At 68.4% G+C, this 54863-nt stretch carries 54 protein-coding genes (1 of these 54 running past the window's edge); 14 read left to right on the forward strand and 40 right to left on the reverse strand.

Annotation, left to right across the window (positions count from 1 at the left end; all coding sequences use genetic code 11):
* Window positions 1-48: 48 nt before the first annotated feature.
* Genes AC07ZS_RS11880 through AC07ZS_RS11895 form a run of 4 tightly spaced genes read right to left on the reverse strand, consistent with a single transcriptional unit; the run spans window position 49 to window position 3750 of the window.
* Window positions 49-819 carry an HAD family hydrolase gene (locus AC07ZS_RS11880; RefSeq protein WP_494798807.1) on the reverse strand — a complete coding sequence of 257 codons (771 nt, stop codon included), beginning with the start codon at window positions 817-819 and terminating at the stop codon, window positions 49-51.
* Entirely contained in the window at window positions 812-1783 is a 972-nt protein-coding gene (cbbX, locus tag AC07ZS_RS11885) for a CbbX protein (protein ID WP_494798808.1), read from the reverse strand. Before cbbX ends, AC07ZS_RS11880 begins: the two co-directional genes overlap by 8 nt.
* A gap of 20 nt (window positions 1784-1803) precedes the next feature.
* The gene (locus tag AC07ZS_RS11890) at window positions 1804-2253 is read right to left on the reverse strand and encodes a ribulose bisphosphate carboxylase small subunit (RefSeq protein WP_494798809.1); all 450 of its coding nucleotides are present in this window, start codon (window positions 2251-2253) and stop codon (window positions 1804-1806) included.
* 27 nt (window positions 2254-2280) lie between these two features.
* Complete coding sequence (locus tag AC07ZS_RS11895; RefSeq protein ID WP_444687748.1) at window positions 2281-3750, reverse strand: form I ribulose bisphosphate carboxylase large subunit; 1470 nt, start codon at window positions 3748-3750, stop codon at window positions 2281-2283.
* Window positions 3751-3855: 105 nt separating this feature from the next.
* Between AC07ZS_RS11895 and AC07ZS_RS11900 the strand changes: the two genes are divergently transcribed.
* Window positions 3856-4809, forward strand: a complete 954-nt coding sequence (locus tag AC07ZS_RS11900) for a LysR family transcriptional regulator (RefSeq protein ID WP_494798810.1) — start codon at window positions 3856-3858, stop codon at window positions 4807-4809.
* A 10-nt stretch (window positions 4810-4819) separates the two neighbouring features.
* Here AC07ZS_RS11900 and AC07ZS_RS11905 read toward each other — a convergent pair whose 3' ends face one another.
* Window positions 4820-5926: a DUF2325 domain-containing protein gene (locus AC07ZS_RS11905; RefSeq protein WP_494798811.1), complete on the reverse strand. Its 1107-nt coding sequence runs from the start codon at window positions 5924-5926 to the stop codon at window positions 4820-4822.
* A gap of 237 nt (window positions 5927-6163) precedes the next feature.
* On the opposite strand from AC07ZS_RS11905, the gene AC07ZS_RS11910 reads away from it, so the two are divergent.
* Together AC07ZS_RS11910 and AC07ZS_RS11915 are read left to right on the forward strand one after the other, a co-directional pair.
* The gene (locus tag AC07ZS_RS11910; RefSeq protein ID WP_494798812.1) at window positions 6164-6397 is read left to right on the forward strand and encodes a hypothetical protein; all 234 of its coding nucleotides are present in this window, start codon (window positions 6164-6166) and stop codon (window positions 6395-6397) included.
* Between the two features lie 164 nt (window positions 6398-6561).
* Window positions 6562-6759 carry a hypothetical protein gene (locus tag AC07ZS_RS11915; protein WP_494798813.1) on the forward strand — a complete coding sequence of 66 codons (198 nt, stop codon included), beginning with the start codon at window positions 6562-6564 and terminating at the stop codon, window positions 6757-6759.
* Between the two features lie 4 nt (window positions 6760-6763).
* On the opposite strand, the gene AC07ZS_RS11920 is transcribed toward AC07ZS_RS11915, so the two are convergent.
* Together AC07ZS_RS11920 and AC07ZS_RS11925 are read right to left on the reverse strand one after the other, a co-directional pair.
* Window positions 6764-7258 carry a GFA family protein gene (locus AC07ZS_RS11920; RefSeq protein WP_494798814.1) on the reverse strand — a complete coding sequence of 165 codons (495 nt, stop codon included), beginning with the start codon at window positions 7256-7258 and terminating at the stop codon, window positions 6764-6766.
* 80 nt (window positions 7259-7338) lie between these two features.
* Entirely contained in the window at window positions 7339-7581 is a 243-nt protein-coding gene (locus AC07ZS_RS11925; RefSeq protein ID WP_494798815.1) for a glutaredoxin domain-containing protein, read from the reverse strand.
* A 175-nt stretch (window positions 7582-7756) separates the two neighbouring features.
* Between AC07ZS_RS11925 and AC07ZS_RS11930 the strand changes: the two genes are divergently transcribed.
* The gene (locus AC07ZS_RS11930) at window positions 7757-8194 is read left to right on the forward strand and encodes a hypothetical protein (protein ID WP_494798816.1); all 438 of its coding nucleotides are present in this window, start codon (window positions 7757-7759) and stop codon (window positions 8192-8194) included.
* Window positions 8191-9294, forward strand: a complete 1104-nt coding sequence (locus tag AC07ZS_RS11935; protein WP_494798817.1) for an OmpA family protein — start codon at window positions 8191-8193, stop codon at window positions 9292-9294. The genes AC07ZS_RS11930 and AC07ZS_RS11935 overlap by 4 nt, the downstream gene beginning before the upstream one ends.
* Window positions 9295-9303: 9 nt before the next feature.
* Here AC07ZS_RS11935 and AC07ZS_RS11940 read toward each other — a convergent pair whose 3' ends face one another.
* The 5 genes from AC07ZS_RS11940 to AC07ZS_RS11960 form a co-directional block, all read right to left on the reverse strand.
* Window positions 9304-10278: a Bug family tripartite tricarboxylate transporter substrate binding protein gene (locus AC07ZS_RS11940; protein ID WP_494798818.1), complete on the reverse strand. Its 975-nt coding sequence runs from the start codon at window positions 10276-10278 to the stop codon at window positions 9304-9306.
* Window positions 10279-10311: 33 nt separating this feature from the next.
* The gene (locus tag AC07ZS_RS11945) at window positions 10312-11328 is read right to left on the reverse strand and encodes an amidohydrolase family protein (RefSeq protein WP_494798819.1); all 1017 of its coding nucleotides are present in this window, start codon (window positions 11326-11328) and stop codon (window positions 10312-10314) included.
* 96 nt (window positions 11329-11424) lie between these two features.
* Complete coding sequence (locus AC07ZS_RS11950) at window positions 11425-12069, reverse strand: TetR/AcrR family transcriptional regulator (protein WP_494798820.1); 645 nt, start codon at window positions 12067-12069, stop codon at window positions 11425-11427.
* Window positions 12070-12154: 85 nt separating this feature from the next.
* A complete protein-coding gene (locus AC07ZS_RS11955; RefSeq protein WP_494798821.1) occupies window positions 12155-12706 on the reverse strand; it encodes a DUF6622 family protein in 552 nt (183 codons plus the stop codon).
* A gap of 180 nt (window positions 12707-12886) precedes the next feature.
* On the reverse strand, window positions 12887-13795 hold the full coding sequence (locus tag AC07ZS_RS11960; RefSeq protein WP_494798822.1) for a LysR family transcriptional regulator: 909 nt from the start codon (window positions 13793-13795) through the stop codon (window positions 12887-12889).
* 85 nt (window positions 13796-13880) lie between these two features.
* On the opposite strand from AC07ZS_RS11960, the gene AC07ZS_RS11965 reads away from it, so the two are divergent.
* The 4 genes from AC07ZS_RS11965 to AC07ZS_RS11980 are packed head-to-tail and all read left to right on the forward strand — an operon-like array spanning window position 13881 to window position 17836.
* On the forward strand, window positions 13881-14858 hold the full coding sequence (locus AC07ZS_RS11965) for a tripartite tricarboxylate transporter substrate binding protein (RefSeq protein ID WP_494798823.1): 978 nt from the start codon (window positions 13881-13883) through the stop codon (window positions 14856-14858).
* Window positions 14859-14890: 32 nt separating this feature from the next.
* Window positions 14891-15889: a Bug family tripartite tricarboxylate transporter substrate binding protein gene (locus tag AC07ZS_RS11970; RefSeq protein ID WP_494798824.1), complete on the forward strand. Its 999-nt coding sequence runs from the start codon at window positions 14891-14893 to the stop codon at window positions 15887-15889.
* Window positions 15890-15917: 28 nt separating this feature from the next.
* Window positions 15918-16979, forward strand: coding sequence for an isocitrate/isopropylmalate dehydrogenase family protein (locus tag AC07ZS_RS11975; protein ID WP_494798825.1), 1062 nt, complete (start codon window positions 15918-15920; stop codon window positions 16977-16979).
* A complete protein-coding gene (locus AC07ZS_RS11980; protein ID WP_494798826.1) occupies window positions 16976-17836 on the forward strand; it encodes an amidohydrolase family protein in 861 nt (286 codons plus the stop codon). Before AC07ZS_RS11975 ends, AC07ZS_RS11980 begins: the two co-directional genes overlap by 4 nt.
* Before the next feature lie 15 nt (window positions 17837-17851).
* Here AC07ZS_RS11980 and AC07ZS_RS11985 read toward each other — a convergent pair whose 3' ends face one another.
* The 6 genes from AC07ZS_RS11985 to AC07ZS_RS12010 are packed head-to-tail and all read right to left on the reverse strand — an operon-like array spanning window position 17852 to window position 24931.
* Window positions 17852-18826, reverse strand: coding sequence for a Bug family tripartite tricarboxylate transporter substrate binding protein (locus tag AC07ZS_RS11985; protein WP_494798827.1), 975 nt, complete (start codon window positions 18824-18826; stop codon window positions 17852-17854).
* A gap of 23 nt (window positions 18827-18849) precedes the next feature.
* On the reverse strand, window positions 18850-19872 hold the full coding sequence (locus AC07ZS_RS11990) for a CobW family GTP-binding protein (RefSeq protein ID WP_494798828.1): 1023 nt from the start codon (window positions 19870-19872) through the stop codon (window positions 18850-18852).
* A complete protein-coding gene (locus tag AC07ZS_RS11995) occupies window positions 19869-20252 on the reverse strand; it encodes a hypothetical protein (RefSeq protein WP_494798829.1) in 384 nt (127 codons plus the stop codon). Before AC07ZS_RS11995 ends, AC07ZS_RS11990 begins: the two co-directional genes overlap by 4 nt.
* A gap of 1 nt (window position 20253) precedes the next feature.
* On the reverse strand, window positions 20254-21993 hold the full coding sequence (locus tag AC07ZS_RS12000) for a hydantoinase B/oxoprolinase family protein (protein WP_494798830.1): 1740 nt from the start codon (window positions 21991-21993) through the stop codon (window positions 20254-20256).
* A complete protein-coding gene (locus AC07ZS_RS12005) occupies window positions 21990-24086 on the reverse strand; it encodes a hydantoinase/oxoprolinase family protein (protein ID WP_494798831.1) in 2097 nt (698 codons plus the stop codon). The genes AC07ZS_RS12000 and AC07ZS_RS12005 overlap by 4 nt, the downstream gene beginning before the upstream one ends.
* Window positions 24083-24931 (reverse strand): fumarylacetoacetate hydrolase family protein, encoded by an 849-nt coding sequence (locus AC07ZS_RS12010; protein ID WP_494798832.1) that lies wholly within the window; start codon window positions 24929-24931, stop codon window positions 24083-24085. Before AC07ZS_RS12010 ends, AC07ZS_RS12005 begins: the two co-directional genes overlap by 4 nt.
* 121 nt (window positions 24932-25052) lie before the next feature.
* Here AC07ZS_RS12010 and AC07ZS_RS12015 point away from each other — a divergent pair, with 121 nt between their 5' ends.
* Window positions 25053-25988: a LysR family transcriptional regulator gene (locus tag AC07ZS_RS12015; RefSeq protein ID WP_494798833.1), complete on the forward strand. Its 936-nt coding sequence runs from the start codon at window positions 25053-25055 to the stop codon at window positions 25986-25988.
* Here AC07ZS_RS12015 and phnY read toward each other — a convergent pair.
* From phnY to phnD, 6 genes are read right to left on the reverse strand one after another with little or no spacing between them, the layout of a single operon-like run.
* Complete coding sequence (phnY, locus tag AC07ZS_RS12020; protein ID WP_494798834.1) at window positions 25972-27426, reverse strand: phosphonoacetaldehyde dehydrogenase; 1455 nt, start codon at window positions 27424-27426, stop codon at window positions 25972-25974. The genes AC07ZS_RS12015 and phnY overlap by 17 nt on opposite strands.
* Complete coding sequence (gene psrA, locus AC07ZS_RS12025; protein ID WP_494798835.1) at window positions 27423-28523, reverse strand: iron-containing alcohol dehydrogenase PsrA; 1101 nt, start codon at window positions 28521-28523, stop codon at window positions 27423-27425. Before psrA ends, phnY begins: the two co-directional genes overlap by 4 nt.
* 9 nt (window positions 28524-28532) lie before the next feature.
* Entirely contained in the window at window positions 28533-29783 is a 1251-nt protein-coding gene (phnA, locus tag AC07ZS_RS12030; protein ID WP_494798836.1) for a phosphonoacetate hydrolase, read from the reverse strand.
* Window positions 29783-30601, reverse strand: coding sequence for a phosphonate ABC transporter, permease protein PhnE (gene phnE / locus AC07ZS_RS12035; protein ID WP_494798837.1), 819 nt, complete (start codon window positions 30599-30601; stop codon window positions 29783-29785). The genes phnA and phnE overlap by 1 nt, the downstream gene beginning before the upstream one ends.
* Window positions 30598-31428 (reverse strand): phosphonate ABC transporter ATP-binding protein, encoded by an 831-nt coding sequence (gene phnC / locus AC07ZS_RS12040; protein WP_494798838.1) that lies wholly within the window; start codon window positions 31426-31428, stop codon window positions 30598-30600. Before phnC ends, phnE begins: the two co-directional genes overlap by 4 nt.
* Window positions 31425-32291, reverse strand: coding sequence for a phosphonate ABC transporter substrate-binding protein (gene phnD / locus AC07ZS_RS12045; protein WP_494798884.1), 867 nt, complete (start codon window positions 32289-32291; stop codon window positions 31425-31427). The genes phnC and phnD overlap by 4 nt, the downstream gene beginning before the upstream one ends.
* Before the next feature lie 231 nt (window positions 32292-32522).
* Here phnD and AC07ZS_RS12050 point away from each other — a divergent pair, with 231 nt between their 5' ends.
* Window positions 32523-33428 (forward strand): LysR substrate-binding domain-containing protein, encoded by a 906-nt coding sequence (locus AC07ZS_RS12050; RefSeq protein ID WP_494798839.1) that lies wholly within the window; start codon window positions 32523-32525, stop codon window positions 33426-33428.
* A 7-nt stretch (window positions 33429-33435) separates the two neighbouring features.
* Here AC07ZS_RS12050 and AC07ZS_RS12055 read toward each other — a convergent pair whose 3' ends face one another.
* Together AC07ZS_RS12055 and AC07ZS_RS12060 are read right to left on the reverse strand one after the other, a co-directional pair.
* Window positions 33436-34455, reverse strand: coding sequence for a zinc-binding alcohol dehydrogenase family protein (locus AC07ZS_RS12055; RefSeq protein WP_494798840.1), 1020 nt, complete (start codon window positions 34453-34455; stop codon window positions 33436-33438).
* Between the two features lie 36 nt (window positions 34456-34491).
* The gene (locus tag AC07ZS_RS12060; RefSeq protein WP_494798841.1) at window positions 34492-35583 is read right to left on the reverse strand and encodes an alkene reductase; all 1092 of its coding nucleotides are present in this window, start codon (window positions 35581-35583) and stop codon (window positions 34492-34494) included.
* 103 nt (window positions 35584-35686) lie between these two features.
* On the opposite strand from AC07ZS_RS12060, the gene AC07ZS_RS12065 reads away from it, so the two are divergent.
* Window positions 35687-36604, forward strand: coding sequence for a LysR family transcriptional regulator (locus tag AC07ZS_RS12065; protein WP_494798842.1), 918 nt, complete (start codon window positions 35687-35689; stop codon window positions 36602-36604).
* Here the strand turns inward: AC07ZS_RS12065 and AC07ZS_RS12070 are convergent.
* Genes AC07ZS_RS12070 through AC07ZS_RS12080 form a run of 3 tightly spaced genes read right to left on the reverse strand, consistent with a single transcriptional unit; the run spans window position 36589 to window position 40113 of the window.
* Window positions 36589-38142 carry an AMP-binding protein gene (locus tag AC07ZS_RS12070; protein WP_494798843.1) on the reverse strand — a complete coding sequence of 518 codons (1554 nt, stop codon included), beginning with the start codon at window positions 38140-38142 and terminating at the stop codon, window positions 36589-36591. The genes AC07ZS_RS12065 and AC07ZS_RS12070 overlap by 16 nt on opposite strands.
* Window positions 38143-38155: 13 nt before the next feature.
* Entirely contained in the window at window positions 38156-39292 is a 1137-nt protein-coding gene (locus tag AC07ZS_RS12075) for a DUF5938 domain-containing protein (protein WP_494798844.1), read from the reverse strand.
* 14 nt (window positions 39293-39306) lie between these two features.
* Window positions 39307-40113, reverse strand: a complete 807-nt coding sequence (locus AC07ZS_RS12080) for an SDR family NAD(P)-dependent oxidoreductase (protein ID WP_494798845.1) — start codon at window positions 40111-40113, stop codon at window positions 39307-39309.
* Between the two features lie 142 nt (window positions 40114-40255).
* Here AC07ZS_RS12080 and AC07ZS_RS12085 point away from each other — a divergent pair, with 142 nt between their 5' ends.
* On the forward strand, window positions 40256-40918 hold the full coding sequence (locus AC07ZS_RS12085) for a TetR/AcrR family transcriptional regulator (protein WP_494798846.1): 663 nt from the start codon (window positions 40256-40258) through the stop codon (window positions 40916-40918).
* Here AC07ZS_RS12085 and AC07ZS_RS12090 read toward each other — a convergent pair.
* The 11 genes from AC07ZS_RS12090 to AC07ZS_RS12140 form a co-directional block, all read right to left on the reverse strand.
* Window positions 40915-42381, reverse strand: coding sequence for an FAD-dependent oxidoreductase (locus AC07ZS_RS12090; protein ID WP_494798847.1), 1467 nt, complete (start codon window positions 42379-42381; stop codon window positions 40915-40917). The two genes, AC07ZS_RS12085 and AC07ZS_RS12090, sit on opposite strands and share 4 nt — an antisense overlap.
* 2 nt (window positions 42382-42383) lie before the next feature.
* Window positions 42384-43358 (reverse strand): Bug family tripartite tricarboxylate transporter substrate binding protein, encoded by a 975-nt coding sequence (locus AC07ZS_RS12095; protein ID WP_494798848.1) that lies wholly within the window; start codon window positions 43356-43358, stop codon window positions 42384-42386.
* Window positions 43359-43384: 26 nt separating this feature from the next.
* Entirely contained in the window at window positions 43385-44359 is a 975-nt protein-coding gene (locus AC07ZS_RS12100; RefSeq protein ID WP_494798849.1) for a Bug family tripartite tricarboxylate transporter substrate binding protein, read from the reverse strand.
* On the reverse strand, window positions 44356-45261 hold the full coding sequence (locus AC07ZS_RS12105; RefSeq protein WP_494798850.1) for a sugar ABC transporter substrate-binding protein: 906 nt from the start codon (window positions 45259-45261) through the stop codon (window positions 44356-44358). The genes AC07ZS_RS12100 and AC07ZS_RS12105 overlap by 4 nt, the downstream gene beginning before the upstream one ends.
* Window positions 45261-45983 (reverse strand): SDR family oxidoreductase, encoded by a 723-nt coding sequence (locus AC07ZS_RS12110; protein ID WP_494798851.1) that lies wholly within the window; start codon window positions 45981-45983, stop codon window positions 45261-45263. The genes AC07ZS_RS12105 and AC07ZS_RS12110 overlap by 1 nt, the downstream gene beginning before the upstream one ends.
* Window positions 45984-46009: 26 nt before the next feature.
* Window positions 46010-47788, reverse strand: coding sequence for a thiamine pyrophosphate-binding protein (locus tag AC07ZS_RS12115; protein WP_494798852.1), 1779 nt, complete (start codon window positions 47786-47788; stop codon window positions 46010-46012).
* A 30-nt stretch (window positions 47789-47818) separates the two neighbouring features.
* On the reverse strand, window positions 47819-49279 hold the full coding sequence (locus AC07ZS_RS12120) for an aldehyde dehydrogenase family protein (RefSeq protein WP_494798853.1): 1461 nt from the start codon (window positions 49277-49279) through the stop codon (window positions 47819-47821).
* The gene (locus AC07ZS_RS12125) at window positions 49279-49668 is read right to left on the reverse strand and encodes a cupin domain-containing protein (RefSeq protein ID WP_494798854.1); all 390 of its coding nucleotides are present in this window, start codon (window positions 49666-49668) and stop codon (window positions 49279-49281) included. The genes AC07ZS_RS12120 and AC07ZS_RS12125 overlap by 1 nt, the downstream gene beginning before the upstream one ends.
* A gap of 22 nt (window positions 49669-49690) precedes the next feature.
* Window positions 49691-52225 carry a branched-chain amino acid ABC transporter ATP-binding protein/permease gene (locus AC07ZS_RS12130; RefSeq protein WP_494798855.1) on the reverse strand — a complete coding sequence of 845 codons (2535 nt, stop codon included), beginning with the start codon at window positions 52223-52225 and terminating at the stop codon, window positions 49691-49693.
* Window positions 52226-52236: 11 nt separating this feature from the next.
* Window positions 52237-53112 (reverse strand): branched-chain amino acid ABC transporter permease, encoded by an 876-nt coding sequence (locus AC07ZS_RS12135; protein ID WP_494798856.1) that lies wholly within the window; start codon window positions 53110-53112, stop codon window positions 52237-52239.
* Window positions 53113-53177: 65 nt separating this feature from the next.
* Window positions 53178-54440 (reverse strand): ABC transporter substrate-binding protein, encoded by a 1263-nt coding sequence (locus tag AC07ZS_RS12140; RefSeq protein ID WP_494798857.1) that lies wholly within the window; start codon window positions 54438-54440, stop codon window positions 53178-53180.
* A 153-nt stretch (window positions 54441-54593) separates the two neighbouring features.
* On the opposite strand from AC07ZS_RS12140, the gene AC07ZS_RS12145 reads away from it, so the two are divergent.
* Window positions 54594-54863, forward strand: the 5' end (the start) of a protein-coding gene (locus AC07ZS_RS12145; protein ID WP_297396734.1) for a LysR substrate-binding domain-containing protein. 666 nt of this gene lie beyond the right edge of the window; 270 of the gene's 936 nt are visible here — the first part of the coding sequence; it begins with the start codon at window positions 54594-54596; its stop codon lies off the right edge, out of view.

Genomic DNA, 54863 nt, shown 5'->3' on the forward strand with positions numbered 1-54863 from the left:
GGGCGGGACATCGTGGGGCGACGCTGTGTTTTGAAAAGAAAGGGGGGCTCAGGCCGACTCGAACAGCGTGGTGCCGGCGTGCCAGCGCCGCAGCGCGTCCACGGTGACCCAGCGCTGCTCCATGCCGGCCACGCCGCTGGGCAGCAGCTGGTTCACGTCGCCCAGGTGGGGCAGCACGAGCAGGGCGTCGTCGAAGCGGTGGTCAGCGGTGTGCACGGTGGGCGTGACCAGGGTCTGCAGGCCGGCGGCGGTGGCCGCGCGCAGGCCGTTGGCCGAGTCCTCGAAGGCCAGGCAGGCGCTGGCCGGCAGTCCCAGCGTGGCCAGCACCTGCTGGTACACCTGCGGGTCGGGTTTCTTGCGCGGCGCAGTGGCCGCGTCGCCGATGGCGGCGAAGTGGCGCTTCCAGTCCGGGCCCAGCGGGGTGCGCAACAGGGCGTCGATGTTGGCCGGCGTGGTGGTGGTGGCGATGGCCAGGCGCAGTCCGCTGGCCAGCGCCTCGCGCATGAGCCGCAGCACGCCCGGGCGCAGTGCGAGCTGGCCGCCGCTCACGCGGCTTTCATAGAGGCGCGTCTTGATGGCGTGCACGCGCTCGATGGTGGCTTGCGCGGCCTTGCCGCCGGCCACGTCGGGCTCGACCATGCGCCAGTGGTGGGCGATGCGCTCCTTGCCGCCCGAGACCTGCAGCAGGCGGATGTAGGTGGCGTCGTCCCAGTGCCAGTCCAGGCGCACTTCGGCGAAGGCGTCGTTGAAGGCGGCGCGGTGCGCGGCCTCGGTGTCGGCCAGGGTTCCGTCCACATCGAAGATGAGGGCTTCAAGCATGGCCGGCCCCTTCGGCGTCGCTGAACAGCCGGCTGGCCAGGATGTCGGGCGCCTGCAGCGTGGTGAGTTCTTCGGCGGTGAGCTCGCGCTGCGGCTGCGCGAACAGGCGGCTGGCCTGGCGCAGGCGCGCGCGGTCCAGCGCATTGCGCACGCTGCGCGCGTTGGCGAAGTGCGGCTGCTGCAGGCGCAGGCCCAGGTAGCGCTCGAAGGCCTCGGCGGCCTCGGGGCTGAAGCGGTAGTTCTGCTCGGCCAGCATCTGGCGCGAGATCTGCATCAGCTCGCCGGCGCTGTAGTCGGGAAAAGTGAGGTGGTGCGCGATGCGCGAGCGCATGCCGGGGTTGGACTGGAAGAAGGTGTTCATGCGGTCCTCGTAGCCGGCGAGGATCACCACCAGGTCGTCGCGGTGGTTCTCCATCACCTGCAGCAGGATCTCGATGGCTTCCTGGCCGTAGTCGCGCTCGTTCTCGGGGCGGTAGAGGTAGTAGGCCTCGTCGATGAACAGCACGCCGCCCATGGCCTTCTTGAGCACCTCGCGCGTCTTGGGCGCGGTGTGGCCGATGTACTGGCCCACCAGGTCGTCGCGCGTGACGGCCACCAGGTGGCCCTTGCGCACATAGCCCAGACGGTGAAGGATCTGCGCCATGCGCAGGGCCACCGTGGTCTTGCCGGTGCCGGGGTTGCCCGAGAAGCACATGTGCAGGCTGGGCGGCTGCGAGGGCAGGCCCAGGCCGGTGCGCAGCTTGTCGATGACGAGCAGCGCGGCGATGTCGCGCACCCGCGCCTTGACGGGCGCCAGGCCCACGAGCTCGTCGTCCAGCTCCTGCAGCACGGCCTCGACCTGCGTGTCGGCCAGCACGGCACCGACCGAGCGCGCGGGCGGTGTGGCCACCGGTGCCGCCGCGGTGGTCACGGTGGCATCGGTGGACAGCGGCGGCGGCGTGCTGCCGGGGATGAGGTACGACATGGCGGCGCGCTCCCCGGTGCTCAGGCGGCGGTGTCGCGGTAGCGTTCACCTTCGGGCTGCACCGCGCCGTAGCCGCGCGTGGTGTAGCGCAGGCTGCGGCCGTTGACCTCCTGGCGCTCCAGCATGAAGCCGGGCTCGCTGGCCGGGCGGTTGACGATGAAGCTCATCGCGATGGTCTCGACGTTGCGCGTCGAGTCGAAGGCCATCATGCGGATGTAGTGGCGCGGGAAGGCTTTTCGGCAGGCCTGCAGCTCCTGCAGCACACCGGCGGCGTCGTGCAGGTCGAACATGGGGTTGCCGTACATCGACCAGTAGGTGTTGCGCGGGTGCGGGTCGTCGGTGTATTCCACGCTCCAGGCGTAGCCGCGCTTGAGGCCGTATTCGATCTGCGCGGTGATCTCCGGGTCCGTGAGGTCGGGCAGGAAGCTGAACTGGCCTTGCGTGATGCGGCCGGTGGCGTTGGTCATCATGGTGTGCGGTCCTCGAAGTGAATGGGTTCAGGCCATCGCGGGCGTAGCCACGTAATCGCTGGAATCGGTGCTCTGGTAGTTGAAGCTGATCTCGCCCCAGGTATCGAGCGCGGCCTTGAGCGGGCTGCAGTGCTGCGCGGCCTGCTTCAGGATGGAAGGGCCTTCCTGCAGCAGGTCGCGCCCTTCGTTGCGTGCCTTCACCATGGCTTCGAGCGCCACGCGGTTGGCCACCGCGCCGGCCTGGATGCCCATGGGGTGGCCGATGGTGCCGCCGCCGAACTGCAACACCACGTCGTCGCCGAAGAGCTCGATCAGCTGGTGCATCTGGCCGGCGTGGATGCCGCCCGAGGCCACGGGCATGACCTTCTTGAGGTCGGCCCAGTCCTGGTCGAAGTAGAGGCCGCGCGGCAGATCGGTCTTGGTGTAGCTGTCGCGGCAGACGTTGTAGTAGCCCTGCACGGTGAGCGGGTCGCCTTCGAGCTTGCCGACGGCGGTGCCGGTGTGCAGGTGGTCGCAGCCCGCCAGGCGCAGCCACTTGGCGATCACGCGGAAGCTCACGCCGTGGTTCTTCTGCCGCGTGTAGGTGCCGTGGCCCGCACGGTGCATGTGCATGATCATGTCGTTCTTGCGGCACCAGTTCGCCATGCTCTGGATGGCGGTGTAGCCGATCACCAGGTCCACCATCACGATCACCGAGCCCAGCTCTTTCGCGAACTCGGCGCGCTCGTACATGTCTTCCATGGTGGCGGCGGTCACGTTCAGGTAGCTGCCCTTGACTTCACCGGTCTCGGCGCTGGCCTTGTTGACCGCGTCCATCACGAACAGGAAACGGTCGCGCCAGTGCATGAAGGGTTGCGAGTTGATGTTCTCGTCGTCCTTCATGAAGTCCAGCCCGCCCTTGAGGCCTTCGTAGACCACGCGGCCGTAGTTGCGGCCCGACAGGCCCAGCTTGGGCTTGGTGGTGGCGCCCAGCAGCGGGCGGCCGAATTTGTCGAGCCGCTCGCGCTCGACCACCAGGCCGGTGGGCGGGCCCTTGAAGGTCTTCACGTAGGCCACGGGAATGCGGATGTCTTCCAGCCGCGCGGCCTTCAGCGGCTTGAAGCTGAAGACGTTGCCGATCAGGCTCGCCGTCATGTTGGCGATGGAGCCTTCCTCGAACAGGATCAGGTCGTAGGCCACCCAGGCGAAGTACTCGCCCGGGCGGTTGGGCACGGGCTGGACCTTGTAGGCCTTGGCGCGGTAGCTGTCGCAGGCGGTGAGGCGGTCGGTCCACACCACCGTCCAGGTGGCGGTGCTCGACTCGCCGGCCACGGCGGCCGCGGCTTCCTCGGGGTCCACGCCGTCCTGCGGCGTGATGCGGAACAGGCACAGCGTGTCCGTGTCCTTGGGCACGTAGTCGGGCATCCAGTAGCCCATCTGCTTGTACTTGAGCACGCCCGCGCTGTAGCGCTTCTTGGCGTCGGTGATCTCGGTTGAACCAGTGGGGGCGTTGCTCATCGGTGGCTCCAAAAGTGGGGTTTGTCTGGGGTGGAGCGGACTGTAGATTTCGGTCTGAATAAAGTAAATTCACGATTTCTTGCAAGTCAATTAAGGAATTACTGAATGAAGAACGCCACCTTCCGGCAGTTGCGCGTGTTCAGCGAGGTGGCGCGCCACCTCAGCTTTGCGCGGGCGGCGCAGGTGCTGCACCTCACGCCGCCGGCGGTGACGATGCAGGTCAAGGAACTGGAAGGGCACGTGGGCATGCCGCTGTTCGAGCGCAACGGCCGCAAGGTGGCGCTGACCACCGTGGGCGAGTACATGCTGGTCTACGCGAGGAAGGTGCTGGCGACGCTGAAGGACGCGGAGGACGCGGCCGCGCGGCTGCAGAAGCTGGAGACCGGCACGCTGGTGATCGGCATGGTGAGCACGGCCAAGTACTTCCTGCCGCACCTGCTGGCCGAGTTCCGGCGCGAGCACGGCAGCATCGACATCCGCCTGGCGGTGAGCAACCGCGAGCAGCTGGTGAAGATGCTGCACGCCAACGAGGTGGACATCGCGATCATGGGCCGCCCGCCCAAGGAGCTGGCCACGCGCGCCGAGCCCTTCGCCGCGCACCCGCACGTGTTCGTGGCGCCGGTGGACCACCCGCTGGCGCGCGCGGGCCATGTGCCGGCGGCGCTGCTGCGGGAATACGACTTCATCGTGCGCGAACAGGGCTCGGGCACGCGCGCGGCGCTGGAGAAATTTCTGGCCGACGAGCACGTGGAGCTGCGCGTGATCATGGAGATGGCGAGCAACGAAACCATCAAGCAGGCCGTGATGGCCGGCATGGGCCTGAGTTTTCTGTCGCTGCACACCATCGGCCTGGAGCTGAGCAACCAGCTGATGACCGTGCTGGACGTGGAGGGCGCGCCGGTGGTGCGCGCCTGGAACGTGGTGCACACGCAGTCCAAGCTGCTGTCACCGGCGGCGGAGGCGTTTCGCTACTTCGTGCTGGAGCGGGGGGAGGCGTATCTGGCGGAGAGTTTTCCGGCGCACTTTGTCGGGCCGGACAAGTCAGAGGCGAAGAACTGACAAGCCGCCCTCATCCGTGCCGCAGGCAGAGCCCGTTGACCGGCAGCGGCAAGCGCGGCATGGCCAGGGTGGTGCACAGGCCGGCGGCAAAGCTGGCGATGCTGGCGGTGCGCAGCGGCACATAGTCCAGCCCGTTGTGCCGGCAGGCGCGCTGCAGCGCCACGGCGGATTCGCGGTCGACGCAGTCCAGCGGTGCGACGACAAGGTCGGCCCAGGCGAGTTCGTCGGACAGCCGTTCGTTAGTCGGGGCAACGACGCCGCCTTCATGGCGCCGGTACTCGCCGCCGTGCCGCTCCACCAGCGCGCGGATGGCCGGGTTGGCGCTGGGCCGGCCGCCCACGTAGAGCAGCTTGCGGCCGCGGATGAGCGGGCCCAGCGGCGAGGCGTCGGCGCCCTCGCCTTTCACCCAGCCCCGCAGCTGTTCTTCCACGACGGACAGCTCGCGCCCGAGTTCGCCGAGCTGGACTTTGAGCTGGATCGTCTCCTGCTCCAGGCGCAGCGCGTTGGCCTCCGCGGCCAACGCCGTGACTTCGGCCTGCTCCCGGCGGCCGACCTGGAACATGAGGGCCGAAGACAGCGATTCGGCGCGCTCTTTCGCGTCCTTCGCGGCTTCGAGCAGCGTGGCGCTCATGCGCCACGATTCGTCGATGGCCGCCACCTGCGTGCGCAAGGCACCGATTTCAGCGGCGTCGCGCCCGCGCTGGGCACCGGCGGCGCTCGTGAGCTGCTCGATGTCGCGCGAGATCAGCGACCTCAGCCGGGGCGCGCTCCGGCCGTCGGTGACCAGGGCCCAGCAGGCGCCCCCGATGTCCCCCGCGCGGGTGGCCGCGTCCCACAGAGCCAGAAGCTCGGCCTCGGTCTGCGCACGGGACGACTGCCCGACCGCCTCCCGGTGCAGCTCGTCCAGCGTGGCCTGCAGCGCGCGGGCCAGGCCGGTGTGCAGCGAAGCCAGCCGCGCGGCTTCGCTGCGCAGCCCGTGGTCTGACGGGCCGAACACGTCGGTGAAGGGCGCCATGAGCCGGCGCAGACCTGGCGCAGGCAGGCAGGTGCGCAGCACCAGGCCCTGCAGGTGCGGACCGAGACAGACCCAGTGGATGCGGGGCACGGCTGAAGACAAGGGCGGCATACGGCGGTCACTTTCGATATATACGCAAGAATATAGCGAAACTGTCACCAACGCGCTGGCGCTTGCCGCTCGCCGCTTCTCATGGCCTCGCGTGAAAATTGCCACAACTCCTACAAAGCGATCGCGCTGCACGTCATATGCTTGCCACGCAACGGTGGCAGCATGTGCGAAAGAAGTTTCAAGTGCATGCGACCCATCCCTTGTTCCATTGCTTCTGGGAGTGCTTTCGTGTTTATCTACAAGATTTTTGGTGAACAACCCGGCTTTGCCGAAGGGCTGATCTTCAACAGCTGCGTGAAGAACCTGCAGAACCAGCCCGACCTGTGGCTCGACGAGTGCCCGTACCTGTACCCGCGTTCCTCTTCCCGGCTGCCCCAGGGCCTGCGCGTGGTGCAGCTCGGGACGGTCGAAGACCGCAACCCTCAACAACCCAGCCCCCCGCGCTGGATGCTCGCCGCCTGAGCCCGTCAGGCCGCCTGCCCCTCCCCCGCCGGAGGGGCTTGGCCGTGTGGGACATCTCCTACACGCGCATTTTTCGTCTTCCTACACGGCCACCCTGCATTCGATTCCACACTCGCCTCTTGCTGTCACACGGTGCGTTCCCCGTTGATCCAAGGAGAATGGCGATGAAAGAATTTTTCAAGCTGTGCGTGATCCTGGTGGCCGGCATGGCGGCCATCGCCTCTCTCCTTCATCTGGCCGTGGCCCTGGGCCAGGACCAGTCGCCCTGGGACGCGCTGATCTACCTGGGCATTTCCACCGGGGCACTGGGCTTGATGGGCCTGCTGGACATGGAGAAGCGGATCGAGCAGCTCGGCGCCTGAAGGCTCAGCCGGCGGGGTCTTCCCGCCGATGCCGTTGGTGCCATTCCTTGAGCGAGAAGTCGGGATACCCGTCAAACCGCTGGTCGCCCTTGCGGCCTTCCACGCGCACCCACTCGGCCTTGGAGCCCAGCATGATGTGCACGTTCGCGGGCGGCTCGGGCAAGGGTGTGTCGATGGCGCCGGCGTGCGGATGCACCAGCGTCGGCCAGCTCGGGTCGTACAGCCAGAGCGCGGTGCCGCACACGCCGCAGAAGTGGCGCTGGCCGGTGCTGTGCCGCACCTCGCCGTCGCCTTCGGCGATGGTGGCCTGGTAGACGCGCAAGTGGCGCTTGCCTTTCACCTTCAGCGTGCGGTGGTCGGCACCGAGGTTGATCGCGTAGCCACCGGTGCCCGCCGTCTTGCGGCAAATAGAGCAATAGCAGCGCATGAAGGGCACGGGCTCGGCCGATTCGACCGAGAAGTGCACGCGGCCACAATGGCAGGAGCCTTCGAGCTTCATGGCGTTCTCCTTGCAAACCACCATTGGGCGTGCCCGACACCGCGAAGGCGGTCGGACAACGCCTGATCGGGACAGGCGGGTTACCGCGCGAGCTGCGCCAGCGCCGCCTGCAGGCCCTGCAGGCCGCCCACGCGCTGGTCGTTGATGAAGATCTGGGGCATCTGCCGCACCGAGGGCCCGCACTTTTCGTAGAAGGCCAGGCGTTCGGCCTCGTCGTCGATCTTGATCTCCTCGTAGTCGAGCGAGCGGGACTTGAGCAGCATCTTGGCCGACTCGCATTGCGGGCAGGCGGACTTGGAGTAGACGGTGATTTTGAGTGACATGGATCGGAGTTTATGCGCCCGATGAAGGCCCTTGACGCCGCCGGGACGGTGCGCGAGGGGCGGGCAACCGGGGATTGAAGCAGCGCCGATCTTCAGCTACTGTGCCAAGAGCTTCACGGGCGGGGGTGCGATCATGGCGATGACAGTCGTTCCGAATCCTGACGGGTCTTACACCGTGGAATGCGACGGTGCCAAGGTGGTCGTGGGTGGGCGAGACGCCCCTGCGGCACCGCCGCCCCAGCCCCCTTATGTCTGGCCCGAGCCCGACGACAACGACGACGGCGTGGTGCTCTACCTGCACGTGGGACGCCGGCGGCCACCCCGGTCCAGCGTGTTCGGTGAGCCGACCCCGCTGGTGTTGCCGCAGTACGTCAGGCCACCCGCCTGGCTCGACGAAGCCCTTCCCGGCGCCCGCATGAACGTGCGCGTCGCCCGGGACGACCGGCTGGAACTGGAGTTCCAGGTGCCTGCCGGCCAGGCCTTCGACGTGGCCCAGCTCAGGGCGGTGGCCCGGGCGATGCGGGCGCCTGACCAGCGCGTGCGCATGCACATCTACGTGGAGACGGCCGCCCCGGCGCCCCTGGACTACTCCCCACAGAACGAGGCCTTATGAGCCAGACCGCCGACACGGCCAAGCCCGACTTCTCGTCGGCGGCCACGACGCTGCGCGAGACGGTGAAATGGCTGGCCGCGGCCTTCGCGGCCACCGCCGCGCTGGTCATCGGCAGCAGCCCCCTGAGCGGCCTGGGCAAGATCGCCCCCTTCAGTGGCCGCTGGCTGCTGGCGATCGCGCTGCTGGTCATCGGCTTCGCGCTGATCTGTTGGGCCCTATGGCTCGCGCTGCGCATCCTCAAGCCGGACGCGCTGTACCGCTCCGGCCTGCTGGGCACGCACGACAACCTGCTGAGCAAGACCGAGCTGGACGAACTCCAGGCTGTGCGCAAGCACATCAATGCACACGGCGCCGACCTGCTGCCGCCCAACTACCCCACGCTGGGCAAGCTGGCGGCCAATCTGGCGCAGATCGAGAGCCAGCTCGACCAGTTGCAAGGGAACCCGCCGTCGATCGCCGACCCGGTGCTGCGGGCGCAGGAGATCCTCAAGGGCAAGAGCGCGCGCGCGAAGAACTGGGCGGCCGTCGCCAAGGTGCTGCCCCTGGCGCAATACCTGCGCGTGCAGCACCGCTTCGAGAAGGAGCAGCCCTGGATGGCGGGGCTCAGCGGGCTGGCTTTGCTGATGTTGCTGGGCTTCGCGATCGCGTCCACGGCACCCGACAAGAAGGACGACCCGACAGACCACGTCATCCACATCCAGAACCACTGCGGCCAAGCCTGCGGCGGTCAGCCCCCGGTGCCGCCACCGCTGCCGCAGCTACCGGCGGTGCTGTTCGAGCCCGACAGGGCCGTCGTCTCAAAAGAAGGCCTCGCGGCCATCGAGCTGGCGCGCAATGCGCTGCGCGAGAACCCCCGCACCCTGTTGCTGCTGCAGGCGCACACCGACACCATGGCCTCGCGCAGCCACAACGACCGCCTGGCGCACCAGCGCGCGCTCGCGGTGCTCGGGCTGCTGACGTCGCAGGGCGGCGTCGCGCCCGAACGCTTGATGGTGTCCTACCTGACGGAGACCGCGTTGCCGCGCGTGACGCCCGACCAGAAACCCGAGCAGGCCAACCGCAGCGTGCGGCTGGTGTGGCTGGAGGACACGCGGCGCTGAGTGCGGGGCTCAGTCGATCTGGATCTTCGCGTCGCGCACGATGCGCGCGTAGGTCGCGATCTCCTTGGTGATGTAGGGCGCGAACTGCGCCGGGCCCATGGGCGCGGCGATGAAGCCCTGCGCGCCCAGGCGCTCGGTCACCAGCGCCGAGCGCATGGCCTTGGCACTTTCTTCCGTGAGGCGCTTGCTGATGGCCTCGGGCAGCTTGCCCGGCGCCCACAGGCCATACCAGGTCACCATCTCGAAACCGGGGATGCCGGACTCGGCCACGGTGGGCACGTTCGGCATGCTGGGCAGGCGGGCCTTGGTGGTCACGGCCAGGGCCTTGAGCTTGCCGCTGGCGATGTGCGGCGCGGTGGACGGCAGGGCGTCGATGATCACGCTGATCTGGCCGCCGAGCAGGTCGTTCAGGGCCGCTGCCGTGCCGCGGTAGGCGACGATGGGCATCTCCAGCTTGCCGCCGAACTTGATGGCTTCGAGCGAGACGTGCATGGGCGAACCGATGGCCGAGGTGCCCAGGCTGAAGCCCTGCGGTTTGGCGCGCGCGGCTTCGAGGAAGTGCTTGAGGTCGTCGGCCGGCACGCTGGGGTGCGCCGCCACCACCATGGGCACGGACCCGAGGAAGGACACCGGCGTGAAATCCGTGACCACGTCGTAAGGCACCTTGCGCACCATGAGCGGGTTGGCGATCAGCGTGGGCGACTGCACCAGCAGCGTGTAGCCGTCGGCCGGGGCCTTGGCCACGAGGTCGCTGCCGATGACGCCGCTGGCGCCCGCGCGGTTCTCCACCACGAAGGGCTGGCCCATCTGCTCGGTGAGGCGCTGCGCAAGCACGCGCGCCACCAGATCCACCGTGCCGCCGGGCACGTACGGCACGATGATGCGCACCGGGCGGTTGGGGTAGGTCTGGGCCTGCGCGTGCGCGCCGAGGCCGGTGGCGGCGAGCAGGCCGGCCAGCAGCGCGCGGATCCATGGGTTCTTCATCGTCGTGTCTCCTTGGAAAGGTGGGTGTGGCGACTAGCAGCAGGGCATCTTCAGCAGGCGCAGCGCGTTGCGGAAGTAGATGCCTTCCCGCTCTTCTTCGGGCAGGTTCAGCGAGTCGATGGCTTCGGGGATGGTGCGGATGAACATGGGGCCGCCTTCGGGGTCGAAGGGGCAGTCGGAGGCGAACACGACCTGCTTCGCACCGAAGAAGTCCAGCCCGCAGCGCAGGCCGGAGCGACCGCCGGCCAGCGCCGTGTCGGCGTAGAACATGCGGAAGTAGTCGATCGGGCGCTTGGCCATGCTTTTGAGCAGGCCCTCGTAGTCTTCGTCCGAGGTGCGGCTGCCGAACTGGTCGAGCCCCGGGCCGACGCGGCCGTCGAAAAACGGGATCATGGCGCCCATGTGGTGGGTGATGAGCTTGAGCCCGGGCAGCTTGTCGAAGAAGCCGGAGAACACCATGCGCGTCATGGCGGCGCTGGTCTCGTAGGGCCAGCCGAAGGTCCACCAGATCTCGAACTTGGACTTCTTCTCCGAGGCGTAGTCGGCCATGTTCGCGCCGCGCGCGGGGTGCATCCAGACCGGCACGTCGTAGGTGTTCACGGCGGCCTCGAAGATGGGCCAGAACTCGGGCTCGTCCAGCGGGCGGCCGTTCACGTTGGTGAAGACCTGGATGCCGCGCGCGCCCAGGGTGTTGATGGCGTGGTCCATCTCTTCCAGGCAGGCGGCCGGGTTGTTCATGGGCAACGAGGCCACGAAGGCGGGGAACTTGTCCGGGTGCGCGTCGCGGATCTTGGCCATCTCCTCGTTGGCCAGGCGGGCCAGCGCGGGCGAGTCTTCGGGGCCGGCGATCAGCTCGATGGGCGGGTTCGAGAGCGTGAGGATCTGCTGGTACTCGGGGAAGCCTTCCATCATCTTCAGGCGCGCGTCCAGGTCGTACAGCACCGGAATCGTCAACCAGCGCTTGATGGCACCCTTGTCCTTGGCCAGCTCGGCCATGCGCTCGAAATACCTGCGCGGCAGGATGTGGGCGTAACTGTCGATCTTTCGCATGGGCTTTTCTCGCTCTTTATTCACCATTTGGAGAATTGTAGGGCAAAGAAAAGGGGCGCGAAGCCCCTGGTTTTCCCTGAGCGGTGAAGAAAACCGCTAGGCGAGCACGAAAGCCGAGATCACCTCGGTGATGTGGGCCAGGCGCTGCGTGAGCTGCTTGGGCGCCTTGAAGTCGCGGTTGAAACCGGCCGACAGGGTGTGGATGTTGGAGAGGTAGAAGTAGGAGCAGCCGGCGATGGTGATGTAGAGCTGCACCGGGTCGATGCCGGCGCGGAACAGGCCCGCTTTCTGGCCGCGCTCCAGGATGTCGCCGAGCGATTGCACCAGCGGCGAGTTCAGCTCGCGGATGCGCTGCGAGCCGTGCAGGTGGCGCGCCAGGTGCAGGTTTTCGCTGTTGAGCAGGGTGATGAACTCGGGGTGGGCGATGTAGTAGTCCCAGGTGAATTCCACCAGCCGGCGCAGCGCGATCAGCGGCGGCATGCCCTGCAGGTCCAGGTAGAGCTGGGCGTTGCGGATCTCGGCGTAGACGCTTTCCAGCGCGGCGGCGAAGAGGCCGTCCTTGTCCTTGAAGTAGTAGTAGACAAGCTTCTTGTCCACCGCCGCCTTCTCGGCGATGCGCTCCACCCGCGCGCCGCCCAGGCCCGCGCGGGCGAACTCCTCGCGCGCGGCCACCAGGATGGCGGCCTTGGAGCGCTCGGAATCGCGGATCTTGGGCTCGGAAGGGGCCTTTCTGGCGGTCACGGCGGGGTCCTTGTGCGGGGAAAACGGGGGCGGGCAATGCCGCCAGAGCGTACCCGAACTCCCTTTCGCAACCCTTTATTCACCATTAAGTGAATAAAGGGCTTTTGGCGGGCCGCATTGCCAGGCGCCACAGGCGCGCGGCGCGGCCGACGAAGACACCCGTGAACGCGCCATAGAGTGCCGCAACGCTCAGCACGTAGGGCGTGTCGCGGACCAGCTGCGGCGCCATGGTGAGGTCCACGCCGACCACGTACTTCACCAGGAAGATGCCCACGATCAGCAGCAAGGGGGCCACGCTGCCCGGCAGGCGGTACAGGCGCTGCACCGGGTCGTATTGCACATCGTCGGCGCGGCCGCGCGCCACGAGGGCGAAGGCGAGCACCGCAGCGATGAGCCAGGCCGAGATGGCCAGGGCCAGGTGAGGCGTCGCACCGAAGGCCGAATACGTGCCCGACACCGAGAAGACCGTCATCGCCACGGGCATCAGCGACACGCGGGCCAGGCTGGCGCTGCGGTCGCGCAGCTGGCTGACGCCCAGCGCGAGGAACGCCGCGAGCAGGCCCCACACCCACAAGGGGGTCTGGCGCAGGACAGGGACCACGGCTTCGGGGTGGTTGGCGAGCAGTTGCAGCAGCATGGTGGGCTCCGCGAAGAGGATGTTGAGGGAGACCGCACTGTGCCGGGCGTGGGCGCGCCTGGCGACCGGGTTGCGACGAAACCGCGCTGGAGCGCCGCGAGATGTTTTCAGGCGAGGGTGAGCGGCGGTGGCCCCGGCGGCGACCACCGGGCCGCGAAAGCCGATGCCCCATCGGACTTTTTAGCGATGGGTGCGATTCGCAGCGACACGGGATCGGGTCATCAGGTCATGGAATGCCTGCGCTGCCGGCCCCAGCGGACGACCTCTGCGCCGGATCATGCCAATGGTTCGCGCCACCCGAGGTTCTGCCAGCGGAACGGTGGACAGCGCCGCCGGCGTTCGTGAGGACAGGGCAAAGCGCGGCACGGCGCCGATGCCAATGCCTGACTCGATGAGGCTGATCAACGCAGGAACATGGCTCACTTCGCATGACCAGCTCGGCCGCACCGGCAATGCCGCCAGCGCCTGGTCAATCAGCATCCGGTTGCCGCTGCCCGGCGCCAGCATCACGCACTCGTGCTCCGCCAGTTCTGACCAGGTGACCCTCTTTCGTTGGGCCAGGGGATGCGCGGGCAGGCAGGCCAGCACGAAATCCTCTTCCAACAGCGGCTCGAACTCCAGGTCCGGCTCCTGAGTGCCGAGGTAGCTGATGCCGAAGTCGGCCTCCGAACGTGCGACCGCCATCAACACCTCGGTGGCGCTCTCGTCCATCAGGCGGACCCGGATGCGCGGATACAGGCGGTGGAATTCAATCAGGGCATTGGCCACGAAGGTGTTCACCGCCGAGGGGACGCAGGCCACCGTGACCAGGCCACGCAGCCTGTCGGAGAGGTCGGTCATGCCCAGCAAGGCGGACTCGAGTTCGTTCAGCACGTGGCGGGCCCGAGGAATGAAGCTGCGCCCCATGGCGTTCAACTCGACCTTGCGTGTGGTGCGATCGAAGAGCCGAAACCCCAGCGCCTGCTCAAGCTTTTCCACCCGCCGGGACAGGGCGGGCTGGGACAGGTGAAGCGCTTGAGATGCTGCGCTGAAGCTGCCCAGATCCGCCACGGCAATGAAGGCCCGCAAGTCCGCCAGATCGAAATTCATGTGCAACTCACATTAATCAAAAGAATTTTTGCAATTTACAACATCCTCAAGGACCGGGACCATGGCGTCCTCACAGGAGACAAACATGAAATCTGTATTTCGGCGCTCATGGGCCTTCGCCACCGTGGCCGCGGCCCTGGGCTTCTCGCTGCCGGCCGTTGCACAGCCCTTCCCCAGCCGTCCCATCACCTTGGTGGTGCCTTTCGCGGCCGGCGGTGGCACCGACAGCATGGCCCGCGATCTGGCCAAGTTCATGCAGGAGAAGCTCGGCCAGCCCGTGGTGGTCGAAAACAAGGGAGGCGCTGGCGGTGCCCTGGGTGCCGATGCGGTGGCCAAGGCCAAGCCGGACGGCCACACCCTGCTGTTCGCCACGTCGACCTTCGCCACCAATGCGGCGATCAAACCCAAACTGCCCTTTGATCCGGCCAAGGATTTCACCCCGGTGGCCATGATCGGCCGGGGGCCGCTGCTGATGGTGGCGTCCCAGCAATTGGGCGCGCGCACGGTGGCACAGGTGATCGCGGCGGCCAGGTCCCGACCCGATGGGCTGAACTACTGCTCTGCGGGCGAGGGCAGCATCAACCACCTGGCCGGCGAGATGTTTCGCCAGAAAACCGGGGTGCCCATGACCCATGTGCCGTTCAAAGGCAGCGCACCCGCCACCGTCGAGCTGCTGGCGGGACGCGTCGATGTGTTTTTTGCCACCGTGCCCACCATCCTGCCGCACGTGAAAGCCGGCAAGCTGGCGGTGCTGGCCATCACCGACGACAAGCGCTCCCCGCTGTTTCCGGACGTGCCCACGATGGCGCAGGCGGGTGTGGCCGACTACGACGTGAGCACCTGGTGGGGCGTTCTGGCGCCCGCCAACGTGCCACCGGCTGTGGTGGACACACTCAATCGGGTCATCAACGAGATCGCCGCGTCCGAGCACGTCCGGCGCCGACTGGAAGAAGAAGGCGCCGATCCGCTGCGCATGACGTCAGCCGCCTTTGGCAAGGAACTCGCCAAGGAGCTCGCGTCCTGGCGCGCGGTGGTCAGCAGCCCGGAACTCAAGCTGCGCTGAGCAGCCCTTCACAAGAGCCGAAGAGAACTCCCATGACCCATTTTTTTGATTCCATGACACGTCGGCAATGGCTGGCAAGCAGCGCAGCCACCACGGGCAGCCTGTGGCTGGGCCACGCATCCGCGCAATCCGACTACCCCTCCAAGCCCATCACGGTGATCGTGCCTTACGCCCCTGGCGGCCAGGGTGATCTGTTTGCCCGACTGGTGGGTGAGCGCCTGAGCCGTCCGCTGGGGCAAGCCATTCTGGTCGACAACAAGCCCGGTGCCAGTGGCGCATTGGGTGCCCGCCAAGTGGCCAAGGCTCGCGGCGATGGCTACACCTTGCTGCTGGGGCAGACGGGCGAGATGGCCGTCAACCGGTCGGCCATGAAAGTGCCCGGATACGACAGCCTGACAGACTTCCGCGCGGTCGCGCTGGTGGGCGACTCTCCGCTGGTCATGGCGGCACCGGCGGCCGCGCCGTACAACTCCCTCGCGGAACTGCTGCATCTGGCACGAAGCAAGCCGGGTACGGTGTCGTATGCATCGTCAGGCACGGCAACGCCGGGGCACCTGGCCGCCGCTGCGCTGGCCAACGCCACCAAGACCGACATGCTCCACGTGCCCTACAAGGGCGCGGGACAGGCCATCACGGATCTGCTGGGTGGCCAGGTGCAGTTCCTGTTCTCCAGTGCGTCGGCCATCCTGCCGCACATCAAGGGTGGCAAGATCAAGGCGCTGGCGGTCACCTCGGCGCGACGGCTGTCCGCGCTGCCCAACGTGCCGACGGTTGCCGAATCGGCCGTCCCCGGCTTCGAGTTCAGCCTGTGGGGCGGCTACTTCGCTCCGCGCGAAACGCCCGAGCCCATCATCCAGCGGCTGCATGCCGAAATTTCCAAGGTGCTGAGCGAACCCGATCTGCGCGCCCGCCTGGAGGCGGAAGGCAGCGCGGTCGCCCCCATGTCAACCGCACAGGTTGACGCTTTTGTCCGCGCCGAGGCCGAGAAGTACGCCAAGCTCGTGAAGCTCACCGGCGCACAGACCGATTGAAGAATTCCCCTCAAAGACTGCTCTGATCATGAAAATTGTTGTCCTTCCTGGCGATGGCATCGGCCCTGAAACCATGACCGTCACGGTCGATGTGCTGGAGGCCGTCTCGCGCCGTTTCGATCTGGGCCTGGCGTTCGATCACGACATCACAGGCCATGAAAGCCTGCGCCGGCACGGTGCGACGGTCACACCGGCGCTGCTGGACAAGGTGAAGGCGGCAGATGGCCTGATGCTCGGTCCGGCCGCCACCTACGACTTCAAGGACGAATCGAAGGGCGAGATCAACCCGTCCAAGTTCTTCCGCAAGGAGCTGGACCTCTACGCCAACATCCGCCCCGCGCGAACCTACCCAGGCCTTGTTCACAAGGTCAACGACTTCGACCTGGTGGTGGTGCGCGAGAACACCGAGGGCTTCTACGCCGACCGCAACATCGCCTCTGGCGGCAGCGAGATGCTGATCACGCCCGACGTGGTGATCTCGCTGCGCCGCATCACGCGCGAGTGCTGCGAGCGCATCGCGCGATCGGCGTTTGAACTGGCCATGACGCGCAACAAGCATGTGAGCATCGTGCACAAGGCCAACGTGCTGAAGATCGGCGACGGCCTTTTCATCGACATGTGTCACGCGGTGGCGCGCGAGTTCCCGGAAGTGCAGGTGGACGACTTCATCGTGGACGCGATGATGGCCCACGTGGTCCGCGCGCCGCAGCGTTTCGACGTGATCGTGACGACCAACATGTTCGGCGACATCCTGTCGGACCTGACGGCGGAGCTCTCCGGAAGCCTGGGCCTGGGTGGCTCGCTGAACGCAGGCCGCGACCATGCGATGGGCCAGGCCGCACACGGGTCGGCCCCCGACATCGCCGGTCAGGATCTGGCGAACCCGTTCTCGCTCATCTTGTCCGCGGCCCAGTTGCTCGGCTGGTACGGCCAGCGCAAGCAGTTGCCGGCGTTCAAGGCGGCCGAACAGGCCATCGAAGCCGCTGCTGTCGACGCGATTGCCGCCGGAGAAGCCACACGCGACGTGGGAGGGCGCCTCGGAACCGCAGCCACAGGCAAGGCTTTCGTGCAACGGCTGCTCCGCGCGTGATTCCCCTGGAACTGCCCGCCGGGGCCTGTGATGCCCACACCCACGTGGTGGGCGATGCCGCGGCGTACCCCATGGTGATGGAGCGCCAGTACACGCCGGCGCCCGCGGCTCACGAGGCCTTGCTGGACCACTTGAAGCGCAATGGCCTGCAGCGCGTCGTTCTGGTTCAGCCCAGTTTCTATGGCACGGACAACCGCTGCCTCCTGGACAGCCTCGCGCGGCTCCAGGGTGCCGGGCGAGGGGTGGCGGTGATCGCGGAAGGGAGCGATGAGGAAGCCCTGTCCAAGCTGCACGGCGCGGGCATTCGGGGCTTGCGGGTCAACGTCGAGAGCGCCGGCATGCGCGACGCCACGTTGGTGAAGGACATGCTTCAGCGCTGGGCCGACCGGCTGGCGCCATGGGACTGGCACTTGCAACTCTATGCCGCCCACACCACCATCGCGCAGCTGGCGCCCTTGCTGGATCGACTGCCAGTCCCGACGGTTCTGGACCACTTCGCCATGTTGCCGGCGAAGACCCGCATCGATGACCCGGCGGCGAGGTCCATCATCGAGCTGGTGGGCAACGGAAACACCTACATCAAGCTGTCGGCACCCTATCGGATCACAGGCACACGGGCTGTCGCCGCCGCCGATCCGCTGGCCCACGCGTTCACCGAAGCCCACCCGGGCCGGGTGCTGTGGGGCAGTGATTGGCCCCACACCAACCGGGAGCCAGGCAAACAGGCCCACGAGGTGAGCCGCTACCGCGACATGGACCCTGAAAGCCTGATCGACGCCCTGTTCAGCTGGCTGCCGACAACCGCCCTGCGTCAGCAGGTGCTGGTTGAGAACCCGGCACGCCTCTACGGGTTCTGAAATGACGCCGGGAGCTCACTCCGGCTTGAACCCCGCCTCCTTCAACAACCCCGCACTCTGCGCCACATCGCTCGCGATGTACTTGCGGAAGGTGTCCACCGATTCCACCACCGGCTCCACGCCCAGCGAGGCGAGTGAGCCGGCCTTGGCCAGCTCTTCCGTGGCCTTGTTGATGGCCTTGTTGAGGAACTGCACGCGGTCGTCCGGCGTGCCCTTGGGCGCCCACACGCCGTACCACGACACGTAGACCAGGCCCGGGTAGCCGCTTTCGGCCGCCGTGGGCACGTCGGGCGCGATGCTGCTGCGCTTGGCCGAGGTCTGGGCGATGGGTTTGACCCGGCCGCCCTTGGCCATGGGTTGCAGCGAGATGATGGAGTCCACCAGCAGTTGCACGTGGCCGCCGGCCACGTCGGTGGCGGCAGGCGCGGTGCCGCGGTACGGCGTCATGGTGAAGTTGACCTTGCCCTGCTTGGCCAGCAGCAGCGTGGCCAGGTGGCTGGGCGCGCCGAGCGCGGGAATGGCGGCGTTCCAGTTGTTGCCGGATTTGCCGGCCGCGTCGATCACCTCGCGCAGGTTCTTCTGCGGCGCGGTGGGCGGGATCACGATGAGCAGCGGCGCCTCGCCGGTGCGGGCCACGGGGGTGAAGTCGGTCACCGGGTCGTAGGGCGGCGTGGCCATCACGTGGCTGGCAAGCACGTGCGTGGCGGCCGAGAACAGCAGGGTGTAACCGTCGGGGTGCGCGGTCTGCACCGCCTTGCCGCCAATGGTGCCGCTGCCGCCGGCGCGGTTGTCCACCACCACGGTCACGCCCAGGTCGGTCTGCAGCTGTTTGGCAAGCAGGCGCGCTGCGCCGTCCACGCCGCCACCGGCCGCGAAGGGCACGATGATCTTGATCATGTTGTCGGGGAATTTGGCGCCTTGCGCCATTGCGGGCGCGACGCCCACGGCGGCGAACGCCAGGCCGGCCATGCATTGCTTCATCCACTTCATGTCTGTCTCCTTCGGGTTTGTGGTCAATCGGGTTGAGGGGCGGGGGTGCGGCGCGCGCGGCGCCGCTCGAAAACGCTCAGCGTGGCGTCGATGTCTTCGGCATCGATGCCGCGCGTGATGAACACGATGCGCGTGCGCCGGTCGTCGCTGGGCCAGCGGGGCAGGGTCTCGGGCGGGTGGAACAGGTGCTGCACGCCGTGGATGACGAGCGGGTGCTCCGGGTCGTCGTCCAGGTGCACGATGCCCTTGACGCGCAGCAGGTCGTCGCCACGCAGCTTCGCGATCATGTCCAGCCAGGCAAAGAAACCTTCGCGCGAGAGCGGCTGGTCGCGCACGATGACGTGCGAGCGGATGCGGTCGTCGTGTCGGTTGGCGTCCGGCCCGCCGGACGCGGGGAAGAAGCTCGATCGGCCGGTGTCGGGCAGGGCGGTGAAGGCGGCGGCCGGGCGCGCGAGCAAGGCCTGCAGGGCGTTCAGGGCGCCGCCGGCGTCGGTGCGGATCTCGGCCAGCGGGTTGATGTCACGCAGGCGCTGCATCAGCGCCTCGGGCGCGGCCTGCAGGTCGGTCTTGGTGAGCAGCAGGCGGTCGGCCACCGCGGCCTGTTTCACGGCTTCGGGGTGCTGGTCCAGTGTGGCCATGGCGTGGCAGGCGTCCACGGTGCAGGCCACGCCCGCAAGGCGCCAGGCGCCTTGCAGGCGTGGGTCGCCCATGAGCGTGTGCAGGATGGGCGCGGGGTCGGCCAGGCCGGTGGTCTCCAGCACCACGTGGCGCAGTTCGCCGCGCTGCGCGGCGGGCGTGGCGGCCAGCCGCTCGAAGGCCTCCACCAGGTCGCCCCGGATCGTGCAGCAGATGCAGCCGTTGGCCAGCAGCACCATGTTCTCTTCGGTGTGGTCGACCAGGTCGTGGTCGAGCCCGACGGACCCGAACTCGTTGATGACCACGGCCGTGCCCTGCATGCCGGGCTCGCGCAGCAGGCGGTTGAGCAGCGTGGTTTTGCCGCTGCCCAGGAAGCCGGTGAGCACAGTGACAGGCACCGCCTTCGTCATGACATCTCGCCCATGGGGCCATGCAGCTTGGCGAAGGATTCGAGCGTGCGCGCCAGCCGCGTGAGCAGCCAGTCGGCATCGGCCTCGTCGGCCTCGCCCGCTTCCAGGCGCGTGAGCAGGTTCATCACCGGCTGCGGCTGTTCGGCGATCGGCCCAGGCTGCAGCAGGAAGGCTTCCACGCTCTGCACGCCCAGGCGCTCGCTTTCGGCCCAGAGGTAGTCGGCGATGTCGAGCTCGAAGTCCTGCAGCGAGACGCTGACCCCGCCCACGCCGCAGCCGCAACCCGAGCCCAGCGTGACGTGCTGGGCGCTCAGGCGGCTCCACAGGCCGAGCAGGCGGGCGGCGCGTGGGTCGGCGGCGGCCACGGTGGCGGTGTCCATGTCAGGCCCGCAGGCGGGCCGTGGCGGCCTCGTCCACTTGCTGTTGCGCGTCGAGCGCCACGCGGTAGACCTCACGCGCCACCTCCGCGCTCACATAGCCTTCGCGCACGTCTTCGGCCACCTTCTCGGCCTCGCGCTCCAGCGGGCTGCCGAAGCCACCGCCGCCGCCCGAGAGCATCTTGTAGGCGTCGCCGCGTTCCAGGCGCACGTTGAAGATCTTGGCGTTGAGGTGGTCGCTCTTCCACTCGCCCTTGTGGCGCACGGCCAGGCCGTTGCCCATGGCGTCGCCGCCACCTTCCAGGCCCCAGGGCTTGCAGTGAACGCGGTCGATGCGGGTGGTGACGGTGAAGGGCGAGAGCGCCTGCACCACCATCTCGGCACCCAGGCCGCCACGGTACTTGCCGGCGCCCGCGCTGTCCTTGCGGATCTCGTATTTTTCGACCAGCACCGGGTACTTGGCTTCGAGCTGCTCGGTGGGGCTGTTGTGGGTGTCGCCGTCGTTGATGCAGACGGTGACGGACACGCCGTCTTCCGTGCTCTTGGCGCCCCAGCCGCCGCCCAGCGGGCCGATGCCGACGATGAACAGCCGGCCGTCTTCGGGCGAGATGCCGTGGATGTTGGGGAACACCAGGTCGGCGTGGTGGCCGGCGATGGCGCGGTCGGGGATGGCGGGCGCGAGCGCCTTGAAGATGGTGTCGATCACCGTCATGGGGAAGGTCATCCACACGCGCATCGGGTACGGCCGCTCGGCGCTGATGACGGTGCCCATGGGCATGATGACCTTGAGCGAGCGGAAGCTGCCGTCGTTGACCGGGTAGTCGGTGGGCGTGGTGAGGCACTTGTAGGCCACCTGCGCGCAGGCGATGCCGGTGGTGAAGCCCGAGTTGTAGAAGCCGCGCACCTGCTTGCTCACGTCGGAGAGGTCCACCGTCATCTCGTCGCCCTTCACGGTGACCTTGACGCGGATGGGGATGCGCTTGCCGATCTCCAGGCCGTCGTCGTCCATGTAGGACTCGGCTTCGTACACGCCGTCGGGGATCGACAGCGTGTTCTTGCGCGCCACGGCCTCGCTCGAATCCATGATCTGGCGGATCGAGCCGTTGACCGCGTCGGCGCCGTAGCGCTGCAGCAGCTCCACGTAGCGGCGCTCGCCGGTGGTGATGGCGGTGATCTGCGCGCGCAGGTCGCCCAGCGCGCGCTCGGGCATGCGCACGTTCATGGCGATGATGTCGATCAGGTCCTGGTTGACCACGCCTTCGCGCTGGTACTTCACGATCGGGATCTGGATGCCTTCGCTGAAGATGTCGGTGGTCACGTTGCCCAGGGTGCCGCCCACGTCCAGCCAGTGCGCCATGCAGCAGGTGAAGCCTTCGAGCTGCCCTTCGTGGAACACCGGCATGGTGAAGGTGAAGTGGTTCAGGTGGCTGCCGGTGGTGTAGGCATCGTTGGTGACGAGGATGTCGCCCGGCTGGATGTTCTCGACGCCAAAGTGTTTGATCTTCGCCTTCACCGTCTCGGCCATGCCGCGGATGAACATGGGCAGGCCCAGGCCGATGGAGACGGTGTCGCCCTCCTTCGTGAACAGGCCCACCGTGAAGTCCAGCGCTTCATAAATGATGAGGTTGTAGGCGGTGCGCGTGAGGTTGGTCTTCATCTCCTCCGTCACGGCAAAGAGGCCGTTGCGGATGATCTCGACGGTGACGGGGTCGACCGTGGCGTTCTGGATGTCTCGTGCGTTCATGAGCGGTCACTCCCGATGGCGATTTGCAGGTTGCCCAGGCCGTCGACGCGCAGTTCGTCGCCGGGCTGGACCACGGTGGTGGAGGCGTGTTCTTCGATCAGCGCCGGGCCGGCGATGACGTTGCCGGCGCGCAGCGCGTCGCGCTGGTAGACCGGCGTGTCGGCCCAGCCGCCGGCACGGAAGTACACCGGCTTGGTGCCGCGCAGGGCGGCCGCTTCGGGCAAGGCCGCGCCTTCGTCCACGTGGTGGCGCGGCGGCTTCTTCATGGTGCCGAGCACCGTCACGCGCAGGCTCACGAGGTCGGCGGCCTCCTGGGGCGCGGAGGTGCCGTAGCGCACCTTGTGCACCTGGTCGAAGTGGTTCTTGATGGCCGAGCGGTCCTTGTCCACGAAGAAGGCGCCGGGCAGGTCCACCGTGACGGCGTGTTCCTGGCCCACGTAGCGCATGTCGGCCGCGCGCTCGATCACGATGCCGTCGGGCGTGATGCCGGAGGCGGCCAGCGCGGCGCGGCCTTCGTCTTCCATGCCCTTGTAGAGCGCCTCGATCTCGTCGAAGGACACGTCGTTGAGCTTGCGGAACACCGAGCGCACGTAGTCGTAGCGCAGGTCGGAGAACAGCATGCCGTAGGCCGAGAAGTAGCCCGGTGCATAGGGGATGAGCACCTTGCGGATGCCGATCTCGCGCGCGATGGCCGAGGCGTGCAGCGGGCCCGCGCCGCCGTAGACCACCATGGTGAAGCTGCCGGCGTCCAGGCCGCGCTCGGTGGTCACGGCCTTGACCGCATGCGACATCTGGGTGACGGCGATGCGCAGGATGCCGTCGGCGGCGGCGGTGGCGTCCAGCCCCAGGGGCTTGGCCACGCGCTCTTCCATCTGGCGCTGCGTGCCGGCCAGGTCGAGCTTGAGTTCGCCGCCCAGGAAGTGGTCGGCATCGAGGCGGCCGAGCACCAGGTTGGCGTCGGTCACGGTGGGTTCGGTGCCGCCGCGGCCGTAGGCCACGGGGCCGGGGATGGAGCCCGCGCTCTGCGGGCCCACGCGCAGGGCGTTGCCAGTTTCCACGCGGGCGATGGAGCCGCCGCCGGTGCCGACCTCGTGGATGTCCATCATCGGAATCTGGATCGGCAGGGCGCGCTCGTAGCCGCCGATGAGCGCGCTGCCGGTGGTCAGCGGCCGGCCTTCGCTGATCACGCCGGCCTTGGCGGTGGTACCACCCATGTCGAAGGCGATGGCGTCACCCATGCCGAGCTGGGCGCAGATGGCCTGGGCGCCGATCACGCCGGCCGCCGGGCCCGACTCCAGCATGCGCACGCAGTCGCGCCGCGCGTGTTCGCTGGGGAACAGGCCGCCGGTGGACTGCACCACATAGAAGTCGCCCTCGAAGCCCTTGTGGCTCAAATGTTCTTCGAGCTGGCCGAGGTAGGCCGAGACGCGCGGGCCCACGTAGGCGTTGGCCACGGCGGTGGAGACGCGCTCGAACTCGCGGTATTCCTGGCTGAGCTCGTGCGAGGCGCAGACGAAGGCGCCGGGCAGTTCTTCCTGCAGGATCTGTTTCACGCGCTGTTCGTGCGCCGGGTTGCGGTAGGAGTGCAGCAGCAGCACGGCCACGGCCTCGATGTTCTTGCCGCCGAGTTCGCGCGCCAGCTCCCGCACGGCGGCTTCGTCCAGCGCCTTGTGCGTGCTGCCGTCGGCGCGCAGGCGCTCGGCCACTTCGTAGCGCAGCGAGCGCTTGACCAGCGGCTCGTGCTTGTTGAAGAACAGGTTGTAGGCATCGGGCCGGTTGACGCGGCCGATCTCGTAGATGTCGCGAAAGCCCTCGGTGATCAGCAGCGCGGTCTTGGCGCCGTTGCGCTCCAGCAGGGTGTTGATGGCGATGGTGGAGCCGTGCAGGAACAGGTGGCCGTCGCGCAGGTCGATGTCGGCGCTGTCCAGCGTGGCCTGGATGCCGTTGACCAGCTGGCCGTGGGTGGAAAGGGCCTTGCCGAACAGCAGCTGGCCGGTGACCTCGTCGAAGGCGGCCATGTCGGTGAAGGTGCCGCCGATGTCGACGGCGACGCGCAGCCGCGCGTCATGGGGGGTGAGGTTCGTGTTGCTCATGGTGTGTGGGTCCCGATGGGGTTGCGGAGGATGCCCAGGCCGGTGATCTCGACCTCGACCACGTCGCCTTCTTTCATGTAGAGCGGCGGCTCGCGGCGGTCGCCCACGCCGCCGGGCGTGCCGGTGGCGATCACGTCGCCGGGCGAGAGCGGTGTGAAGCGCGAGATGTAGGCGACGATGGTCGGGATGTCGAAGATCAGGTCGCCCACGCTGGCGTGCTGCATCACCTGGCCGTTCACGCGCGTTTCCAGCTGCAGCTTCGTCACGTCGGGCACCTCGTCGCGCGTGACGAGGGTGGGGCCGAAGGGGCCCGTGCCGGGGAAGTTCTTGCCGGGCGTGAACTGGTGGGTGTGCTTCTGCCAGTCGCGCACGCTCACGTCGTTGAAGCAGGCATAACCAGCGATGTGCTCGAAGGCGTTTTCCTTCGCGATGTGGCGGCCACCCTGGCCGATCACGAAGGCAAGCTCGCCTTCCCAGTCGAAGCGGTCGGAAAACGCCGGGCGCAACACGGCGTCGCCGTGCGCGGCCAGGCTGTCGTTGAAGCGCAGGAACAGCGAGGGGTGCTCGCTGTCGGCGCGCTTGGTCTCGGCCACGTGGCTCTTGTAGTTCAGGCCCACGCAGATCAGCTTGCCGGGGTTGGGGATCACCGGCAGCAGGTGCACCTGGTCGGGGGCGAGCGAGGGGCCTTCAAGGCCTTTCAATTCGCCCAGCGCGTTGGCGGCGATGGCGGCCTTCAGGTCGGCGTGGCGCGCCTGGAAGGCGGCGGGAACGGGGGTGTAGCGGCCATCGGTGCCGACCACCCCGTAGGTGGCGCGGCCGTCGGCCTCGAAGCTGGCGAAACGCATGGTGGTGGGTCTCCTGGGTTGATGGGACCGCAGTCTAGGAAAGCACCCGCCATCTGCCTAGAATGCAAACCGAGATTTCAGACATGCCTTGAAAGGCATATCTCATTCCAGGAGGCACTCCATGAATCCCAACGACTTCCGGCTCTTCCTCGAAGTGGCCGAGCTGGGCAGCTTCACCAAGGCGGCGGCGCTGCGACAGACGGTGCAGTCGCACATCAGCCGGCAGATCGGTGAGCTGGAGAAGCAGTGCGGCGGCGCGCTGTTCCGGCGCACCGGGCGCGGCGTGACGCTGACCGACCTGGGTCACCACGTGGAGGCGCGCGTGCGCGGCTGGGTGCGCGACACCGACCAGCTGCTGGCCGACATTCGCGTCGATGCCGGCGAGCCCATGGGCGAGGTGCGGCTGGGCATCCTGCCCTCGGCGGCGCACCCGCTGATGACCCATGTGTTCCTGCGCCTGAAGGCCGAGCACCCCAAGATCAAGCTCAACGTGCGCGAAGGCCAGGGCGGCGAGCTGGACGCGCTGCTGGACATGGGCAGCGTGGACATGGCGATCCTGTTCCGCTACCAGAAACCCACCAGCGCGGACGAGCAGCTGCTGGCGGTGGCAGGCACCTACTTGGTGTCGCGCCCGGGCGACCCGCTGACGCAGCACGAGAGCGTCGAGTTCACGCGCCTGGCCGGGCTGCGCCTGGTGCTGCCCCGGCGGCCCGCGCACTGGCGGGCGGTGCTGGACGAAACGGCGCGCAGCAAGGGCTTCGTGCTGCAGGCCGAGGTGGAGGCCGATTCGCTGCGCGTGCAGAAGGAGCTGGTGGCGCACACGCCCGGGCTGTACTCGCTGCTCGGGCCGTTCTCGATCGACGCGGAGCTGCGCGCGGGCCGGCTGCGCGCCTCGCGCGTGGTCAACCCCGACCTGCGGCGCCACGTGACCCTGGCCCTGCCCAAACAGGGCCAGCTCACGCCGGCCAGCAAGATCGTCGCGCGCATGCTGCGCGAGACGGTGGAGGGCTGGGGGAACCGGCTCAGCGAACCGGACCAGCCTACCAGGGCAGGGTGAAAGTCTTGCCGTTGCAGAAGGACTTCATCGCCTCCTGCACGCCTTCCTTGTAACCCAGGCCCGAGTCCTTGATGCCGCCGAAGGGCGTGAGTTCGATGCGGTAGCCGGGCACCTCCCACACGTTCACTGTGCCCACCACCAGCTCTTTCGCGAAACGCGTCGCGTGGTCCATGCGGTTGGTGCAGATGCCCGAGGACAGGCCGTAGGCCGTGCCGTTGGAGATGCGGATGGCTTCGTCTATGTCGCGGAACGCGATGATGGGTGAGACCGGGCCGAAGGTTTCTTCGCGCACCAGGGTCATCTCGGGCCGCACGTTGTCCAGCACCGTGGGCGCGTAGAGCGCACCCTCGCGCTGGTTGCCGGTGAGCAGGCGCGCGCCTTGCGACACGGCGTCGTTCACCAGGGCCTGGAAGCGCTCGGCGGCCTGGGCGTCGATCACCGTGCCCATGTCCATTGCGCCGTCCATGGGGTCGCCGTGTTGCCAGCGGCGGGTCTTCTCGACCACGAGTTCGGTGAACTCGGCCGCCACCGAGGCCTGCACCAACATGCGCTTGACCGCGGTGCAGCGCTGGCCCGAGTTCTTGTACGAGCCCTGCACCGCGAGGTCGGAGGCTTTGTCGAGGTCGGCGTCTTCCATCACGATCAGCGGGTCGTTGCCGCCGAGTTCGAGCACGATGCGGCGGTAACCGGCTTTCTGCGCGATGTACTTGCCGATGGGCACGCCGCCGGTGAAGGTGATGAGGTCCACGTGTTCGTTGACCAGCATCTCGTCGGCGATCTCGCGCGGGTCACCGGTGACCACCTGGAACATCTCGGGCGGCAGACCGGCCTCGTACAGGATGTCGGCCAGGAAATAGGCCGAGAGCGGCACCTTCTCGGAGGGCTTGAGCACCATGCGGTTGTTGGTCGCGATGCTGGGCACCACCTTGTGCGCCACCTGGTTCATGGGGTGATTGAACGGGGTGATGGCGGTGATCACGCCCTGCAACGGCTCGCGCATGGTGATGACCTTGCGCTTCTTGCCGTGTGGCGTGAGGTCGCAGGAGAACACCTGGCCGTCGTCGCGCAGCGCCTCGTTGGCACCGAACACCAGCACGTCGGCCACGCGGCCGATCTCGTACATGGAGTCCTTCTTGCACAGGCCCGATTCGAGCGTGATCAGCGTGGAGGCCTCTTCGGCGCGCGCGCGCAACAGGGCCGAGGCCTTCTGCAGGATGCTGGAGCGCTCGTAGCGCGTGAGCTGGGCCTGGTAGCCGTGGGCGATGTGGTACGCGCGGCGCACGTCGTCCAGCGTGGCCAGGGGCACGGTGCCCACGCGCTCGCGGCTGTAGGGGTTGATCACGTCGAGCGTGCGCTCGCGGCTGATGCGCTCGCCGCCGATGCGCAGCGCCTCGGCGCGGAAGTGTTCGCTGTCGCGCAGGGGGCTGCGTGCGTTCATGCCAGGGTCTCCTCGGCGGTGCCAATGAAGTTCTTGCCGCGCGCGCCGCCCTGGGCGTGCCGCACCATCTGTTCGGCTTCCTCGTCGCTCACGCCGTAGTCGCTGAAGCGGGTCTTGACGCCGAACTGTTCGATGAACCGGGCCAGGCGCACGGGTGCGTTGGCCAGCGGCCCGCCCAGCGCCTGTTCGAGCACCGCGTCGCGGTCGCCGCGGCGGCCGATGGCGCGCGCCAGCACCATGGGCAGCGGGAAGGAGCAGGCGATGCCGTGCGGCAAGCCGTAGCGCAGCGTCATCTCGTAGGAGATCGAGTGCGCCAGCGCCGTCTTGGTGTTGGAGAACGCCATGCCGGCCTTGAGCGCGGCCAGCGCCATGCGACCACGCAGCTCCAGGTTGCCCAGCTCGCGCATCAGGCGCGGCAGCACGTCCAGGATGTCGCTCACCGCCGAGATCGCGAACGCGTCGGAGATCGGGTTGGCGTTGACGTTCCAGATCGATTCGAGCGCGTGCGACAAGGCATCGAGCCCGCTCTGCAAGGTCACCGAGGCCGGCAGCGAGAGCATGAGCTCGGGGTCGATGATGGCTGCGCTGGGCCAGGTCTGCGGCAGGTGCAGCGAGTACTTCTTCTGGCTTTCGCGGTCCCAGATGGTGGCCCAGGGCGTGACCTCGCTGCCGGTGCCGGCGGTGGTGGGCACGGCAATCAGGGTCTTGACCGCGTGCGGCGTGAAGGCCGCGCCGGTGGCCAGCAGGTCCACCAGTTCCTGGAACCGGCCGCTGGCGGTGCCGACCATGAGCGCCTTGGCGGTGTCGATCGCGCTGCCACCGCCCACCGCCACGATCACCTCCACATCGGCGTGTTCGCGCCAGAAGGCCTCGTGGGTCGCGGCGAGTTCGGCCACATCGGGGTTGGGCAGCACCTGGTCGATCACGCAGGCCAGCTGCGCGCCGAGCACGCCCTCCAGCCGGGCCAGCAGGCCGAGCTGGCGCGCCTCGGGGAAGGTGACCAGCGCGGCCTTGCGGCCCCCCAGCAGCTTCGGCAGCGACAACAGGGCCCCCGGCCCGTACACCGAATGCACGGGGTTGAAGTAGTTCGCGGTCATGGTGTGGCTCTAGGCGGGGGTGGTCACGACGGCGTGGTTGAGCGCCAGGTCGAAGATGTCGAAGTTGCGCAGCCGGCGCCCGGGGATGAGGCCTTGCAGCTTCCGGTTGAACAGCAGCGGCACCTTCTGCTCGGACAGGCCGCCGTGCGAGCGCAGCGGCACGGTCAGGCCGCTGAGGTCGTGCTCCGAAGCGCGCGTGCCCAGCACGGTGAGGTGGTCGGAGATCACCACCAGGTCGCCGATGCGGTCGGGCGGCAGCTCGAAGCGTTCGGCGGCTTCCTCGCGCGTGAGCACGGCTTCGATGCCGTCGTGGCTCATGAGGGCGCTGGCGATGGTGCGGGCGTTGGCAACGCGCGGCAGGTAGACGGTGGCGAAGGAACCGAGTGCGCCGTGGTGCACCACGTAGGGGTCGGTGATGGGCAGGATCACGCGGCTGCCGCCGGCACCGGCGGTCTCGTCCAGCACCTCCTGCAGGAAGACGATGCGCGGCTGGCCGGCGGCATCGGTCTTGGGGCTCATGCCGTGGTCGGCGGTGAGCGCGATCACGGCGCCGAGCGCGTCGAGCTGGGCCAGATAGCCGTCCATCATGGCGTAGAAGTCGTTCGCGCCCTGGGTGCCGGGCGCGCACTTGTGCTGCACGTAGTCGGTGGTGGAGAGGTACATCAGGTCGGGCCGGCGCGTCTCCAGCAGCTTCACACCGGCGGCGAACACGAACTCGCTCAGGTCGGCGCTGTAGACCGACGGCACGGGCTTGCCCACGAGGTCGAGCACGCGGTCGATGCCGCTGTCGGCCACGGTGGCCTTGTCGGCTTTCTCGGCCGAGAAGCAGATGCCGCCTTCGAGCTGGTGGCCCAGCAGGGTGCGCAGCTTGTCCTTGGCGGTGACCACGGCCACGCTGGCACCGGCCCGGGAGAACGCGGCCAGCAGGGTTTCGGCCCGCAAGTAGGCCGGGTCGTTCATCATCACTTCCTTGCCCAGCGCGGTGTCGAGGAAGTAGTTGCCGCAGATGCCGTGCACCGAAGGCGGTGCGCCGGTGACGATGGACAGGTTGTTCGGGTTGGTGAAGCTGGGCACCACGCAGTCGCCGACCAGCGAGGTGCCCTTGGCGAGCATCTTCTGCAGGAAGGGTGCCACGCCGGCCTGGATGGCCTGCGTGATGTAGTCGGGCTCGCAGCCATCGACACACACCACCACCACCGGCTGCGCCGGCTTGTGGTATTCGCGGTCATTGACCTTGAGTTTGAAATGGTCCGGGGCCATCAACGTGCTCCTTGTTGGATCCAAGCGCGAAGCTTGCTGGAAACGTAATCGGCGGTCATGACCATGGCCACGATCACGAGAATGCAGGTGGCCGTGTCCTGGTACTGGAACAGCTTCATGCTGCCCACCAGTTCGAAGCCGATGCCGCCCGCGCCCACCATGCCCAGCACGGTGGCCTGGCGCAGGTTGGTCTCGAAGCGGTAGAGGATGACGGCGATCCAGGTCGTGACCACCTGCGGCAGCACGCCGAAGATGATGATCTGGATCGGGCCCGCACCGGTGGAGCGCAGGGCTTCGATCGGGCCCTGGTCGATGTCTTCGATCGACTCGGCGAAGAACTTGCCCAGCATGCCGGCACCGTGCAAGGCGAGGGCGAGCACACCAGGGAAGGGGCCCAGGCCGACGGCGGCGACGAAGATCAGCGCGAGGATGATTTCGTTGATGCCGCGCATGATGTTGAGCACCTGGCGCATGAAGTGGAACACCACGGGGTGCGGCGACAGGTTGCGCGCGGCCAGGAAACACACCGGCACCGCGAGCACGAAGGCCAGCAGCGTGCCCCAGATCGCGATCTGCACGGTCTCGATGGCGGGCGTGACCAGCTTGGACGCGAATTCCCAGTTGGGCGGGAACATGCGCGAGAGGAAGTCGCTGATCCAGGGTGCGCCCTTGACCAGCTCACTGAAGCTGACCTGGCTGCCGATGGCGGCCCACCAGATGACGGCGAGCAGGGCCGCGCCGGTGACGGCGTATTTCCACCAGCCGTCGTTGCCGCCGCTCTTGGCGACGAGCAGGTTGTAGCGTCCGATGCCGATCATGGTTGCTCCAAAGCCAGTTGGGGAGCGGCGTGCGCCGCGACAGGGGACGGCACGGCCACCGAGGCCGCCGGTGCTTCGGGCGGGGTCGGGCCTTCGAGGCCGCCGGGGTAGATGCGCTGCAGCACCTCGTCGCTGAGTTCGTCGGGGCGGCCCTCGAACACGATGCGGCCGCCGGCCACACCGATCACGCGCTGGCCGAACTCGCGCGCGTAGTCCACCTGGTGCAGGTTGCAGATGACCGTGATGCCGGAGTCGCGGCTGGCCTGCTGCAGGTAGCGCAGCACCTTGCGCGAGGTCTTCGGGTCCAGGCTGGCCACGGGCTCGTCGGCCAGGATCACCTTGGGGTGCTGGGCCAGGGCGCGGGCGATGCCCACGCGCTGCTTCTGCCCGCCCGAGAGGGTGTCGGTGCGCACGTCGGCCTTGTGTTCGAGCTCGACGCGGCGCAGGCATTCGCGCGCGGCGTCGATGTCCTCGCGCGGGAACAGCTGGAACCACGACATCAACGCCGGCATGGAGCCCAGGCGGCCGGTGAGCACGTTCTTCAGCACCGAGAGGCGCGGCACCACGTTGTAGTGCTGGAAGATCATGGCCACGTCGCGGCGCACCTTGCGCAGGCCGGCGCGGTCGCCGCGCGAGAGTTCGCCGTCCACCCGGATCTCGCCGCCCGAGGGCTCGGCCAGGTGGTTGATGCAGCGCAGCAGCGTGGACTTGCCCGCGCCCGAGGCGCCCAGGATCACCACGAACTCGCCCTTGGCCACGCTCAGGCTGACGTCGTGCAGCGCCACGAAGTCGCCGTAGCGCTTGGTGAGGTTGCGGATCTCGATCATTTCATCTTCCTCAGATCGAGGTTGAGCAGCTTGGCGGTGTCGCGGATCACGTTGTAGGCCGCGTCGTTGGTGGGGTGGAAGCCGTTGAGCAGGCCCTGGTCCGACCACGGGATGTCCTTGACCTGCAGGAAGGCGGCCTGCACGCGCTTCTTGAGGTCGGCCGGCAGGTCGGTGCGCCACACGGTGGGCGACTCGGGGATGGGGTCGGACTTCCAGACCTCGACCAGGTCCTCGCGCTTGGCCAGGCCCTTGGCGATGGCGGCGTCCAGGATGCGGTCGGCGATGGCGGCGGCGTCCACCTTCTTGTTCTGCACGGCGATCGCGCTGGAGTCGTGCGAGCCCGAGAAGATCACGCGGCCGAAGTCCTTGTCGGTGTCGAAGCCGGCTTTCATGAGACCGGCCTTGGGGAACAGGTGGCCCGAGGTGGAGCTGGGGTCGACGAAGGCGAAGGTCTTGCCCTTGAGGTCGGCCACGGTCTTGATGCCGCTGTCCTTGTGCGCGATCACCTGGCTGTGATAGAAGGTGCGCCCCGCCTTCTTGGTCTCGGCCACCGCGAAGGCTTCGATGGGCGCGATGGTGGCACCGAGCACGTAGGAGAACGGACCGAGGTAGGCCACGTCCAGGCGCTTGGAGCGCAGCGCTTCGATCACACCGTTGTAGTCGGCCGCCACGAAGGGCTTGACCGGCATGCCCAGCGCGGCGGACAGCATGTCCATCATCTTCTGGCTGTTGGCGATCATGGCGCGGGAATCCTCCGACGGGATCAGGCCCACGGTGAGCACCTGCTGTGAGCGGGCCGGGAAGGCCAGCGTGCCGGCCACGGTGGCGGCGGCGGTGCCGATCAGCACCTTTCTGCGATTCATCATGAGCTTGTCTCCGGGGTGTTGTAGGAACATGAAAATTCTCCATCTTTGGCTGGGCGGAATTGCCCGGCTTGGAGTTTTTCAGCCGGGTGTGACGCGCCTGTGACAACGATGAAAAATCACGAGCATTCGGTGGTTCTGGCGACTCCTGCACTGCTCTGGACGCCAGTAAACCACCGCCGCTGGTCTGCGACCAATTCAAAGATTGGCGGAGTTCTATACAATTTTTCTATGCGACTCACCCAGCTCCGATCCTTCTACGCCGTGGCCCGCATGGGCAGCTTCACCAAGGCCGCCGAGCACCTGCACGTGAGCCAGCCCACCATCACCACGCAGGTGCGCTTTCTGGAGGAGAGCTACAAGGTGGAGCTGTTCCACCGCAGCGGGCGGCGCGTGCAGCTCACGCAGCTGGGCGAGCAGCTGATGCAGCTGGCGCAGAACATCTTCAGCCTGGAGGGCGATGCGGTGAGCCTGCTGCGCGATGCGGGCGAGCTGCGCACCGGCCACCTGCGCGTGGCGGCCGTGGGGCCGTACCACGTGACGCAGATGCTGGCGGACTTCAGCCAGCGCTACCCGGCCATCAAGGTCAGCGTGAGCACCGGCAACTCGCAGGACGTGCTGGACCGGCTGCTCGACTATCGCGCCGACGTGGGCGTGCTCGCGCAGCTGGTGGAGGACGACCGCTTCCTCTCGGTGCCGTTCAGCCGCCACCCGGTGGGCATCTTCACCTCCAGCGAACACCGCTTCGCGCAGCGCCGCAGCATCCGGCTGGCCGAGCTGCAGGGCGAGCGCATGATCCTGCGCGAGCAGGGCTCGACCACGCGCAAGGCGCTGGAGCTGGCCCTGGACAAGGCCGGCGTGGCGCCCGAGGTGGTGATGGAGATCAGCAGCCGCGAGGTGATCCGCGAGGCGGTGGCGCAGAACATCGGCATCGCCGCCGTGTCGACGGTGGAGTTCGTGCCCGGCCCGGGCCTGCACCTGGTGAGCATCAGCGACGCGGACATCTACACCTACGCGCACGTGCTGTGCCTGGCCGAGCGGCGCAGCGCGCGCATGGTGCACGCGTTCTTCGAGACCGTCTCGCCGCCCGCCGACGCCGCGCCCCGCGCGGCGCGCAAGAAGACGGCCAGGCGCTAGGCAAGCCTCAGGCCCAGCCTTCCAGCACCACCTTGCCGCGCGCCTTGCCCGATTCGATCAGGGCGTGGGCGCGCTTCAGGTTGGCCGCATTGATGGGGCCGAAGTGTTCGGCCAGCGTGGTGCGGACCAGCCCGGCATCGACCAGCGCGGCCACTTCGTTGAGCAACCGGTGCTGGCCGATCATGTCGGCGGTGCCGAACAGCGCGCGGGTGAACATCAGCTCCCAGTGCACCGAGACCGACTTGCGCTTGAACTTGGTCACGTCCAGCGAGACCGGGTCGTCGATCAGGCCGAACTGGCCTTGCGGCGCGATGGCTTCGACGATCTGGTCGAAGTGCGCGTCGGTCTGCGTGAGGCTCACGATGCGGTCCACCTGAGGGAAACCGATGCGCTTCAACTCCGCGGCGATCGGCTGGCCGTGGTCGATCACGTGGTGCGCGCCCAGCGCCTTGACCCAGGCCTGCGTCTCGGGCCGCGAGGCGGTGCCGATGACGGTGAGACCGGTCAGCCGCGCGGCCAGCTGCGTGAGGATGGAGCCCACGCCGCCCGAGGCGCCGATGATGAGCAGCGTGCCCGCATTGGGCGACTTGCCGGGGGCGACGCCCAGGCGGTCGAACAGCATTTCCCAGGCGGTGATGGCGGTGAGCGGCAGCGCGGCGGCCTGCGCGAAGTCGAGCGACTTCGGCATGCGGCCGACGATGCGCTCGTCCACCCGGTGCAGCTCGCTGTTGGTGCCCGGGCGGGCGATGGAGCCGGCGTACCAGACGCGGTCGCCCGGCCGGAACAGCGTGACCTCCGGGCCCACCGCCTTGACGATGCCGCTGGCGTCCCAGCCCAGCACCTTCCAGGCCTCGCCCTCGGCCGGCGCGCCGCTCTTGCGCACCTTGGTGTCCACCGGGTTGACCGACACGGCCTTGACCTCGACCAGCAGGTCGCGGCCCGTGGCCACGGGGTCGGGCAGGGTGATGTCGATCAGCGAATCGGCGGCGCTGATGGCCTGGGGCTTCTGGTATCCAACGGCTTTCATGGGGGGTGCTTTCAATAGAAGGGAAGAAGAAGGAACTCAGGCGGCGACAGCGTAGTCCGTGTAGCCGCGCGCGCCGCCGCCGAACAGCGTCGTCGGGTCGATCTCGGCCAGGGGCAGGTTGGCCGCGAGGCGCGCCGGCAGGTCGGGGTTGGCGATGAAGGGACGGCCGAAGGCCACCAGATCGGCCAGCCCGTCCTTGAGAATGGCATCGGCGCGGTGCGCGTCGTACTTGCCCGCGACGATCACGCGGCCCTGGTAGGCGCGGCGCAGCTCGCGGCGGAACGCTTCAGGCACCTGGCGCGCGTCGTCCCAGTCGGCTTCGGCCAGGTGGAGGTAGGCCAGGCCGATCTCGTCCAGCTGTTTCGCCAGGTGCAGGATGGTGGGCACGATCTCGGGGCAGTCCATGTTGCGCTGGGTGATGTAGGGCGCCAGCCGCATGCCGGTGCGCTCCGCGCCGGCCTCGCTCGCCACGGCAGCGGCCACCTCGGCAGCGAAACGCGTGCGCTGCGGAATGCCACCGCCGTAGGCGTCGCTGCGGTGGTTCGAGGTGGTGCGCAGGAACTGGTCGATCAGGTAACCGTTGGCGCCGTGGATCTCCACGCCGTCGAAGCCGGCGCGCATGGCGTTGGCGGCGGCGCGGCGGTAGTCGCCGATCGTGCTCTGGATGTCCTGCAGCGTCATGGCGCGCGGCACTGGGGCATCCACCATGCGGCCCACGCCGTCTTCGCCCATCACCCAGACCTTGGCGTCGGGCGAGAGGGCCGAGGGCGCCACCGGCAGGCCGTCGGCGTGGAAGCTGGCGTGCGACATGCGGCCCACGTGCCACAGCTGCAGCACCATGCGCCCGCCGGCGGCGTGCACCGCATCGGTCACGCGGCGCCAGCCGTCCACCTGCGCTTCGCTGTGGATGCCGGGCGTGAAGCTGTAGCCCTGGCCCTGGGGCGAGATCTGGGTGGCTTCGGACACGATCAGGCCGGCGCCGGCGCGCTGCGCGTAGTAGGTGGCCATGAGCTCGTTGGGCACGTTGCCGGGCTGGCTGCTGCGGCTGCGCGTCAGGGGCGCCATCACCATGCGGTTGGGCAGGTGCAGCGGGCCGAGTTCGAGGGGGCGGAACAGGGAGGTGGACATGGTGGGCTTTCGGTGAAGTGGGAATGGACGCATGGTCTCGCGATCCATTCATTTGAAAAACCACCTCGCCTTTGAATGCATCTTCAAGCAAAATTTGAAAATCATGAAAGCCCTGCAAGACCTGGACATCTTCGTGCGCACCGTGGACAGCGGCAGCCTCTCGGCCACGGCGCGCGCGCTCGACCTCACGCCGGCGGCCACCAGCGCGGCGCTCAAGCGGCTGGAGGCCGAACTGGGCGTGCCGCTGTTCGTGCGCTCCACGCGCAGCCTGCGGCTCACGCAGCAGGGCGAGCGCTTCCTGGAACAATGCCGCCCGGCGCTGGAGGCGCTGCAGCAGGCCAGCCAGCAGATCGGCGCGGGCGAGCAGGCCCTGCAGGGCGTGCTGCAGCTCGCCGCGCCGTCCGACCTGGGCCGCAACCTGCTGTTGCCCTGGCTCAATCAGTTCCAGGACACGCACCCGCGGGTGGACGTGCGCCTGCTGCTGTCGGACAGCATCGCCAACGTCTACAGCAACCCGGTGGACGCGGCTTTCCGCTACGGCAAGCCGCGCGACTCCAACCTGGTGGCCCTGCCGCTGGCGGCCTCGCACCGGCGCGTGCTGTGCGCCTCGCCGGCCTACCTCGCGCGCCATGGCGCGCCCGCCACGCCGCACGAGCTCAGCGGACACGACTGCCTGTGCTTCATGCTCAACGACGAGGTGCACGACCGCTGGCGCTTCTCGCGCGGGGACGGCGAGCCCGAAATCACCGTGCGCGTGAAGAGCGTCAACGTCTCCAACGACGGCGACGCGGTGCGGCGCTGGGCCCTGCTGGGCAAGGGCATCGCCTACAAATCGTTCTTCGACGTGGCCGACGACCTGGCGCAAGGCCGCCTGCAGGCCCTGTGCACCGACTGGACCACCGAAGCCGTGCCGCTGTTCCTGGTGCTGCCCAGCCGGCGCCAGCTCACACCGCTGATGCGCTGCCTGCGCGACTTCATCGCCGAGCGCACCGCGCCCTTGCTCGCTCAGGCGCCGGTCTGACGGTTCAGCCGCGCCAGCAGTTCGGCGCGGATGTCCTTCTTCATCACCTTGCCGACCTTGGAGCGCGGCAGGTCGGGCCAGACCTCGACCCGCTTGGGCGCTTTCACGCTGCCGATGCGCGCCTTCACGAAGGCGATGATCTCCTCGGGCTGCAGCGTGCGGCCGGCGTGCGGCTGCAGCACCGCCACCACCGCCTCGCCCCACTTCTCGTCGGGCAGGCCGATCACGGCGCTGTCCTGCACGTCGGGGTGCTGCATCAGCGCCTGCTCGACCTCGACCGAGTAGACGTTGAAACCGCCGGTGATGATCATGTCCTTGGCACGGTCCACGATGTAGAGGAAACCGTCCGCGTCCAGCCGGCCGATGTCGCCGGTGTGGTGCCAGCCGAAGCGGCCGGCCTCTGCCGTGGCTTTTGCATCCTGGTAGTAACCCATCATCACCAGCGAGCTGCGCACCACGATCTCGCCGGTCCCGCCCGGGGGCAGCAGCACGCCTTCGCCGTCCATGGTCGCCACCTGCACCAGCGGGCCGGGCCGCCCCGCGGACGAGAGGCGCTCGCGCGCCACGCTGCCGTCGGCGTGGAAGTGCTCGCGCGGCGCCATCATGGAAATCATCATCGGCGCCTCGGTCTGGCCGAAGAGCTGCGCCATCACCGGGCCGATCTTCGCCAGCGCCTCTTCCAGCCGTGCGGCCGAGATCGGCGCGGCGCCGTACCAGAAGCACTGCAGCGAATCGAGCTTCGTCGTCGCCAGCCGCTCGTGCTGCAGCAGCATGTAGATCAGCGTGGGTGGCAGGAAGGTGTGGGTGACTCGGTGGCGCTCGATCAGCGCGAGGAACTCGCCCAGGTCCGGCTTGGGCATGATGACCACGCGCCCGCCCAGCGCCATCACCGGCAGGCACAGCACACCGGCCGCGTGGGTGAGTGGCGCGAGCGCGAGGTAGGTGGGCCGGCCGTCGAAGGGGTAGCCCATGAGCGTGAGCGCGCTCATGGTCTCCAGGTTGCGGCCCGAGAGCATCACGCCCTTGGGCTGGCCGGTGGTGCCGCCGGTGCCCGCGATCATGGCGAGGTCGTCCACCGGGGGCACGTCCACCGGCCCGTCGCTGGTGTCCTCGGCCCATTGCGCCCAGGACGGCGCGAAGGGCAGCACGGCGTCGAGGCACACGAACACCTTCACCTTGGGCAACTGCGCGCGCATCTGCTCCACCATGGGCGCGTAAGCGCTGTGGAAGATCAGGCAGCGGCAGTCGAAGGCGTCGAGCACGTAGCGGTTTTCAGACGCCTCGTTGCGCGGGTTCACCGGGCACCACACGGCGCCCGCGCGCGAGATGCCGAACACGCAGGCAAAGGCCAGCGCGTCGTTGCTGGAGAGCACCGCCACCTTGTCGCCGGGGTCGATGCCGGTGCGTGCCAGCGCACGCGCCACGCGGTGGCTGATGCGCTGCACGTCGTCGTAGCTCAGGTCCATGCCACCCATCGAGAGACAGGGCGCGTCCGGGCCGAGCATGGCCCCCTTGTCGAGGTAGTCGATCAGTCGCATGGACGGGCCCGTTTCACGAATGCACGGTCAGCACCGGCGCCTGCACCAGGCCGAAGCCGCGCAGCGCACCAAGCAGCTCGTGGTGGCCGAAGGCCTGGCAGCCCGAGGCGAAGCCCACCCGCTTCGGCGCCTGCTGCAACAGCCAGTTGGCGGCGAAGGCCTGCATCATCCCGGTCTGCTTGTAGTTGCAGTTGCCGAAGATGACGCAGTGCGCGCGGCCCAGCGGGCCCGAGGCGTGCACCGAATCGACCGACTTGTTGATGCGCGGGTTCTCACGCGGCGGCATGGTGTTCATCACGCCGGCCGCGGTCTGCGCGAGCGCGGCATAGCGCTCGTCCGGGGCCATGTCCTTGGTGGCCTCCAGCGCGGCGGCCACGATCAGCGGCACGCCCTGCATCAGCGGCTTGTTGAACACGCCGCCGAGCACCTTCACGTTGGCCACGCGCGGGTCGCGCTTGAACCACACCGGGTGCGAGGTGCCGCCCCAGGGCAGGGCCAGCGCCATCTCGTGCTGGCCGGGAATGGCGAGCTGGTAGAGCCCGGCGTCGGGTTGCCATTCGACGTACTGGTTCTGCTGCAGGTGGAACGCCTTGGAGGTGGCGGCGTTGACCAGGATGGTCTGCGTGGACGCGATGGTCGGGCTGCCGCCCCAGAACACCGCGATGTCCAGCGTGTCCAGGCCCGGGGTCTCCAGGCAGATCTGCGCGGCGATCTCGCCGGTGGTGTACATCTGCGCCAGACCGGGCGAGAGCAGCAGGCCGGCGTTGGCGAACTTCTCGCCGTACTGCTCGTCCAGCGTGATGAGCCAGTCCTGCTCGCCGGTGGTGTCGGTGTAATGGCACTTCGCGGCCAGGCAGGCCTGCACCACCTCGGGGCCGAACTTCGCGAACGGGCCCACGGTGTTGAGCACGACCGAGGCGCCCTTGAACAACTCGGTGAGCGCCTTGACCGAGTGCTCGACCTCCACCACATCGAAGCTCGCGGTCTCGACGCCGGGCACGTTCGCCTGCAGGGCGGCGTGGAGCTTGTCGGCGCTGCGGCCGGCGGCGATGAAGGGGATGTTGTACTCGCGCAGGTACTCGCAGACCAGGCGGCCGGTGTAGCCGGAGGCACCGTAGACGATGACGGGTTTTTTGGCGTTCTTGCTCATGGTGTTCTCCTGCTTTACATGCCCATGCCGCCGTCGACCGGCAGGCCCGCGCCGTTGATGAAGCGCGCCGCGTCGGAGCAGAGGAAGACCACCGCGTCCGCCATGTCACCCACCTCGCCCAGGCGGCCCGAGGGGGTCTGCTCGATGATCGCGCCCACGGCCGCCTCGGGCGAAGCGAAGAGGCCGGCGGCCACCACGTCGCCCGCGAGCTTCATGCCCATCTCGGTCGGCACCAGGCCGGGGTAGATGCAGTTCACGCGCACGCCGTAGCCGAGCTTGCCGGCTTCCATCGCGGCCACGCGGGTGAGGCGGTCCACCGCCGACTTGGTGGCCGAGTAGCCCGCGATGGCGGGGAAGGCGATGGTGGCGGCGACCGATGAGATGTTGACCACCGCGCCGCCCTTCCCGGCGGCGCCATTGGGCCGCATGGCGCGGAAGGCGTGCTTGAGGCCCAGCGCCGTGCCGACGATGTTCACGTCCAGCATCTTGCGCAGCGACTCGGGTTCGATGTCGGCCACCAGCGCGGTGACCTCGATGCCGGCGTTGTTGATCAGGATGTCGAAGCCGCCCAGCGTGTCCACCGTGGCCTTCACGGCGGCTTGCCAGTCGGCCTCCTGCGTCACGTCGAGCTTCACGAAACCGGCCTTGGCGCCCTGGGTGACGGGCAGCTTGCCCGCCGTCGCCTGGCCGAGCGACGTGAGCACGTCGCCAATCATCACCGAGGCTCCCGCCGCCGCGAGCGCCTGTGCCATGCCTTCGCCGAGGCCGCGCGCGCCCCCGGTGACCAGGGCCTTGCGGCCGGTCAGATCGAACTTCGCCATGTTTGTCTCCTGGTGTGTATGGACCGTGTTCTTCGAGGAACGGCTCCATGCTACGGAGCTTTCTTGACAAGTGTCAAGATTTTTCTTGACGACTGTCCAAAATGCGGTGGCACGGGTGGGCCGCCGTCCGTACAATGGCCCGATGAGCAAAGCGCCCCCCCGCAACGACAAGTTCAACGAGCGCCGCGCCGAACTCGGCGAGGCCGCGCTGCAGACGCTGGCCGACCTGGGCTACGCGCGCACCAGCCTGCGCGAGATCGCGCAGAACTCGGCGTTCTCGCACGGCGTGCTGCACTACTACTTCACCGACAAGCTCGACCTGATCCTGTGCAGCGTGCGCCAGTACAAGGCGCGCTGCGTGACGCGCTACGACGAGGTCACGACGACCTCCACCGAGTTCGGGCAACTGCTCGACGGCTTCGCCGAGGCGCTGGGCGAGACCCTGCGCACCGAAACCACGATGCACCGGCTCTGGTACGACCTGCGCTCGCAGGCGCTGTTCGAGGCCGCGCTGCGCGACGACGTGGAAGCCATCGACAAGAGCCTGGAGAAGATGATCTGGCGCGTGATGCAGCGCCTGTCGGACCTCGCGGGCGCGCCGGTGAAGGTGCCGAGCGAGGTGGCCTACGCCCTGCTCGACGGCCTGTTCCAGCAAGCCCTGCTCAAGCACCTCTCGGGCGACAAGAAGGCAATCGCCACCATGCAGGCCGGCGTGCGCCTGGTGCTGCTGCAGATGGTCGATGCGCCAGCGCCACCGCGCGCCCGAAAGGCGGCGCCGCGGCGCAAGCTCGCCGCCGCCGCTTAGGCGGTCGGCACGGCCTCGGCCGCGAAACGCCCCGCGCGCCGCCCCGACACGAAGGCCCAGGCCAGGTGGTGGCCGTGGCCCTTGAGCAGCAGGCCGCCCTGCCCCGTGGAGCCCGCCGCGTACAAGCCCGGCAGAGGCTGATCGTTCTCACCGAGCACGCGGTGCTGTGCGTCCACCATCAGCCCGCCTTCGCTGTGCACGAAGACCGAGCGCACCGGGCCCAGCGCCACATAAGGGCCTTCGCCCAGGGCCCGCACGCCACCTTCGGCCGCACTGCGTTTCAGCGCCGCCGCGTCCATGCCCAGGCGCTGCGCCAGGGCCTCCAGCGTGGGGGCTTCGGTGAACACGTCGGGCCGGTTGCGGCGGTAGTCGGGCACATAGGCGTAGGCCACGCCGGGCGCGGTGGACACGAAGTCGGGCCACACCGAGAAGCGCTGCGCGAGCGCGGCGTCGATCAGGATGTAGCCCAGCTTGTCGGGCTGGTCGGGCAGGCGCCAGGCGGGGCGCTCGCGCTCGTCGCCGAAGCGCTCGCCGCGCCGGTTCACCAGCACCGCGCCGGCGTCGAACAGCGTGGGCGACGGCGCCAGCGCGGTGGTGAGGAACTTCATCAGGATCGGCCGCAGGATCACCGGCGGCACGCGGTCCATCGCCCACTCCATGGTCACGGCGAGCCAGCGCCAGGGCGGCAGGCGGCGCACGAAGGTTTCGGTGGCGGGGGCGATGAAGCGGATCTCGGGGCCGAGCGCGAGGTCGCCGTTGACGATGCGCGCGCCCCCGGTTTCGCCCAGGCGCTGGCCGTCGCCGGTGGCGGTGACGTTCACGCCTTCCACCTTGGCCTCCTGCGGGCCCATGAAGCGGGCCTTGAACGCGGGGCCATTGGTGAAGTCGCCGGCGGCCAGCACCACGCCGCCGCGCGCGCTGAAGCGCAGCGGGCCGGCGTCGACACCGGTCACGCGGCCGTTGTCCTGCCGCACGAGGGCGGTCACGGGTGTATTGGTGCGGATGTCCACGCCCGCGCGCCTCGCGCGGCGCGTGAGGTGGTAGATGAAGGAGCGCGAGTTGGGCAACACGTTGTGCATGCGCGGCTGGCGGTGCGGCGGCTCGGGCATGGGGCCCATGAAGCGCACGCCCGAATCGAGCAGCCACTGGAAGGTGGCGGGGATCTCGTCGCACAGCACGCGGCGCAGCGCGTCGTTGTCGCGCCCGGCCAGCTCGTCGCCCGCGAAGCCGGGCATGTCGGCCCAGTGGTCGGCCGCCGAATCGACGATGCCGCGCCGGCGCTGGTGCGGCGTGCCGCTGGCCGTGACCGAGCCGATGGACCAGGCGGTGGAGCCACCGGGCTGCGGGTTCTTCTCCAGCAGCACCACGCTGCGCCCGCTCTCGCGCGCCTCGATGGCCGCGGCCAGGCCCGCGCCGCCGCCGCCGACCACCACCACGTCGAAGGTTTCTTCCTGCCGGGTCAAACTCAGTCCACCTTGATGTTGGCGGCGGTGATGACCGCGTTCCACTTGACGGTCTCGACCTGGTTGCGCTTGACCGCATCGGCGGGCGTGCCGCCCAGCGCCACCACGCCTTGCGACTGCCAGCGCTCGATCAGGTCGGGCGCCTTGAGCACGGCGTTGATCTCGGCGTTGAGCTTGGCGACGATGGGCGCGGGCACGCCGCTGGGCGCGGAGATGGTGTACCAGGGCACGGAAGAGTAGCCCGCCACGCCGGCCTCGGCCACGGTGGGCACGTCGGGCAGGCTGGGGTCGCGTTTCGTGCCGGTGACCGCGATGGCGCGCACCTTGCCGGTCTTGAGGTGCGGGTGGGCCGTGCCCAGGCTCTCGAACAGCAGCTGGATCTGGCCGCCCAGCAGGTCGGCCATGGCCGGCGCGCCGCCCCGGTAGGGCACGTGCACATAGTCCACCTTGGTCATGTAGCGAAACAGCTCGGCCGCCATGTGCATGGCCGATCCGTTGCCGGCGGAGCCGTAGCTCAGCTGGCCGGGCTTGCTCTGCGCGAGCGCGAGCAGCTCCTTGACCGAGTTGACCGGCAAGGCCTGATTGACCAGCAGCACGCTCGGGCTCTCGGCCACCAGGATGATGGGCTGCAGGTCCTTGGCGGGGTCGTAGCGCAGGTTGTTGTAGAGCTTGACGGCGCCGTTGTGCGCGATGGTGGCGAGCACCAGGGTGTAGCCGTCGGCCGGGCCCTTGGCCACCCCCTCGGCGCCGGTGTGGCCACCGGTGCCGGGCTTGTTCTCGATCACCACCGGCTGGCCCAGGCGCGGCTGCAGGCGCTCGGCCACCATGCGCGCGAGCATGTCGGCCGGGCCGCCGGCGGCGTAGGGCACCACGAGCTTGATGGGCCGCGAGGGGTAGGCGTCCTGCGCCACAGCGGGCAGGGTCAACGCGCACAGGCCCAGGGTCAGCAGCGTTCGTCGAAAGGGGTTGTGGGTCATGGGTCTTGTCTCCTTTTTTATGGGGTTCAGTCGAGCTGCAGGTTGGCCGCTTCGATCACGCGGTTCCACTTGACGGTCTCGCTCTTGAAGAAAGCGGCGGCCTCGGCCGGCGTGTTGGGCGCGAAGTTCAGGCCCAGCTGGTGGTAGCGGGCGACCACCTCGGGGGACGCGAGCACGCGCTGCACGTCCTTGTTGAGCTTGTCCACCAGCGCCGGCGGCATGCTGGCTGGCGCGGCGAAGGTGAACCACGAGGTGCCGCTGTAGCCGGGCACGCCCGATTCGGCGATGGTGGGCACATCGGGGAAGCGCGGGTCGCGCTTCGGGCCGGTGACCGCGAGCACGCGCAGCTTGCCGCCCTGCACGTGCGGCATGCTGGAGGACATGTTGTCGAACATCACCTGCACCTGGCCGGCCATGAGGTCCACCAGCGCGGGGCCGCTGCCCTTGTAGGGCACGTGGCCCATGCGGGTGCCGCTGGCGAGTTCGAACAGGGCCGTGACCATGTGGATGGAGGTGCCCGCGCCGGCCGAGGCGTAGTTGATCTTGCCGGGGTGGGCTTTCACGTCGGCGAGGAAGTCGGCGAAGGTCTTGTAGGGCGAGTTCGCCGGCACCACCACGATGTTGGGCGCTTCGCCCAGGATCAGGATGGGCTGCAGCTCGGTGGCGGGGTTGTAGGTCAGCTTCTTGTAGCTGGCGTAGGCGGCATGAATGCCGATGGTGCCCACCATGAGCGTGTAGCCGTCGCCGGGCGCCTTGGCCACGAACTGCGCGCCCAGGTGGCCGCTGGCGCCGGGCTTGTTCTCCACGATCACGGGCTGGCCGTACTGCGCCGACAGGCGCTCGGCCAGGATGCGCGCGAGGATGTCAACCGCGCCGCCGGGCGCGAGCGGCGCCACGATGCGCACCGTGCGGCTGGGGTAGTCCTGTTGCGCGATGGCGTGGGCGCCACCCAGCGCGAGCAAGCCTGCCAGGCCCAGGCGGGCGAGGGAACGTCGTTTCATGTGTCTTGTCTCTGTTGGAGTTGTTCGAGGGTGATCACCGGGCGCTGCTCGTAGGGCAGGTTCCACTGCTGGCAGTTGCCGGCGTCCACGATCTGCACCGGCAGTTCGATGCGCTCGGGCACGGCCTCGCCGCGCAGGTGGCGCACGGCGCATTCGGCGGCGAGGTAGGCCATCTGCAAGGCGTTGAAATCGGCCGTGGCCAGCATGCGGCCGGCGGCGATGGCGTCGATCGCCTGCGGAATTGCGTTGACGCCGACCACGGTGGCCGTGCGGCCCGCGGCGTCCAGCGCGTCGAGCACGCCCACGGCCATGATGTCGTTGGCCACCAGGCAGGCGTCGAGGCCGGCGTGGTCTTGCAACCAGGCCGCGGTGCGCTCGCGCGCCACGTCGCGGGCGTAGTCGCCCGCGAGGGTGTCCACCACGGTGATGCCGGGGAACTCGGCCACGGCGTCCCGGAAGCCGCGCAGGCGCTCGTTGCTGGTGTAGGAAGCCGTGGGCCCGCTCACGACCAGCACGCGGCCCTGGCCCTGCAGGTGGCGGAACAGGTGGCGCGCGATGGCCAGGGCGAGCGCATGGTCGTCCGAGCTCACGTAGGACACGCTGGGCGCGGCGTCGATCGGGTTGACGAAGCCGACCATGGGAATGCCGGCCTCGACCACGCGCCGGATCGCCGGGTCCACCTCGGTGGCGTGCACCGGCGAGAACACGAAGGCATCGGGCAGCGGCCGCAGCGCGAGGGCTTCAGCGATCAGCGCGCGCTGCTGCGTGGGGTCGTCGGGCGTCTGCGGCACGAAATGCAGCACCTCCACGCCGCCCAGCGCGGCAGCGGCGCGCTCGGCACCGAGCCGGGCCGCGCCGTAGGCCGGGTTGCTGAAGTTCTTGGTGAAGACGGCCAGGCGCATCACACCATGCCGCCGTTGGGCTGGATGATCTGGCCGTGCACCCACGACGCCTTGTCGGACGCCAGGAAGGCCACGACCTCGGCCACCTCGTCGGGCTGGCCCACGCGGTTGAACGGGCTCAGGGCCGCCGAGCGCGCGAGGGCCGCCTCGTCCTTGCCGGCGCGGAACAGGTCGGTGTCCACCGGGCCGGGGGCCACGCCGTTGACGCGCACCTTGCGGCCGGCCAGTTCCTTGGCCAGCGAGCGCAGCAGGCTTTCCACCGCGGCCTTGCTGGCCGTGTAGGGGCCGCCACCCGGCACGCCCACGCGCACCATCGAGGTGGTCAGGGCGAGGATGTTGCCGCCGTCGGCCACCTGGCGCGCGGCCGCGCTGAGCACGTGGAAGGCACCGACGATGTTGACCTCGACCAGCTTGCGGAAGTTGGCCGGGTCGAACTGGGCCAGCGGGCCGGGCGGCACGTTGATGCCGGCGTTGGCCAGCACGCAGTGCACGGCACCGCCGAAGTCGCGCGCCACGTCGACGAACACCTGCTCGACCTGGGCGGCGTCGCAGATATCGACCTGGTAACCCTGTGTGCGCGAGCCCCCGATCTGCCTGGGCAGGCCGGGTGCGCTGCTCACATAGGTGTAGGCCACGTCGTAGCCGCTCTCGGCCAGCTTGTGCACACAGGCCGCGCCGATGCCGCGCGTGCCGCCGAATACCAGTGCTGTCTTCTTGCTCATGGGAAATCCTTGGTCGGTGAAATCGCTCAGGCCTTGAACGGCTTGCCGTAGATCGGTTCTTTGAACGGGATGGGAGGCAGCTGCCAGGTGCCGGTGGACGGTGGGCGCACCTCGGCGTCCACGTGCACGTCGATCACGCAGGGGCGCTTGTTCTTCAGGGCCTGCTGCACGGTGGCGCCGAGGTCCTGCGGGCGGGTGACGGTGTAGCCGTCGGCGCCGCAGGCGCGGGCCCAGGCCGCGAAGTCGGGGTTGTAGCGTTCGCCGGTGGCGCCGTTGTAGAAGGCGGTGCCGATCTCGCGGCCGTCGAACAGGCCGTACTGCAGGTCGCGGATCGCGCCCCAGGCGAAGTTGTTCCAGATGATCCAGACCACGGGCAGGTTGTGCTCAACCGCCGTGCACAGCACGTAGGGCGCCATGGTGAAACCGCCGTCGCCGACCACGGCCACGCAAGGCCGGTCGGGCGCCGCCAGGGCCGCGCCCATCACGCCGCAGACGCCGAAGCCCATGCTGGAGTAACCCCAGCTGTTGAGCATGCTCTGCGGGCGCTTGGCTTGCCAGAACTGCATGAACCAGTTGTGGTGCACGCCGGAGTCGAGCGCGAGGATCACGTCGTCGGGCAGCACCTTCTGCAGCGTGCCGACCACGAACTCGGGCCGCAGCGGGCTGGTGGAGTCGCCGAAGTGCGGGCGCACGAAGGCTTCCCATTGCGCCTGCCAGCCCTGCACCTCGGCCAGCCAGGGTGCGTAGCGCGCGGCGCTGATGCCGGTGCGCGCGGGCAGCGCGTTGAGCAGCTGGCGCGTGAAAACCTGGACATCGGCGATCACGCCCAGCGTGGGCGCGTAGTTGCGGCCCAGCTCCTGCGGGTCGATGTCCACATGCACCAGCTGGGTCTTGGGGAAGTTCCACGAGTAGCCGTCGTGCCAGCTGGAGGAGCTGCGGTCGTCGAAGCGCGTGCCCAGGGTGATGACGAGGTCGGCGCGGCGGCCGGCTTCGTTGGCCGGGTAGGCGCCGTTGCGGCCGATGAAGCCCAGCGCGAGCGGGTGGTCACCAGCGATGCAGCCCATGCCGTTGGGCGAGGTGATGACCGGGATGCCGAGCTGTTCGGCCAGCTCGGTGATCTCGGCGCCGGCCTCAGACAGCGTGGCGCCGTGGCCGATGAACAGCACGGGCTTGTGCGCGGCGGCGAGCAGGTCCAGCGTGGCGGCCACGTCGAGGTCGTTCGCACCCGGGCGGTGCGGGCGGTGCACGTGCGAGGGCGGCGGCAGTTCCACGTCCGCCTCTTCCTGGTAGACGTTGTACGGGATGTCCAGGTTCACCGGGCCGGGGCGGCCGGTGACCATGGTGTCCATGGCCTGGCGCAGCGCCAGCGGCAGCATGTCCACGCGCGAGGGCTGGAAGGCGCGCTTGACCACCGGGCGCATCACCTGCGCGAAGTCGGCCTGGTTGTGCTTGTAGAGCTCCTGGAACGGCCCGCGGTTGTGCTGCGAGGTGGGTACGTTGGAGGTGATGCACAGGAAGGCCGAGGAGTCCGCCAGCGCGGTGGCGCAGGACATGACCATGTTGGCCGAACCCGGGCCGGTGCTGGTGAGCGTGGCCACCGGCTGGTGCTTGACGCGGTAGTAGGCGTCGGCCATGTGGCCGGCGCACTGCTCGTGGCGCGGAGACACGAGCTTGAGATCGTCCTTCACGTCGTACAGGGCGTCGAGGATGCCCACGTTGCCGTGACCGCAGATGCCGAAGATGTACGGCACCTTTTCCTGGACCAGGTATTGGGCGATCAGTTCGCCGCCTTTCATGTTGGGCATGTCTTTCTTTCGGTCAAATCAAACACTGTCTCACGCGGTCGTGAAGGTCACAACCCGTTCTTCGGTCATCTCGTGCACGGCGTAGCGCGGGCCTTCGCGGCCGAAGCCGCTGTCCTTGGAGCCGCCGTAGGGCATGAGGTCCACGCGCGAGCTGGAGGTCTCGTTCACGTGCACGCCGCCGACTTCCAGTTTCTGCGCGGCGGCCAGGGCGTCGCCCAGGCGGTTGGTGAACAGGCCGGTGGCCAGGCCGAAGGGCGTGGCGTTGACGCGGTCCACCGCCTGCGCGAGGGTCTTGAACGGCACGATGCAGACCACCGGGCCGAAGATCTCGCTGCAGCCCACGCGCATGCCGTCGTGGATGCGGGTGAGCAGCGTGGGCGCGACCACCGCGCCTTCGCGCGTGCCGCCGGCCAGGCACTGGGCGCCCGAGGCCACGGCCTCACCGATCCAGGCCTCGATGCGGCGCGCCGCGTCTTCGCTGATGACCGGGCCGACGAAGGTCTCGGGGTCCATCGGGTCGCCGTAGCGCAGGGCCTGCACCAGCTGGGCCAGGCGCTGTTCCACCACGGCCTGCAGCGATTCGTGCACCAGCAGCAGCTGCACCGAGGTGCAGACCTGGCCGGCCTTGCGGTAGCCGGCGTTGACGATCTTGGGCAGGGCCATGTCCAGGTCGGCGTCTTCGCAGACGATGGTGCAGGCGATCGAGCCCAGCTCCATCTGCGTGCGGCGCAGGCCGGCGGCCTGCTGGATCTGGCGGCCCACTTCGGTGCTGCCGGTGAAGGCGAAGAAGCGCACGCGGTCGTCGGCCTGCAGGTGTTGCACCACCTCGGCGCTGCCGTGCAGCACCGAGAGGAAGCCGGGGGGCACGCCCGCGTCCAGCAGCACCCGGGCCAGCAACACGGCGGTCAGGGGCGTGTGCGTGGAGGGCTTGAGGATGACGGCGTTGCCGGCCGCCAGCGCGGGCGCCACCTTGTGCGTGACGGTGTTGAGCGGCGAGTTGAACGGCGTGATGGCGGCCACCACGCCCAGGGGCACGCGCAGCGTGAAGCCCAGGCGGCCGGCCTGGCCGGGCGCACCCGCCAGCGGGATCACGTCGCCGGCGAGGCGGCGCGCTTCTTCCGACGAGAGCTTCAAGGTCTGGATGCAGCGGCGCACTTCGCCGCTGGCGTCGGCCTGGGTGAAGCCGGCCTCGATCTGCATGCTGCGCACGAACTCGCCAAGGCGTTCTTCCATCAGCACGGCGGCGCGCTCCAGCACCACGCCACGCTCATAGGCCACGGGCGCGCCGCGGCGGAAGGCGGCGTGCGCCACGTCCACCGCCTGGCGCACCTGCGCGGCGTCGGCCGTGGTGAGGGTGGCCACGGGCTTGAGGCGGTACTTGTCGTACACGGTCACGTGCGCGCCCGCGCCTTCGACCCATTCGCCATTCAGCAGCAGGTGGTGGACGGCGAGCGATGCCGCGTCGGGCGCGGCGGTGGCAGGTCGGTCCATCAGCGCACCTCCTCGTCGTCGCTGGCCGGGGTGGTGATCACCAGGAACACCAGGCCCTGCGTGCCGGTGTTGGTGAAGCTGTGGCGCACGCCGGGCGGCACGTAGACGTAGTCGTGCGGGCGCATCAGGTTCTTCGTGTCGTCCAGGGTGAGGATGCCCTCGCCTTCGAGCACGTAGTACACCTGCTCCTGCACCTTGTGCACGTGTTCCTGCACATAGGCCATGGGCGCGTAGCGCGAGATGCGGAAGTCCACGCGCGAGCTGCCGGTGGTCTCGGGACCGGCGAGCTCCTTGGAGAGCGCGCCGCCGAAGTGGCCGGGGTACTCCTTCCAGGGCATGTGGGCCATCTTCTCCAGCAGCAGCCGGAGTCCGGGTTGGGGGGTGGTCATGAATGAGGTCCTTCCTTGGGAATCAGAGCCACAAGATCTTCTTGCGGTAGTCGAGATCGGTGAGCAGCGGTTGCGCCGGGCCTTCGTGGAACACGGCGCCGCGCTCCAGCGCATAGACGCGGTCGGCCAGGGCCAGCACCAGGTCGAGGTTGTGCTCGACGATGACGATGGAGATGTGCTGGCGCAGCTTGTCGAACACGGTGAACAGTTCCTGCACCACGGTGGGCGCCAGGCCCTCGAAGGGTTCGTCGAGCAGCAGCAGCTTGACGTTGCCCGAGAGCGCGCGCGCCACCGCCACCATCTGCTGCTCGCCGCCCGAGAGGTAGTCGGCGGCCACGTGCATGCGCTCCTTGAGGCGCGGGAAATACTCGAAGATGCGCGCCTCGTCCCACACCACACCGGTGCTGCCGTCGGTGGGCCGGGCCAGGCGGCCGAGCGAGAGGTTTTCCGCCACCGTCATGCCGGCGAACAGGCCCCGGCCCTGCGGCACATAGCCGACGCCGCGGCGCGCGATGTCGGGCGCGGGCAGGCCGGCGAGCTCCTGGCCGTTGAAATGCACGCGGCCGTTGGCCGGCGGCACCAGGCCCATCAGGCTCTTGAGCAGCGTGGACTTGCCCGCGCCGTTGCGCCCGAGCAGGGCCACGATCTCGCCTTCGCGCACCTGCAGGCTGGCGTCGTTGAGGATGTGGCTCTTGCCGTAGAAGGCGTTGACCTTGTGAAAGTCCAGCACCACCGGGCGGTCGGCCGTGGCGACGCCGGTGCGACCGGTGACGGGCGGCGTGCCGGTGCCGGTGTAGATTTCCTGCACGCGCTGGTCGTCGCGCACCTGGTCGGGCGTGCCGCTCATGAGCACCTCGCCCTGGTTCATCACCGTGACGCGGTGCGAGAGTTCCAGCACGCGGTCGATGTCGTGCTCCACGATGAGCACCGGGATGTTGCTGGCGATGGTCTTCACCAGCCGCGAGACGCGCTCGCGCTCGGCCGCGGCCAGGCCGGCCAGGGGCTCGTCCATCAGCAGCACCTGCGGCTTGGAGCCCAGGGCGATGCCCAGGTCCACCAGGCGCTGGCCGCCGTAGGAGAGGTCGCCACCACCCACGGCTTCCATGCCCTGCAGGCCAAGGAACTTCATGAGTTCGGCGGTTTCGGCGTGGATCTCGGGGTAGCTGTCGATGTCGCGCCAGAAGTTGAAGCGGGCCGCATGCCGCGCCTGCAGCGACAGGCGCAGGTTCTCCTCGATCGTCAGGCCCTTGAACAGGTTGGTGATCTGGAACGAGCGCGCCAGGCCTTGCTGGCAGATGCGGTCGGGCGCGAGCTGGTGGATGGGCTGGCCGTGCAGGCGCACGGTGCCGGTGCTGGGCGGGAACATGCCCGAGATGAGGTTGAAGGTGGTGGTCTTGCCGGCGCCGTTGGGGCCGATCAGCGCGTGGATCTGCCCGGCCTCGACGCGCAGGTTGGCGCCGCGCACGGCCTGGATGCCGCCAAAGCGCATGCCGACCTCGCTGGCTTCGAGCACCGCGCCTTCGCGGCGCTTGGGCCGCAGGAACTCGGGCAGCGGCAGGCCTTCGTAGATCTTGCGCTTGCTCATGGCCGCGCCGTCTTCGGGCGGCGGGCGCAGGCGGCGCTGGATCTGGCCCCAGATGCCGGTGAGGCCCGAGGGCGAGAAGACGATGAAGCCGACGAAGATCAGGCCGAACCAGAGCAGCCAGTTGTCGGTCCACATCGAGAACAGCTCGCGAAACAGCAGGAAGAACACCGCGCCCAGGGCCGGGCCCAGGAAGCTGTGCATGCCGCCGATGACAACCATGGCCAGCAGCTCGCCCGAGAAGTGCACGGCGGTGGATTCGGCCGCCGCCAGGCGGTGCAGGAAGACCATGAGCGAGCCCGCCAGGCCGGTGACGGTGGCCGAGAGCACGAAGGCCAGCAGCTTGTAGCGCTCGACGTCGTAGCCCTGGAAGGTGGCGCGCTGCTGGTTCTCGCGGATCGCCACCAGCACGTGGCCGAAGGGCGAGCGCACGATGCGGTGCAGCAGCACCAGCACGGCAAAGCCGATCAGCGCGGCGAACACGTAGTAGCTCAGGTGGCTGTTGAGGTCGATCGGGCCGAAGGTAGCGCGCTCGATGCCGCCCAGGCCGCCCTCACCGCCGGTCAGGCTGGTCCAGCGGAACGAGATCGCGAAGGTCAGCGCGCACAGGGCCAGCGTGAGCAGCGAGAAGTAGACGCCCCGGCGGCGCAGGATCAGGAAGCCGACGATGAGCGACAGCGCGGCGGTGAACAGCACCGAGAACAGCATGGGCAGCAGCATCTGGTTCTTGAACCAGTGCAGCTGCGCCAGTCCGGCGGCGTAACCGCCGATGCCGAACCAGGCCGCGTGGCCGAAGGAGACCAGGCCGGTGTAGCCCACCAGCAGGTTCAGGCCCATGGCGGCCATGGCCAGGATGACGACCACGGTGGCCGAGTCCAGCGTGAGGCCGATGGCCTGGAACACGATGGGCAGCAGCACCAGGCCGAGCGCGCCGATCCACAGGGCGCGGTGTTTGTTTTTCAGGAAAGCAGGCATGGTGGGGGTTCTCACTCGAAGCGCTCGATGCGCTCACCCAGCAGGCCGCGCGGACGGAACATGAGGACAAGGAACATCAGCACGTACATGGAGGCCTCGCTGGCCGCGGGCATGAAGTGGGTGGTGATGCCGCGCACCACGCCCACCAGCAGCGCCGCCGCCACCACGCCCCAGAAGCTGCCCAGACCGCCGATGACCACCACCACGAAGGCGACGGTCATGATCTCCATGCCCATGGCCGGGTGCACGATGGCGATGGGACCGAACAGCACGCCGCCCAGCGCGGCCGTGGCCACGCCCAGCACCACGATGGCCGTCATGTAGGGCTGCAGGCGGATGCCCAGGGCCGCGACCATGTCGGGCTTCTGCACACCGGCGCGCACCACGCGGCCGAAGGCCGTCTTGTGCATCAGCAGCCAGATGCCGGTCATGACCACGACCACCACCGCCAGGATGAACAGGCGGTACTTGGAGAGCATGAACTCGCCCAGCATCACGTTGCCCTTGAACTCGGGCGGCATGTTGGAGGCCAGCGGGGCCGAGCCCCAGATCATGCGCAGCGCCTGTTCGGCCACCAGGGCCAGGCCGAAGGTGACCAGCAGGCTGAGGATGGGGTCGGCCGCGTAGAAGCGGCGCAGCAGATAGCGCTCGAACACGATGCCGAGCAGGCCCACCAGCAGCGGTGTGATGACGATGCTGGGGCCGAAGCCGGTGTGCTGGATCACCTCCAGCGACAGGTAGGCGCCCAGCGCGTAGAAGGCGCCGTGCGCCAGGTTGACGATGCCGCCGACGCTGAAGATCAGCGACAGCCCCAGCGCCAGCAGCAGGTAATAGCCGCCGAGCACGAGGCCGTTGACGACCTGCTCGAGCAAGAACACGATTTGCATGGGATTCCGGACAAGGGGAAGGCGCCGGCACCGGGGGGTGCCGGCCGGGGCCGCTCAGGGCGTGCTCACATCTTGCAAGCGCTCTCCGATTTCGGCGGTGCGAGTTTTTCCAGCGGCTCGTTGGCGCCCGGCACGGCCTCGCCGAAGGCCAGGAAGTCCTGCTTGTTCTTCGCCTGGCCCTTGGGCTTGACGGTGAAGGGGTAGGCCTCCTGCATGAGCTGGTGGTCCCAGCTGCGGAAGTAGGCCTTGCGCGCCTTGAGCACGTCGAACTGGGCTTCGGACTCGAAGTAGGCGATGACCTTGTCGGTGTCGGTGGACTTGGTCTCGCGGATGGCCTGCACCAGGATCATCATGGACACGTATTCGATCCAGGCGTGGTTCTCGGGGATGCGGCCGTACTTCCTGGTGAACTTGTCGACGAAGGCGATCGAGCCCGGCGTCTTGAGTTCGTGGTGCCACACGGTGGGCCAGATGCCGCCCAGGTTGCCTTCGCCGGCGGCCCAGGCGTCGGCGGTGTTGAGGTTGAAGCCGGCCACCGGGATCTGCAGGCCGAACTCGGCGTACTGCTTGACGAAGTTGGTGACCTGGTTGCCGCCCAGGTTGGTGGCGATGAGGTCGGGCCGCGCCTGGCGGATCTTGATCATCTGCGAGCTGAAGTCGGTCAGGTCGGTGGGCACCAGCTCGTCGCCGATCACCGTGCCACCGTTGGCCGCGAAGAAACGCTTGGCCTGGCGCGAGAGGTCGTGGCCGAACAGGTAGTCGGAGGTCAGCGCATAGATCTTCTTGCCCTTGACCAGGCCTTCGCGCAGCAGCGCCTCGCCGGCGGCGTTGACCATCACCGTGACCGGGATGTCGACGTGGAAGGTGTAGCGGTTGCAGTCCTTGCCGCGCAGCGCGTCCGAGCGCGCGCCGATGCTCATGAACATGGTCTTGTTGCGCGCGGCGACCTGCGAGATGGTGAGCGCCGAGGCGGAGTTGATTTCGCCCATGAGGAAGGCCACCTTGTCGCGCTCGATCATGCGCTGCGCCTTGGTGGAGGCGGTCTGCGGGTTGACCGAGTCTTCGCTGATCAGCTCGATCTGGCGGCCCAGCACGCCACCGGCGGCGTTGACCTCTTCCACCGCCATCTTGATGCCCTGCACCGCGTAGTCGCCCAGCGCACCGAGAAAACCGGTGAGCGGCGTGAGGTGGCCGATCCGGATCTTCTCGGCCTGTGCCACGGCCAGCGTGGGCAGGCCCAGCGCCGTGACCCCGGCCACCACGGCACCGGTCTTGAGCATCGTGCGGCGATGCGCCGAAGCCACCTGCGATTGCGTTTTCGATTCCATGCGCTTGTCTCCTGTTGTTGGGGTCTGACGGAAGGCAGGAGGGATCATAGGAAGGAGCTTCCCAGAGGGAAAATACTGTTTTCCGAGATGGGCTATCGCTTTTGCTTATAGGCGTTTCCACTATGCTTGGCGCTCCCCAACGGAGACACCGGCATGGACCTGCGGCAACTCAAATACTTCGTGCAGATCGTGGAAAGCGGCAGCCTGGCCAAGGCCTCGCGCCAGCTCTACATCGCGCAGCCGGCGCTCAGCCAGCACGTGGCCAAGCTCGAGGCGGAGGTGGGCAAGCCGCTGCTGATCCGCACCGCCAAGGGCGTGACGCCGACCGAAAACGGCGCCGCCCTGCACCACCACGCGCGCTTCATGCTGCGCCAGCTGGACCAGGCGCTGTCCATCGCGCGGCAGGAGCCGGGCACGGTGCAC

The organism is Hydrogenophaga sp. GW456-12-10-14-TSB4 (assembly GCF_059424305.1).

Coding starts and splice junctions, on each gene's coding strand:
- AC07ZS_RS11880 (WP_494798807.1), bottom strand. CDS start 819: ATGCTTGAAGCCCTCATCTTCGATGTGGACGGAACCCTGGCCGACACC.
- cbbX (WP_494798808.1), bottom strand. CDS start 1,783: ATGTCGTACCTCATCCCCGGCAGCACGCCGCCGCCGCTGTCCACCGAT.
- AC07ZS_RS11890 (WP_494798809.1), bottom strand. CDS start 2,253: ATGATGACCAACGCCACCGGCCGCATCACGCAAGGCCAGTTCAGCTTC.
- AC07ZS_RS11895 (WP_444687748.1), bottom strand. CDS start 3,750: ATGAGCAACGCCCCCACTGGTTCAACCGAGATCACCGACGCCAAGAAG.
- AC07ZS_RS11900 (WP_494798810.1), top strand. CDS start 3,856: ATGAAGAACGCCACCTTCCGGCAGTTGCGCGTGTTCAGCGAGGTGGCG.
- AC07ZS_RS11915 (WP_494798813.1), top strand. CDS start 6,562: ATGAAAGAATTTTTCAAGCTGTGCGTGATCCTGGTGGCCGGCATGGCG.
- AC07ZS_RS11920 (WP_494798814.1), bottom strand. CDS start 7,258: ATGAAGCTCGAAGGCTCCTGCCATTGTGGCCGCGTGCACTTCTCGGTC.
- AC07ZS_RS11925 (WP_494798815.1), bottom strand. CDS start 7,581: ATGTCACTCAAAATCACCGTCTACTCCAAGTCCGCCTGCCCGCAATGC.
- AC07ZS_RS11935 (WP_494798817.1), top strand. CDS start 8,191: ATGAGCCAGACCGCCGACACGGCCAAGCCCGACTTCTCGTCGGCGGCC.
- AC07ZS_RS11940 (WP_494798818.1), bottom strand. CDS start 10,278: ATGAAGAACCCATGGATCCGCGCGCTGCTGGCCGGCCTGCTCGCCGCC.
- AC07ZS_RS11945 (WP_494798819.1), bottom strand. CDS start 11,328: ATGCGAAAGATCGACAGTTACGCCCACATCCTGCCGCGCAGGTATTTC.
- AC07ZS_RS11955 (WP_494798821.1), bottom strand. CDS start 12,706: ATGCTGCTGCAACTGCTCGCCAACCACCCCGAAGCCGTGGTCCCTGTC.
- AC07ZS_RS11960 (WP_494798822.1), bottom strand. CDS start 13,795: ATGAATTTCGATCTGGCGGACTTGCGGGCCTTCATTGCCGTGGCGGAT.
- AC07ZS_RS11965 (WP_494798823.1), top strand. CDS start 13,881: ATGAAATCTGTATTTCGGCGCTCATGGGCCTTCGCCACCGTGGCCGCG.
- AC07ZS_RS11970 (WP_494798824.1), top strand. CDS start 14,891: ATGACCCATTTTTTTGATTCCATGACACGTCGGCAATGGCTGGCAAGC.
- AC07ZS_RS11975 (WP_494798825.1), top strand. CDS start 15,918: ATGAAAATTGTTGTCCTTCCTGGCGATGGCATCGGCCCTGAAACCATG.
- AC07ZS_RS11985 (WP_494798827.1), bottom strand. CDS start 18,826: ATGAAGTGGATGAAGCAATGCATGGCCGGCCTGGCGTTCGCCGCCGTG.
- AC07ZS_RS11990 (WP_494798828.1), bottom strand. CDS start 19,872: ATGACGAAGGCGGTGCCTGTCACTGTGCTCACCGGCTTCCTGGGCAGC.
- AC07ZS_RS11995 (WP_494798829.1), bottom strand. CDS start 20,252: ATGGACACCGCCACCGTGGCCGCCGCCGACCCACGCGCCGCCCGCCTG.
- AC07ZS_RS12000 (WP_494798830.1), bottom strand. CDS start 21,993: ATGAACGCACGAGACATCCAGAACGCCACGGTCGACCCCGTCACCGTC.
- AC07ZS_RS12005 (WP_494798831.1), bottom strand. CDS start 24,086: ATGAGCAACACGAACCTCACCCCCCATGACGCGCGGCTGCGCGTCGCC.
- AC07ZS_RS12010 (WP_494798832.1), bottom strand. CDS start 24,931: ATGCGTTTCGCCAGCTTCGAGGCCGACGGCCGCGCCACCTACGGGGTG.
- AC07ZS_RS12015 (WP_494798833.1), top strand. CDS start 25,053: ATGAATCCCAACGACTTCCGGCTCTTCCTCGAAGTGGCCGAGCTGGGC.
- phnY (WP_494798834.1), bottom strand. CDS start 27,426: ATGAACGCACGCAGCCCCCTGCGCGACAGCGAACACTTCCGCGCCGAG.
- psrA (WP_494798835.1), bottom strand. CDS start 28,523: ATGACCGCGAACTACTTCAACCCCGTGCATTCGGTGTACGGGCCGGGG.
- phnA (WP_494798836.1), bottom strand. CDS start 29,783: ATGGCCCCGGACCATTTCAAACTCAAGGTCAATGACCGCGAATACCAC.
- phnE (WP_494798837.1), bottom strand. CDS start 30,601: ATGATCGGCATCGGACGCTACAACCTGCTCGTCGCCAAGAGCGGCGGC.
- phnC (WP_494798838.1), bottom strand. CDS start 31,428: ATGATCGAGATCCGCAACCTCACCAAGCGCTACGGCGACTTCGTGGCG.
- phnD (WP_494798884.1), bottom strand. CDS start 32,291: ATGAATCGCAGAAAGGTGCTGATCGGCACCGCCGCCGCCACCGTGGCC.
- AC07ZS_RS12050 (WP_494798839.1), top strand. CDS start 32,523: ATGCGACTCACCCAGCTCCGATCCTTCTACGCCGTGGCCCGCATGGGC.
- AC07ZS_RS12055 (WP_494798840.1), bottom strand. CDS start 34,455: ATGAAAGCCGTTGGATACCAGAAGCCCCAGGCCATCAGCGCCGCCGAT.
- AC07ZS_RS12060 (WP_494798841.1), bottom strand. CDS start 35,583: ATGTCCACCTCCCTGTTCCGCCCCCTCGAACTCGGCCCGCTGCACCTG.
- AC07ZS_RS12065 (WP_494798842.1), top strand. CDS start 35,687: ATGAAAGCCCTGCAAGACCTGGACATCTTCGTGCGCACCGTGGACAGC.
- AC07ZS_RS12070 (WP_494798843.1), bottom strand. CDS start 38,142: ATGCGACTGATCGACTACCTCGACAAGGGGGCCATGCTCGGCCCGGAC.
- AC07ZS_RS12075 (WP_494798844.1), bottom strand. CDS start 39,292: ATGAGCAAGAACGCCAAAAAACCCGTCATCGTCTACGGTGCCTCCGGC.
- AC07ZS_RS12080 (WP_494798845.1), bottom strand. CDS start 40,113: ATGGCGAAGTTCGATCTGACCGGCCGCAAGGCCCTGGTCACCGGGGGC.
- AC07ZS_RS12085 (WP_494798846.1), top strand. CDS start 40,256: ATGAGCAAAGCGCCCCCCCGCAACGACAAGTTCAACGAGCGCCGCGCC.
- AC07ZS_RS12095 (WP_494798848.1), bottom strand. CDS start 43,358: ATGACCCACAACCCCTTTCGACGAACGCTGCTGACCCTGGGCCTGTGC.
- AC07ZS_RS12100 (WP_494798849.1), bottom strand. CDS start 44,359: ATGAAACGACGTTCCCTCGCCCGCCTGGGCCTGGCAGGCTTGCTCGCG.
- AC07ZS_RS12105 (WP_494798850.1), bottom strand. CDS start 45,261: ATGCGCCTGGCCGTCTTCACCAAGAACTTCAGCAACCCGGCCTACGGC.
- AC07ZS_RS12110 (WP_494798851.1), bottom strand. CDS start 45,983: ATGAGCAAGAAGACAGCACTGGTATTCGGCGGCACGCGCGGCATCGGC.
- AC07ZS_RS12115 (WP_494798852.1), bottom strand. CDS start 47,788: ATGCCCAACATGAAAGGCGGCGAACTGATCGCCCAATACCTGGTCCAG.
- AC07ZS_RS12120 (WP_494798853.1), bottom strand. CDS start 49,279: ATGGACCGACCTGCCACCGCCGCGCCCGACGCGGCATCGCTCGCCGTC.
- AC07ZS_RS12125 (WP_494798854.1), bottom strand. CDS start 49,668: ATGACCACCCCCCAACCCGGACTCCGGCTGCTGCTGGAGAAGATGGCC.
- AC07ZS_RS12130 (WP_494798855.1), bottom strand. CDS start 52,225: ATGCCTGCTTTCCTGAAAAACAAACACCGCGCCCTGTGGATCGGCGCG.
- AC07ZS_RS12135 (WP_494798856.1), bottom strand. CDS start 53,112: ATGCAAATCGTGTTCTTGCTCGAGCAGGTCGTCAACGGCCTCGTGCTC.
- AC07ZS_RS12140 (WP_494798857.1), bottom strand. CDS start 54,440: ATGGAATCGAAAACGCAATCGCAGGTGGCTTCGGCGCATCGCCGCACG.